Below are 56,208 nucleotides of genomic sequence, written 5' to 3' on the forward strand. Positions count from 1 at the left end.
AAGGAAACACCAGAGCGAGAGACTTCGTCGCCAGCAGCGCCGCCGCCCTCGTCAGTGATCGGGCTTATAGACCCCCCAACCCGATATAGTCAACAGGCCTATTTTGAAAAAAATCAAAAAACAAATAACTAATTGATTCTTATGTGAGTTTTGTGAAGATGCCCTGTAGTCATCGAAAATAGCCTGCAAAAACACCCACAGATATCCTGGATGAAGCGTCGGGCCGCCTGCACGATGACGGAACAAGCCGCAAAACCGCTTTTCTGCATCCCCATCTTCATCAGCGAGCCTGCCATTTTATGGGAAACAGCATATGGATCGCCGCAAAAAACGCCCGGTTGATTTGACACCCCTGTCATAAATATGCACATCTTCGCCCCCAGCCTGCGGCTCGCATGAAGGAAGCGGATCACGATCGGCATGATGACGGACAAGATGATGCTCCGATCGCTCGGCAACGAGCCGCCTATCCTGGCCGATGGCCGGCGGGCGCCGGATCGGCGCGAAGTGTCTCTCCGTTGGCTTTCCGGCACCTTTCTGACAGGCCTGACGTCGAGTATCCTGATGGGCGTGGCCTTGTTTGCCGCACTTGACGGCCGCCAGCAGCTGGCGATCCCCGCGGAAGCCTACGCGACATCGGACAATCATAATGCCACCGACGACCAGGTCACCCGCGGCGGCCGGCTGATTTCCACCGCGATCGCCTCGAAGCCGTCCGACCGCAATATTCTCGAAGTTTCGACCGTTGTGCGCGATGGCGACAAGGAGGTGGTGCGCCGCCAGCCCTTCGCCCATGTGAAGATCGCGCTCGCCACCAATCGCATCGCCAGCGAAAGCTATCCTCCCTTCGATCCGCTGGCGATCTTTTCCGCCGACGAAAACATACCGCAGCCCGCCAACAAGACCGGCGCCATCTACGGATCGGACGTCGAATCCGAAGTCAGCCTGAAGACGATTGCCTTTCCCACCAAGGATATTCCCTTCCAGCTCGCCGGCTCCATGTCACTCGATGAGGTCGAAGAAAATGTCCGTTCCAACGGTTCGGTGCTGGCGGACGGCAATACCCAGCTTTCGGCGCTCTATTATGTCGACCCGCGCCGTTTCGCCAATGACGATCCCGACGTCGATCTGACGGCGGGCCTTGCGGCCCGCATCGTTGAAGAGAACATGTCGGTCTCCGCTCCGGAAGCCGTGACCGCGCAGACGGAAGAATTTGCCGACGACATCATTCCCGTCCGCGAAAACATGTCGATTGCCGCGGCGCTGACCGGATCCGGTTATCTGAAGGCTGACGCGGACGATGTCGCAGCCAAGATCCAGCCGCTCTTCGGTTCGTCCGATGTCTCCGCCGGCGACGTGTTGCGTATCGGCATCCTTCAGAAGGGTGAGCAGGCGAAAATCATCCGCGCCAGCATCTATCGCGGCACGAAACATCTGCTCACCATCGCGCAGAACGACCGCGGCGAATTCGTCGCCGGCAGTGCACCGCCGATGCTCGATGCCATCGCCACGGCCTTCGATAACGACTTGCCAGCTGTTGCGGCCGGCCGCGACCTGCCGAGCGTCTACGACGGCATCTATCGCGCCGCCCTTTCCTACGGCATGACCAAGGAGATGGTGGCACAGATCGTCAAGCTGCTTGCGAGCAATGTCGATTTCCAGGCGCAGCTGAAACCGACGGATTCGCTGGAAGCCTTCTTCTCGGTCACCGACGACAAGGGACAGGCGACGGCCGATTCCGAACTGCTCTACGTCAACGCCAGATTCGGCGATAACGTCACCCGCTTCTATCGCTTCGAGGATCCGACCGATCATTCGATCGACTACTTCGACGAGAATGGCAAGAGCATCCGGCAGTTCCTGCTGCGCAATCCCGTTCCCACCGGCGTCTTCAAATCCGGCTTCGGCATGCGCCGCCACCCGATCCTAGGCTTTGCGCGCATGCATACCGGTGTTGACTGGTCAGCCCCGCGCGGCACGCCGATCATCGCTGCCGGCAACGGCATCGTCGAAAAAGCCGGTTGGGATTCAGGTGGTTTCGGCAATCAGACACTGATCCGCCATGCCAATGGCTACGTCTCCTCCTACAATCACCAGAGCGCGATCGCCAAAGGCGTCGTGCCGGGCGCAAAGGTGGTGCAGGGACAGGTGATCGGCTTTATCGGCTCGACGGGCCTGGCGACCGGCCCCCACCTGCACTACGAGCTGATCGTCAACGGCACGAAGGTCGATCCCTTACGCATCCGCCTTCCCGGCGGCAAATCGCTGGAAGGCGATGCGCTCGCCAAATTCCAGGAAGAGCGCAAGCGCATCGATACGCTGCTCACCGACGAGAAGACGAAGCAAATCGCCAGCAAGTAGCCTCGGCCGCTCGGCCTATTTCATGCTGAGCTATCAACACTACGCTACGGCCGATAGCAAAATGGCGGCCCGAAGACCGCCATCTGCGTTGACTCGGTCGGCCAGCTTATGCCGCTTCGTTTACCGCCTGACGCGGGCGGAACAACAGCCGGTCCGAACCACTGGTTACCTTGACGAGCGAGCCATCCGGAATCTGCCCGGACAGGATCTGTTCGGCTAGCGGATCCTGGACATATTTCTGGATCACCCGCTTCAGCGGCCGCGCACCGTAGACCGGATCGTAGCCCTTGTTGGCCAGCCAATGGCGGGCATCGTCGTCGAGTTCGAGCGTGATCTTGCGTTCCGACAACAGCTTCAGCAGACGTTCGAGCTGAATGTCCACGATCGCGCCCATCTCATCGCGCTTCAGGCGATGGAACAGGATGATCTCGTCGATACGGTTCAGGAATTCCGGCCGGAAATGCGACCGGACGACTTCCATCACCTGCTCGCGCACCAGATCGCTGTCATCGCCGTCCTTCAGCTGGGTGAGATATTCGGCACCCAGATTGGAGGTCATGATGATCATCGTATTGCGGAAATCGACCGTGCGGCCCTGTCCATCCGTCAAACGTCCGTCATCCAGAACCTGGAGCAGGATGTTGAAGACATCGGGATGCGCCTTCTCGATCTCGTCGAACAGCACGACCTGATAGGGCCGGCGGCGGACGGCTTCGGTCAATGCGCCGCCTTCCTCATAGCCGACATAGCCGGGAGGGGCACCGATCAACCGCGCCACGGAGTGCTTCTCCATGTACTCGGACATGTCGATGCGCACCATTGCCGTCTCGTCGTCGAAGAGGAAGCGGGCAAGCGCCTTGGTCAGTTCCGTCTTGCCGACACCCGTCGGACCGAGGAAGATGAAAGAGCCGATCGGCCGGTTCGGATCCTGCAGGCCGGCACGCGAGCGGCGAACGGCACGCGACACAGCCTGAACGGCGTCACCTTGGCCGACGACCCATTTTGCCAGCTCGTCTTCCATCCGCAGCAGCTTGTCGCGCTCGCCTTCCAGCATCTTGTCCACGGGAATCCCGGTCCAGCGGGAAACGACCTGGGCGATATTGTCGGCGGTAACGACCTCCTGCACCATGGAATCGCGGGCACTATCCTGCTCTTCCGCGGCGTGCAATTCCTTCTCCAGATTGGGGATGACGCCATAGGCAAGCTCGCCGGCACGCTGGAATTCACCCTTGCGTTGGGCAATGGCGAGCTCGTTGCGGGCATCGTCGAGCTGCTTCTTGAGATCGGCGGCAAGACCGAGCTTCTGCTTTTCAGCCTGCCAACGCGCGGTCAGTGCATCGGCTTCCTCTTCGAGAGAAGCAAGATCACCCTCCAGTCTTTTCAGCCGGTCGGCCGAGGACTGGTCGGTTTCCTTTTTCAGCGCCTCGCGCTCGATCTTCAGCTGGATGATGCGACGATCGAGCTCGTCGAGCTCTTCCGGCTTGGAATCCACCTGCATACGCAGACGCGCCGCTGCCTCGTCCATCAGGTCGATGGCCTTGTCCGGCAGGAAGCGATCGGTGATGTAGCGGTTCGACAGGGTTGCAGCAGCCACCAGAGCGGCATCGGCGATGCGCACCTTGTGATGCTGCTCATATTTTTCCTTCAAGCCACGCAGGATCGAGATCGTGTCTTCGACCGTCGGTTCCTCAACCATGACAGGCTGGAAGCGACGGGCAAGCGCCGGATCTTTCTCGACATGCTTGCGGTATTCATCGAGCGTGGTCGCGCCGACGCAGTGAAGTTCGCCGCGCGCAAGGGCCGGTTTCAGCAGGTTGGATGCATCCATCGCGCCATCGGCCTTGCCGGCACCGACAAGGGTGTGCATTTCATCGATGAAGAGGATGATCTCGCCATTTTCCGACTGTACTTCGTTGAGCACGGCCTTCAGCCGCTCTTCGAACTCGCCGCGGAACTTCGCACCGGCAATCAGCGCGCCCATGTCGAGCGCCATCAGCTTCTTGTCCTTCAGCGATTCCGGTACGTCGCCATTGACGATACGCAGCGCCAAGCCTTCGACGATCGCCGTCTTGCCGACGCCGGGCTCACCAATGAGCACAGGATTGTTCTTGGTCCGGCGAGACAGGACCTGGATGGTGCGACGAATTTCGTCGTCACGACCGATCACCGGGTCGAGCTTGCCTTCGCGGGCCTCGGCGGTGAGATCGCGAGCATATTTCTTCAGCGAATCGAAGCCCTGCTCCGCATTGGCGGAGTCAGCCGTGCGGCCCTTGCGGATATCATTGATGACCTGATTGAGGGCGACGGGCGTGACGCCTGCATTTTTCAGGGTTGCCGAGGTCGACGCCGTAGGCTCGATCGCCAGCGCCTGCAAAAGACGCTCGACGGTGACGAAACTATCGCCCGCCTTCTTGGCCGCATCTTCTGCAGTCGTGAAAACCTTGGCGAGCGGCTGTGAGAGATAGACCTGGCCGTCACCGCCGGAAACCTTCGGCAGCTTGGCAAGCGCGGCATCATTGGCGATACGGGCAGCCTTGGCGTCGCCGCCGGCACGTTCAATCAACGAGGCGGCCATGCCCTGGTCGTCGTCCAGAAGCACCTTGAGAACGTGCTCGGGCGTGAACTGCTGATTACCCTGTGCAAGCGCATTGGTTTGGGCGGATTGCAGAAAACCGCGTACCCGCTCGGAGTATTTTTCAATATTCATATGAGACCTCCATGAATCGCTCTGCCCGGACCCGGCACAGACCGATGATTGAGATTGAGCCCCCTCTAGAGGCGAGCCCCGCCTTACCGCCATTGAGATTTGCAGCAAGACAACTGGAGGAGATATGGGAGGCTATCTGAAGAGTTTAAAGGGTGCGAAACGCGAAAAAAGCGCGGGGTTTGGTTGGCAAATCGCGCCGACTTATTGGCCGGTTCCCTCAGCTAAACCCAGCTTCGGCGGTGATGGTAGCGAATCTTTCTCTCTCGCTACCTGATGACCATTCAGCCCTTTCCATTCGCCCATAGCAAAACGGCAACGGCAGCGCATCTCGCACTGCCGTTGCCGTTTCAATTTCTGTCGACTGCGCCCGAAAGCGTATGGGCCTTATTCCGAGGTTGCGTCCGCCAAGGCCGGAGCTTCGCCCGAAGCGGCTTCGCCCTCACCGTCGCCACCGGCAGCGCTGCGGCGCGGCTGGCGGCGCGGACGGTTACCGCCGGCACTGCGGCGGCGCGGCTGGCGCTCGGTGGCTGCCACGGCCGGAGTTTCCTCTTCGATCGCCACTTCGGCCGGAATCCCTTCGATCACCGGCTGCGGACCGGTGCCATTGATGACCTCGGGCTCGCTGGCCGGAGCGGCAGCAACCGCTGGAGCAGCCTGCTGCTGGCGACCGTGGGGCTGAGCCATCTGCGGCTGATCGTCGATCTCCTGCGCATCGATATCGTCGATATCGCGCTCGGCATTATCGCGGTCGTTGTAATTGTGATGATCGTCGCGCTGGTAGCGCTCCTGCATCTGGGCCTGGGCGCTGGCAATGATCCGATTGTAGTGCTCGGCATGCTGCAGGTAGTTTTCCGCCATGACGCGGTCGCCGGAGCTTTGAGCATCGCGGGCCAAGGCCGCGTACTTCTCGGCGATGTGCTGTGCGGTTCCGCGGATTTTCACATCGGGACCGGAGCTGTCGTAAGTCCTGGTCAGCGGGTTCGAGCCCTTGCGGTTGAAATTGTTGTTGTTATTTCCGCCGCCGCCGTTGTTGTTATTACCACGCCCCCGACCGCGCTTGTTTTGCTGTCCTGGCCTCATAGATCCTTCACCTGAATTCTCTTCGTTGGGATAAAATCATACACGGCACCTGCCGCCGCGGGTCGGATACTTCCGAACCGGGGCCTGCGTGCCGCAAGCAAACTGCGCTTTAGCGCTCGTCTGCCGCTCGACTACGTCAGATTAACTGATCACGCATTGGGTTATCTTCAACCTTTGACACTCTTATCAGAGAGCGGATCCCCGAGGCTGTCCAAGATGAGCGAATCGTCTCGTTCATTCCCAGCCGCCCAACGCGTGAGCGCAACCTATATTGCTTCCTCAGGAAATCCAAGCTTTTTCTTTGCGATAACAACGGGGTTCCACAAATCCGCTGCAAAATGTCACGTTAATGTTGAAATTCAAACACAAGAACCCGGTCGTTCTGGCCGTAGTCCCGAACCGCCTCGACAAGGGAAAATCCTGCTCCTTCAAAAACCGAAGTCACCGTTTCACGCTGATCGTAGCCGATCTCCACACCAATCATACCGTTCTGATATAGAAATCGAGCCGCATCCTTTGCGATCGCCCTGTATGCATCCAGCCCATCAAGGCCCCCATCAAGGGCCGTGGGAGGATCGAAATCCTTTACTTCTGGAGCGAGAGTGGAAATGACACTAGACGCAATATAGGGCGGATTTGAGACAATCACGTGAAAACGTTCGTGGATGGCTTCAAACCAGCTCCCTTGCACAGTTCTGAACCGCGCCGCCAGGCCATTTCGCTCCGCGTTCCCGCGAGCGGTTTCCAGCGCTTCGCTGGAAATATCGGAACCAACGCCCATTGCTTTAGGGCATTCATGAAGCAGGGCCAGGCAAATGGCCCCGGTTCCCGTTCCGATGTCCAGTATATGGATATTGCCGATCTGGGATTCAAGACGCCTGACATGTGGCAGCATCGTATCGACGAGAATTTCGGTATCGGGCCGCGGTTCGAGCGTTGCAGCCGAAAGCCGCAGCGAGAGACCATAGAATTCCCGCTCGCCGAGAATGCGATAGACCGGCTCATGATTGAGCCGACGATCGATCGCCGCTCGTATCATCACCACATCATCCTCGGATACGGGCTCGGAACCGTGCGTCACGAGGCCGGTTGTAGAAAGATGCAGAAGACCGCCGACAAGAATGCGTGCTTCCGTGGCGGGATCGTCGAGATCGGCCCCGGCAAATCGGGTGCGCGCCTCCTGCAGGAGCTCGGATGCGGTCGGCCCCTGCTCGCCACTCATGCCTGTTCGCCAAGCTGGGCGAGCTGGCTCGCCTGATAATCCGCCAGCAGCGCATCGACCACCTCGTCGATCTCGCCCACCATCATCCGGTCGAGCTTGTAGAGCGTCAGGTTGATGCGGTGATCGGTGACGCGCCCCTGCGGGAAATTATAGGTGCGGATGCGCTCGGACCGATCGCCGGAGCCGACCTGGCTCTTGCGGTCGGCGGAACGCTCGCTGTCGGCCCGCTGGCGCTCCATGTCGAACAGGCGAGACCGCAGGACCTGCATGGCTTTGGCGCGGTTCTGATGCTGCGACTTTTCCGAGCTGGTGACAACGATACCCGAGGGAAGATGGGTGATGCGCACGGCCGAGTCGGTCGTGTTGACGTGCTGACCACCGGCACCTGAAGAGCGCATGGTGTCGATGCGGATATCCTCAGGCCGGATCTCGATATCGATTTCTTCGGCTTCCGGCAGCACGGCGACGGTCGCCGCAGAAGTATGAATACGCCCGCTCGCCTCGGTTTCCGGCACACGCTGCACGCGGTGAACGCCGGATTCGAACTTCAATCGGGAAAATACGCCCTTGCCGCTGATGGTGGCGATGATTTCCTTGAAACCACCCGCTTCGCCCTCGCTCGCCGAAAGCACTTCCACCTTCCAGCCATTGCTGGCGGCAAAACGCTCATACATGCGGAATAGATCGCCAGCAAAGAGGGCCGCTTCGGAGCCGCCGGTGCCGGCGCGGATTTCCAGGATCGCGCTCTTCTCGTCGGCGGCATCCTTCGGCAGAAGCTCGATCTGGATCGCCTTTTCCAGCGTCTCGATCCGCTCCTTAACCTCGGGCAGCTCCATTTCGGCAAGATCGCGCATATCGCGATCGACTGATTTGTCGGAGAGCATGGTTTCGAGATCGGCAGCCTCGGCAAGGGCGCGCTCGTAATCGCGGATTTTGGTCACGACCGGCTGCAGCTCGGAATATTCGGAAGCAAGCTTCACATAGACATCTGCGGCCGGGCCGGCGGACATGCGCGCCTCGATCTCGCCGAAACGGCGTTCCAATTCGCGCATTTTTTCAACAGGGAGCTTCGCCACCCTCTACTCCAATTCTTCTTATTATCTCTGCTTTGATGTTGTGATGCGCATGATCCCGCCTGCAAACCGCTTCGTGCTTTTCAGGATCGCGCGCTAAAGCGGAATATTGTGGCTCTCGGCAAAGCGCACAAGGATATCCCGCATGGAACTCGTCGGCTGCTTGTCATCGAGTGCGGCTTCCATGACTTCGGACAAGGCCTTGAGGTCAAGCCCGAGCAGCATTGCCTTGACCGGCCCGATCGAGGCCGGCGACATCGAAACCGAGCGGAAACCGATGCCGAGCAGAGCCATGGCCGAAATCGTCTTGCCCGCCAGTTCGCCGCAAAGCGTCACCGGCGTCTTGTTGCGTTCGCCAGCCCGCACAATATCGCGCAGGATACGCAGAAACGGCCGCTCGAGCGGATCGAAGCGATCCGAAACGCGGGCATTGCCACGATCGACAGCCATCGAGAACTGGAACAGGTCGTTGGAGCCGACCGAGACGAAATCGACCTCCGCCATCAGCTCGTCCAGCTGCCACAGTAGCGCGGGCACTTCGAGCATTGCGCCGAACTGCAGCTTGCGCGGCAGGCCGTGCCCGAAGCGCGAGAGGTGCTGCACTTCCTTTTGCAGAAGTTCACGCACGGCTCGGATCTCGGAGACTTCCGTGACCATCGGCACCATCATCTTCAATTCGCTGTCGGCTGCCGCCCTGAGCATAGCCCTGAGCTGCGTGCGCAACAGGCCTGGACGATCGAGCGAGAGGCGGATGGCGCGCCAGCCGAGCGCGGGGTTTTCTTCCTCATGCGCCCGGAAATAGGGAACGACCTTGTCGCCGCCGATATCGAGCGTGCGGAAGGTGACGATACGACCACCCGCCTGCTTCATGACATTGCGATAGAAGGCTTCCTGTTCATCCGCCTTCGGCATGGTCGAGGCGATCATGAACTGCAGTTCGGTGCGGAACAGACCGATGCCCTCGGCTCCGGATTCCGCAAGTTGCGGCAGGTCTACCAGCAGACCGGCATTCATCAGCAGCGAAATGCGCTGTCCGTCCTTGGTGACCGGCTCGACGGAACGCAGAGCCCGGAACTGCTCCTGCCTACGGGCACGGAACCGGACCTTCTCTTCATAGGAGCGCTGATGATCAGCCATCGGCCGCAGGTGTACATGACCACCGTCGCCGTCGATGATGACCGGATCGCCGTTTTCGGCCAGCGCAACGACACCTACCGCCTGTCCGACGACCGGAATGCCCATGGCGCGTGCCACGATGACGACGTGGCTCGTGACAGCGCCCTCTTCCAGCACCAGGCCGCGAATATTGGCGCGGGGATAATCGAGCAGTTCAGCCGCGCCCATCGCACGCGCGAAAATGACCGCATCGTTCGGGAAGCCTTCGGCGCTGGTACGGCCTGAATGTCCGATGAGCTGCCGCAAAAGCCGGTTCGCCAGATCTTCGAAATCGTGCATGCGTTCGCGCAGATAGGGATCGGTCAGGCGCATCATGCGCGCCTTTGTGTCGCTCTGCACCTTTTCGACGGCGGCTTCAGCGGTCAGGCCGTTGCGGACGGCTTCCTCGAGCTTGCGCACCCAGCCCTGGTCGTGCGCGAACATGCGGTAGGTCTCAAGCACCTCGCGATGCTCGCCTTCCATGGACACGTCACGGCGCGACAGCATGTCGTCGATCGAAATGCGCAGCGAACCGAGTGCCTCGGCGAGGCGGCCGATTTCCTTGTCGGCATCCTCGTTCAAGAGATTGGTGACGACGATGCGCGGCTCGTGCAGCACGACATAGCCGAGGCCGATGCCTTCATTGTAGCTGTCGCCATCGATCGTAACGGAGCGAGTGAGATCGAGTTCCAGGCCAGGCTTGGTGATCTTCTTCAGCTCGCCGGTCGCGATCATCTCGGCCAGCACCATGGCCGTCGTTTCGAGCGCCTCCAGCTCTTCCTCGCGATAATTGCGGCTCGCCTTGTTCTGGACGACGAGAACGCCGAGCGAACGGCCGGTGCGCAGGATCGGCACGCCGAGGAAGGAGTGATAGATTTCTTCGCCGGTTTCCGGAAGGTAGCGGAAGGCCGGATGCGATTGTGCATCGGAAAGATTGAGCGGCTGGGCGGATGCGGCAATCGTGCCGACCAGGCCTTGCCCCATCTTCAATTGCGAAAGGTGGACGGCCTCTTTATTCAGACCCTCGGTGGCATAAAGCTCAAGGACACCGTCGGCGCGCAGCACATAGACCGAGCACACCTCGGCAACCATATTGCTGGCAATCTGGCGGACGATCCGGTCAAGGCGCTCCTGCGGCTCCAGCGGCTCCGCCATCAATTCGCGTAGCCGCTTGAGCAGAACGCGTGGACCGCCGGATAGGTCTCTCATTGCGCCACTAGCTCCCGAATCAAGATGTCATGCCCGTCTTGCCCACGTCAGGGCCGGCCGAAACTCGCCTCCGTCACGGTCCGTCGTCAGCAGTCGTGACTCAACTCTTATCCAGACCGTAGCAGGAATGCAAAGTCCTGACTGCGAGTTCTGCATAAGGACCGTCGATCAGGATGGAAATCTTGATTTCTGACGTCGTAATGGCCTTGATGTTGATGCCTTTTTCGGCAAGTGCCCTGAAAGCGGTCGCAGCTACGCCTGCATGCGAGCGCATGCCGATGCCGATGACCGAAACCTTGACCAGACCTGATTCGCTCTGGACGACGTCGTAGCCGATCTTTTCCTTGTTTTCGCCAAGAACGCGCAGCGCCTTCTCGACGTCGCCCGAGGGGACCGTGAAGGTCATATCGGTCTTGGAGCCGTCTTCGGAAATGTTCTGGACGATCATGTCGACATTGATGTGGTTTTCGGCCAGCGGCCCGAAGATCGCGGCGGAAACACCCGGCCGGTCGGCAAGACGACGCAGCGAGATCTGAGCCTCATCCTTGGCATAGGCAATGCCGGTGACTACTTCCTGTTCCACGATTTCTTCCTCGTCACAAATCAGCGTTCCGGGCGGGTTAAGCAGATCGCCCATGCCCGGAGCATCGGGATCCTCGAAAGAAGAGCGCACGAAAGTGCGGACCTTGAACACCATGGCGAGCTCGACCGAGCGCACCTGCAGCACCTTTGCACCGAGAGACGCCATTTCGAGCATTTCCTCGAAGGCGATCTTCTTGAGGCGGCGCGCCTTCGGCTCGATGCGCGGGTCGGTCGTGTAGACGCCATCGACATCCGTGTAGATATCGCAGCGATCGGCCTTCACGGCGGCGGCGATCGCAACGGCCGACGTGTCGGAACCGCCGCGGCCGAGCGTCGCGACGCGATTGTCGGGACCGAGACCCTGGAACCCGGCGACGACGGCGACCTGCCCTTCCTTCATGCGGCGGATCATGTCTTCGCCGTCGATGTCGAGAATGCGGGCCGCACCATGCGCATTGTCGGTGCGGATGGGAATCTGCCAACCCTGCCACGAACGGGCGTTGATGCCCATGGCCTGCAGCGCAATCGCCAGCAGGCCGGAGGTGACCTGCTCGCCCGAAGCCACGACGGCGTCATATTCGCGTGCATCGTAGATCGAGTGATTGGCGCCGGAGACTTTCGGCATGTTCTGGACCCAGCCGACCAGTTCGTTGGTCTTGCCGGACATGGCGGAAACGACGACTGCCACTTCGTGACCGGCATCGACCTCGCGTTTCACATGGCGTGCGACGTTCTTGATACGGTCCAGATCCGCGACGGAGGTCCCGCCGAATTTCATCACGATGCGTGCCATGTGCCTCTACCAGTACCCTGCGCCGGGCGGCCGAATGCGGAAAGCCCGACATGCAAAATCGCCCTTCCGGTTCGGTAGCCGGAAAAGCGTGATCTCAATGGGGCCGTCTCTTAGCGAGTTTGTCGGGCAGGCGCAATAGCATCGGACGCCAGAGGCGACAAAAAGTTTACTCTAAAAATCCACTTTTAAGGTCGACCAGAGCTTGTCGAGAATGCCCCCTTCCTTGGGGATATTTTCTTTGTTGAGGAAGGTGGCGACAAGCACGCCGCCTTCCGGCCGGCCGGTCGCGACAATCTCATATTCCATGACGTCGTCGTCCGTGGTCGTCTCGGCCTTCACGCCCTTCAGCACGGTACCGCTCGGCAATGTGCGCTGGGTCGCTCGCTTGCTGATTTTCGCGCCGCCATTGATACTCTCCTGCACCATCTGCTGGAGTACGACATCGGTATAGCTGGAAGGGTTAAGACCCTTATAGACCTGCACGATGATGCCCGTGCCGATCGGCGTCATCAGCGCATATTGCTGCACGCCGTCGCCGAGATCCGTCTTTGCAACCGTGAACTTGCCATCATGATCGAAGGAGAATTTGCCGCCGGTGAAGGTCACCGTCTCGCTGCGCTGCAGCTCCACCGGGACCTTGCGGCCATCCTTCATGGTGACTTCGAGCGTATCGCCGGGATTGATGCCGACGCTGACTCCGTCGATCGTCAGGCGAAACCCCTTGCCGTCCCCGGCGCATGCATGGCTGGCCGCAAACCAGCACATGGCGACGACCGTCGCGAGACGGAGTGGTCTCATGAGGAGCTCCTCTACAGGCCAGTCGATCGCAATCGATCCCGGTTCCGAAAGTCCATTTCACAACCCGGCGATTGATCGGCCATAAGATACCGCCATGTCAACCTCCGCACTGCAATTCGCATCGCGCAATCGAGATACCCCACAGCTGATCGAAGGCCGCAGGCCCTTGACATCGCGCATCGATCGTCCGACTTCACCCTTCAGGTAGAATTATTGCTTGCAGTCGTGCGAACCGCAGAACGACGCAAATGATGGAGTGAGCCATGAGCGAAACGGCAAAGAGCACGATCGACCAGAGTGAAGTGGACCGTTTTTCCGCCATGGCGGCTGAGTGGTGGAGCCCGACCGGCAAGTTCAAACCGCTTCACAAGTTCAATCCGGTCCGCCTGGCCTATATCCGCGACCGCGCCTGCGAGAATTTCGATCGCGATCCGAAGAGCAGCCGACCGCTTGAGGGCCTTCGCGTGCTCGACATCGGCTGTGGCGGCGGCCTGCTGTCGGAGCCGGTAGCGCGCATGGGCGCCACCGTCATCGGCGCCGATCCCTCGGAAAAGAACATCGGCATCGCCTCGACGCACGCGAAAGCCTCCGGCGTTCCCGTCGACTACCGTGCCGTCACCGCCGAGCAGCTGGCCGAAGCCGGCGAAACCTTCGATATCGTGCTGAACATGGAAGTGGTCGAGCATGTCGCCGACGTCGAATTCTTCCTGTCGACCTGCGCAAAAATGGTGCGTCCCGGCGGCTTGATGTTCGTTGCCACCATCAACCGCACCATGAAGGCGGCAGCCCTTGCCATCTTCGCCGCCGAAAATGTGCTTCGCTGGCTGCCCCGCGGTACGCACCAGTATGAAAAGCTGGTCCGCCCGGAGGAAATCGAAAAGCCGCTTGCCGCAAGCGGCCTCGATATCATTGCCCGCACAGGCGTCTTCTATTCGCCGCTGCAGGACCGCTGGAACCTCTCGAAGGATATGGACGTCAACTACATGCTTCTGGCGAAGCGAGCGAACTTGGGCTGATCGTGCATCTGCGAATCCGCCTCAGACCTTCAATGTCAGCACGTGTGCCAGCAACTCGCTCTGGCCCACGGCGTTGCGAGCAACGATCTCTTTAATGCGAAGGCGATCGATCTCCTGAGGCCGGCCAGCAGGCCCATAGGGCTGCTTGAACGAGAAGGCAGCCGGGCCGGCACCATGATCGTGCAAATGTTCCAGCCGCTCGACGCCATCCCTCCATTCCGGAATGGTCCCGTGATCCACCCACCAAAGGACAAGCGGCGGCCAGCTCTGCCTGAGGTTCCAGTGTCGCGCGCCTTTCAGGGCGTCGGCATGCACGCCGCTATAGGTGAATGCCATCAGCGATTCGATATCGGCCCAGAGCGACAGTGACGATGGCGCCGTCTGAAAGCCGCTGCCCTCGATGAAACGCGGAAAGACCTGTTGACCCCAACAGGGAACGCCCGGTTCGCCGGAATAACCGGATCGACCGATAAAGCCATCAGCCCGGGCAGCAGCCTCGAAATTCGCCGCCTCGCGCAGCCGAAATCCCTCGACCTCAGGACTCTCGTAGGCCGCGACATGCAGCCCGAAATTATACATGGCGAGATGTTTGCTGCCGGTCGCCGGCATCAGTTGATATCGTCTGGCAACACGGGAATGGCTGCGATCTCGATACCCTCCTCGACAAGGGCCTGCGCCTCATCAGGCGTCGCCTTGCCGATGATCCCACGCGCATCCGCTTCGCCGTAATGGATCTTGCGGGCCTCCTCAGGGAATTTCGCCCCGACATCCTCGGCATTGGCCTTGATGGCGTCAACGGCTTCCTTGAGCTTGGCCATCGCCTCCTTGCGGGCGGCATCCATGGCAAGCGTCTGCATCTCGTCCTTCTTGCGCGCGGTCGAAACCGAAGGCGCCATCAGCTGCTTGGAGATCGCAGCCGAATTGCAGACCGGACAAGTGAGAAAACCGCTTGCGACCTGGCGGTCGAAATCGGCACTTTCGGAAAACCAGCCCTCGAACTCATGGGCATTGTCACAGGTAAGCGAATAACGGATCAAGCAGCGACGCCTCCAGCCGCCGGCGTCGCGATCTTCTCCAGCGAAAATTCGCGCGCATTCTTCAGGTTCGGTATCTTGTCATGGGCTGATTTGACGGCAGCGATATCGATCTCGGCGATGACCACGGCCTCGCCCGTGCCACCGGCGGATGCCAGCACCTTGCCCCAGGGATCGATGATCATCGAATGGCCGAAAGTCTCACGGCCGTCCTCATGCTTGCCGGCCTGCGCGGCGGCAATGACGAACATGCCGTTTTCGATGGCGCGGGCGCGCAGCAGAATTTCCCAATGCGCTTCACCGGTCTGCTTTGTGAAGGCGGCAGGTACCGTCATCACCTCGGCGCCAGCAACGGCCTGGGCGCGGAAGAGCTGCGGAAAGCGCACATCGTAGCAGATGGAAAAGCCGAGTTCGGCGAACGGCAGCGATGCGATGCGCGCCTCCGACCCCGGCCGATAGACGGCGCTTTCGCGCCAGCTCTCGCCATTGTCAAGATCGACGTCGAACATATGGATCTTGTCGTAGCGGTTAATGAGCTTGCCGTCGGGACCGAAGAGGAAACCACGATTGGCGATCTTGCCGTCATCGAGCGCAATGGCGGTCGAACCGATATGCAGGTATATGCCGAGCTCTTCTGCCAGTCCGGACGCCGTCTTGACGATGATATCGTTCGGCTCGTCACGCAGCACAGCGCGCAGGCCCGGACGATCCTTCTGCACCGCGCCGGTCATCTCCGGCGTTTGCACATAGACAGCACCCTGCGAAGCGGCGTCGCGCACCAGGCGCGCCATATCAGCCGCGTTCTTCACCGGATCGACACCGGAACACATCTGGATGGCGGCAGCCTTGAAGCTCATCGGTTTCTCCCTCGTAAAGACAGTCAGGCAGCCAGCATCGGATCGAGCTTGCCGGCCCGGTCCAGCGCATGGATGTCGTCGCAGCCGCCGACATGCTCACCATTGATGAAGATCTGCGGGAAGGTCGCGGCGCCGTGCGACTTCGCGATCATCTCCTGCCGCAGTTCGGGCGAATAGGTGGCGTTGTGCTCGACATAATCGACGCCTTTGGATTCGAGCAGAGATTTCGCACGGGCGCAATAGCCGCAGAATTCACGCGTATAGATGACGACGGATGCCATGATCCACTCCGGAAAAGCCTATATCGATTGTCATATAAGATGGCCGACGACCCTTGCAAAGGTCAAAACCGTGACATCGGCCGCACCTGCTTTCTTCAGTGCGCGCGTGGCCGCGGCAACCGTGGCGCCCGTGGTATAGACATCATCGACCAGAACGATGCGCCGCCCGAATATATCGGCCGCCCGATGCTCGGAGACGGCGAAAGCACCGCGCACATTGTCCTGTCGCGCCTTCGCCCCGAGACCCACCTGCTGGCTCGTGCGTTTGACGCGCAGGAGCGTTGCGGCGAGCAGCGGCTTGCCTGAAAGACGGGCAATGTGGCGAGCAAGCTCGGCAGCCTGATTGTATTTGCGCGCAAACAGCCGCGCCCGGTGCAGCGGCACCGGAATGATCGCATCGCAATCCGCAATCGTGCCGTCGCTGGCACGCAGCATCCAGCCGGCCATCATCGGCGCGAGATCGGTGCGATCGCGATATTTCAGACTGAGAACGAGATCCCGGACGATGCCGTCGTGAACGGCGGCGGAGCGCAGGCGGTCGAAGACGGGCGGATCGGCAATCGCCTCTGCGCTGAGGATGCCGGCACCAAGATCATGGGAAAACGGACTGCCGAGCACCTCGCAATAGGGCCGCTCGATGAAGCGAACGCCCGACCAGCATGCCGCACAAAGACCGCGATGCGCGCCCACGGAAACGCCACAACCCGGGCAGGCCGGCGGATAGACCAGATCGGCAAGAGCCATCCAGGGTCTTTTCAGCCCGGCGCCCAGCATAGACAAGGTGATTTCGCGTCCCATCATCCCCATATGATTGACACTAGCAATTCCGGGAAAAGTGTATAGCGGTTTTCCGTCCGGAATTGCGCAAGAGAAAACGCGCGTGCCCGGCACGCGCCGCCGAATTGATGATAGTGCAGGAAACCACCATGGAAATCGTGTTCGACCAATCGCTGCTTGCAGCCCGCAAGCGCCGGGCCTTGAGACAAGGCGACCCGAAAGCGGCATTCCTGCTCGACATTGCCGCCGGCGAACTGGCGGAGCGGCTTGGCGTCACCGAACGCCATTTCGACGAAGTCGTCGAGCTGCATGGCACGACCGGCGTAGCTGCGCACCTGGCTCTGGCAACCGGCAAGATCAGCCATTTGAAAAGGATCGAAAGCGAAATGGGTTTTGCCGCTCCCGGCGAGACCCTTATCGAAGCGCCGCCGGAAGAACTGCCGCTGGAGCCGGAATCGGTCAATCTCGTGCTTTCGCCGCTTAGCCTGCATGTCACAAACGACACGCCCGGCGTCTTCATCCAGATCCGCCGCGCGCTGAAGGCGGATGGTCTTTTCCTGGCGGCGATCCCTGGCTCTGGAACCCTGCAGGAATTGCGCGACGTGCTGCTCGCGACCGAAATCGAACTGACGGGGGGTGCAAGCCCGCGCGTCATCCCCTTTGCCGATGTCCGCGATGTCGGTGGCCTCCTGCAGCGTGCCGGCTTTACCCTGCCCGTCATCGACGCCGAAACCTATACGGTGCGCTACGACAATCTCTTTGCCCTGATGCGCGATCTGCGGGCCATGGGCATGACCAATCCGCTGGTCGACCGCAGCCGCAAACCGCTGACGCGTGCCTTCTTCCTGCGTGCGGCCGAGCTTTACGCCGAACGCTATTCCGATCCGGACGGGCGGATCAGGGCGACATTCTCCATCATCTACGTCTCAGGCTGGACGCCGCACGAAAGCCAGCAGAAGCCGCTGCGGCCTGGTTCGGCCAAGGCGCGGTTGGCCGATGCGCTCAAGGTCGAGGAACACAAGCTCAAGCAATAGGCGGTCGCGTCAGTTCTGGGACGCCGCCGAATTCTGTATCGTATTGGACAGGAGGTTGAATGTGCTTGAGAGGCTGCCTCCGAAGGCGCCGACACCGCTGATGATCGCAGCCGACATCAAGGCTGCGATGAGGCCATATTCAATGACCGTGGCACCGGTCTTATCGGTGAAAATACGCCGAACGGAACGCATAAGCTCGAAGCTCCAAGCATTGGACAACTGATGAATCCGATGCTCGTCATGGCATCCGGCAGGCTATGCTCACGCGCCAGAGCGTTTGTGCTTCTTTAAGTCGCAAAAACGCTCTATCTTTTTGTTTCTACGCAATTCCGATGGGAAACCGCTACGCACTTTTCCTGGAATTGCTCTATTGGCAGCCGCTGTCGGCACCATAACCCTGGACGATACAAACCGAACCCGGCTCCTGCTGCAGAACACTACGGCGGATCGTATACCGCTTGCCGTTTTCCGTCTGCGGGATCGAACCCGTGGTAATATTGTCAATATCCGGCGCGCTTGCAAGCACGCGTGACTTGGATTTGTCTGATAGCATCGGGGTCAGAATAAGCGAAAGCGCGACCGCCGCCGTACCGAACAGCAAAGCGATATTCAACGCGCCCGTTCTGCGCGACGTGGAATAGGACTGCTCTTTTTCCTGAACAGCTTTCCAGAAATCGTCGTCCATTATGTCAAGCCTTCTCTAACGCACCCAACAACCGCTTGATTGAGAGAATTGAATGCCAGAAGGTCATAAACGATCCCTTAATATCCACATGCAAATTAATGAGACGTAAAATTCCGGGACAGTGCATGATTCGCATTATCAGGCTGATATTAAATGGCTAATTCTCGTTAACCATATTTGCGACGTATTGCCTTGACGCATTTCAAACCGTCACTGCGTGAACCTAAAAAAGATCCGCCCCACGACGGGACATCAAATTCGGTCCGGAGAGGCACGCACTGGACGAAAATTTCATCGATACATCAAATAATAGAGATTGACACTTGCGCGCCATGATATATCGCCAAGCTACATTTTGTTATCCTGGGTTGCGTGAATTTACACATGGCGGGTTTGCTCAAGGCGGTTGGCGGTTTGGTGATTGGTATTGCGATCCTGTTCGGGATTGCGACGTTGTTTAGTGGAAGTGCAGCGGGCGTAGCGGCGGGGCTGATAGGCGCCCTTTCCTACGCTTTTAACGGCGCCGTGATTTTTGCCCTTGGACTGATGCTCGAACATTTGGAGGCAATTCGCCGCGAATGTGACAGGCAATCTGACATGCTGACGGATTTGCTCCGCAAAATGCCGAAGACGGATGCGTCCCCTCGAGAGCCCGGCGTCTCCCAACTTGATCAGCTTGCAAAATCAAGTTTCAAATTCAGAGATATCTAGACACGGGGGGCGCGACACCGCCCGATACCGGCGCTGCCTCAGCCCTTGCCGTAAAAAGCTAAAGCAGATCCTGCAGGAACGGGATCAGCGGCTCATCGGCCGGCGGCATCGGATAGTCGCGCAGGGCCTGCGGTCGCACCCATTTGATCGCCTGCCCTTCCCGGCCATGCGGGATTCCTTCGTAACGCCGGCAGATATAAAGCGGCATCAGCAGATGGAAGGTTTCGTAAGTATGGCTGGCGAAGGTCAGCGGCGCGAGACAGGCGATTTTCGTCTGGATGCCAAGCTCTTCCTGAAGCTCGCGCACCAAGGTCTCCTCCGGCGTCTCGCCAGCCTCAACCTTGCCGCCGGGAAACTCCCAGAGGCCGGCGAGCGATTTTCCCTCGGGGCGCTGCGCCAGAAGGATACGGCCGTCAGCGTCGATGAGCGCGCAGGCGGCCACGAGAACGATCTTTCGGCCAGCCTCGCTCATGCTTTCTCCGGCGGTCGCCAATAGCAATAACGATAGGCTTCGCGGAAACCGAAACGAACGTAGAGCGCCAAAGCCGGAGCATTGTCGGCGCTGACCTGCAGCCAGGCGGTCTTGGCACTGCGCATCCGGGCCCAGCGAAGCGCCGAAGTCAGGATCTCGGCTCCGAGGCCCTTGCGCCGATGCTGCGGCGAGACCGCAACCGACATGACGCCGGCAAGATCGTTGTCCTGCACGCAGAGCGTTGTCGCCACCGGTCCGGCATCATCATTTTCGATGACAAAGAGGCCCGATGGCGGTTTGATGCCGCTCACCACCTCAGCCAATGCCGGCTTCAAGGCAGGGTCCGCCTCATCGACGATGAGGCTCGCATCGACAAAGCGGCCGACATCGTGGCTCGGCAGATGATCCAGCATGTCAGGCAATTCGAGATCGACGAGATTGGCGGTCATGACGATCGTCTCGTCGAAACACGTCCAGCCGCGCTCCCGTAGGAGATCGATGAGCTTCGGCGAGGCGAGCGGCGTCTCGCGCACCACCATCGGCCTGCCATAGGCTTCGAACTTGCGCTGCGCCTTTGCCAGCCGGATTTCGAGATCGCGATGATCGGAGGGATCGAGCGGCACGACAGAATTCAGCCGCTTCGACGGATGACCCGCCGTTAGCCGGATTTGCCAGCTGCCATCATATTGCACCGACGAGGCAGGCCAGGCCCGGAAGCCGACGGCTTCCAGCCTGCGCACCAGGGGCAGCTTGTTTATCGTGGACTGCGCATGCATCAGCGAGGTATCAGCTCCGGTAGTCGCCATTGATGGCAACATATTCCTTGGTGAGGTCGCAGGTCCAGACCGTTGCGCGGCCATTGCCGAGGCCAAGATCGACCTTCACGGGAATATCCTGCTGCTTCATGACATTAGAGGCGGCTTCTTCCGAATAGGAAGCGTCACGCTCACCGTTGACTGCGACGCGGACATCGCCGAACCAGATGGCAAGCTTATCGCGATCCGCCATTTCACCGGCTTTGCCGACGGCCATGACGACGCGGCCCCAATTGGCGTCTTCGCCGGCGGCGGCGGTCTTGACCAGCGGTGAATTGGCGATCGAAAGGGCGATGCGCTTGGCAGCCGCGTCGTTTTCGGCACCCGTCACCGTAATTTCGAGCATCTTGGTCGCGCCTTCGCCGTCACGAACGACCTGGAGGGCAAGATCCTTCAAGAGCTCATTAAGTGCCGCCCGGAAACCGGCAAGCTTCGGGTCGTCGGCGCGGTCGATATGCGCCTGCCCATCAGCTGCCGCAGCGCCGGTGGCAAACAGCATCAACGTGTCCGAGGTCGACGTGTCGCTGTCGACGGTCATCGAATTGAAGGTCGGCCCGACGCCTTCGGACAGCAGCGTCTGCAGAACGGTGGAGGAAATATCGGCATCGGTGACGACGAAGGAGAGCATCGTCGCCATGTCGGGTGCGATCATGCCGGCGCCCTTGGCAATACCGTTGATCGTGACCTTGACGCCGCCGATCTCGGCGGTGCGGGTCGCGACCTTCGGATAGGTATCCGTGGTCATGATCGCCTTGGCGGCCTCGAACCAGAAGTCACTTGTCGCATCCTTCGCCATCGTATCGAGCACACCGGCGAACTTGCTGGCGTCAAGCGGCTCACCGATGACACCGGTGGAGGCGAGATAAACTTCGTTTTCACCGCAACCGACGGCAGCCGCCGCGGACTTGGCGGTCAGTTCCGTCGCCTGGCGTCCCTTGAGGCCGGTGAAGGCATTGGCATTGCCGGAATTGACGACGACGGCGCGCGCGCTGCCGTGCGCCAGGTTCTTCCGGCAGAAATCGACCGGAGCCGAAGGGCACTTCGAGCGGGTGAAGACGCCCGCTACGGCGGCGGGCTTGTCGAAGACCATCAGCAGGACGTCGGTCCGGTTCTTGTACTTGATGCCGGCGGAGGCCGTGGTCATGCGCACGCCGCGAAGGGCGGGCATGGATACAAAGGTTTTGGGAGCGAGCGGAGAAACGGAACCGGACATGAGACCCACCTGGACGAGCATGATGCCGAAAAGTGTAGGCGGTTTTCGGATTACATCATGCTCTGCTTTTTAATTCTGGAGCGGATTCAGATTTTAGGTCGTATCGACCTAAAATCATCCGGCTCCAGTGAAGGGCCCGGAAAATCCGGGCCCTGATTGTTTGACTGCTGTCAATTACTGCTGCGGCTGAGCGTCGGGCGCTGCCGCACCGTCGGCAGGCGCAACTGCATCGTCGGCCGGTGCTGCATCCTGCTGCTTCTGCGCGTCGTCATAAGCCTTGCTGAGCGCCGGGTCGTTGATGACGACCTTGGTATCCTGCTTGGCCTTGTTCAGGAGTTCAAGATACTTGTCGCGCATGACGAGCTGACGAACCTGGTCCTTGACCTGGTCGAACGGCGGAGGAGGAGCATTGCGCTTGTCTTCAACCTTGATGATGTGCCAGCCGAAATCGGTCTTAACCGGGGTCTTCGTGTAAGTTCCCACCGGAAGCGCGAAAGCCGCGTCCTCGAATTCCTTGACCATGCGGCCATGGCCGAAATAGCCGAGATCGCCGCCGTCAGCCTTGTTCGGGTCGGTCGACTTTTCCTTGGCAAGTGCGGCGAAATCCTTGCCGGCATCGAGTTCCTTGATGATCGCCTTGGCTTCATCCTCGGTCTTCACAAGAATGTGGCGGGCATGAACCTCTTCCTGCTTCGGCAGGGCTGCGACTTCCTTGTCGTAACGAGCCTTGACTTCATCATCCTTGATGGCGTCGGCGACGTGAGCCTTGAAATAGGCATTGTGCAGCTCGCGGTCGCGCAGATAGGCCATGTGAGCCTGGAAGTCCGGCGTCTGATCGAGCTTCTCGGCAGCGGCCTTCTGCGACAAAAGCTTCACATCGACCGAAGCCGAGAGTGCTGCGACCTTCTTCTGGTCATCCGGAAGCTGGCCGAGCTGCGGATCGAGGTTGGCGATTGCCAGATCGAGTTCGGATTGATGGATTTCGACATCGCCGACCTTGGCGACAACGGGGTCCTTGGCATCGGCCGCGAAGACCGGAGCCTGGAAGGTAACGATTGTTGCGAAAGCAACCGCAGCAAGCTTGTTATACTTCAACATAAAATAACCCTTCGGTGATCTCGACCGGCTCGACAGATGTGAATCCGGCGTGAAAAAGCCTTCAGCAGGAGAATGTGGCCTTTCTGTATCGGCCAAATCCCGTTGACATCAATCGACCCCCCTCTTATCTGTCACGCAACCTCGCGTCCAGAACAGTTTCCGGCCGTTTTGTGCTATACTCCCGTTTTTTTCGGGAATGGATCAAGCAGGAAACGGCAGGATGAAATCTCAGAAAGGACCAGTCACATGGTCAGCCTAGGTGGAATTGCCCGCAAGTTGTTCGGCTCGTCCAACGACCGTCGGGTTAAATCGTTCCAGCCGAAAGTAGCCGCAATCAACGCGCTCGAGCCGGAGATGCGTGCGCTGTCCGATGAAGCTCTGGCCGCCAAGACGGTTGAGTTCCGCCAGCAGCTCGCGGACGGCAAGACGCTGGACGATATCCTCGTGCCGGCCTTCGCGGTCGCTCGTGAAGCGTCGCGCCGTGTTCTTGGCATGCGACCCTTTGACGTGCAGCTCATCGGCGGCATGATCCTTCATTCCAATGCCATCGCTGAGATGAAGACCGGTGAAGGTAAAACTCTGGTTGCCACCCTCCCGGTCTATCTGAACGCGCTGGCCGGCAAGGGCGTCCATGTCGTTACCGTCAACGATTACCTGGCGCAGCGCGACAGCGGCACCATGGGCCGCCTGTACAGCTTCCTCGGCCTGACGACGGGCGTCATCGTCCACGGCCTGTCGGATGAACAGCGCCATGACGCCTATGCCTGCGACATCACCTACGCCACCAACAACGAGCTCGGCTTCGACTATCTGCGCGACAATATGAAATATGAGCGCGCTCAGATGGTTCAGCGCGGCCATAGCTTCGCGATCGTCGACGAAGTGGACTCGATCCTGGTCGACGAAGCGCGCACGCCGCTGATCATCTCCGGTCCGCTCGACGACCGCTCCGATCTCTATATCACCATCGACGCCTTCATTCCCCGCCTGGCAAAGGAAGACTATGAAATCGATGAAAAGCAGCGCTCGGCCAACTTCTCCGAAGAAGGCACCGAGAAGCTGGAAAACATGCTGCGCGAAGCCGGCCTCTTGAAGGGTGAATCGCTCTACGACGTCGAGAATGTCGCGATCGTCCACCACATCAACAACGCGCTCAAGGCGCACAAGCTGTTCCAGCGCGACAAGGACTATATCGTCCGCAACGGTGAAGTCGTCATCATCGACGAATTCACCGGCCGCATGATGCCGGGCCGCCGTTATTCGGACGGCCAGCATCAGGCGCTGGAAGCCAAGGAACATGTGCAGATCCAGCCGGAAAACCAGACGCTGGCGCAGATCACCTTCCAGAACTACTTCCGCATGTACGAAAAGCTCGCCGGCATGACCGGTACGGCATCGACGGAAGCAGAGGAATTCGGCAACATTTACGGTCTCGACGTGATCGAAGTGCCGACCAATCTGCCGATCCAGCGTATCGACGAGGACGACGAGGTCTATCGCACGCACGCCGAGAAGTATAACGCCATCATCAATGAGATCCTCGACGCCCACAAACGCGGCCAGCCGGTGCTGGTCGGCACGACGTCGATTGAGAAGTCCGAACTTCTCGCCGATCTCATGCGCAAGCGCGGCTTCTCCAATTTCCAGGTTCTGAACGCGCGCTACCACGAGCAGGAAGCCTACATCGTCGCCCAGGCCGGCGTTCCGGGCGCAGTGACGATCGCCACCAACATGGCCGGCCGCGGCACCGACATCCAACTCGGCGGCAACCTCGAAATGCGGGTCGAGCGCGACCTGCACGAAATGGAACCCGGTCCGGAGCGCGACGCGGCCATTGCCCGCATTGCCGAAGAGATCAAGGAACTCAAGCAGAAATCGATCGCTGCCGGCGGCCTCTACGTCATCGCCTCCGAGCGCCATGAAAGCCGCCGTATCGACAACCAGCTGCGTGGCCGTTCCGGCCGCCAGGGCGACCCGGGCCGCTCGAAATTCTACCTGTCGCTCCAGGACGACCTGATGCGCATCTTCGGTTCCGACCGCATGGACGGCATGCTGCAGAAGCTCGGCCTCAAGGAAGGCGAAGCGATCGTCCATCCTTGGATCAACAAGGCGGTGGAACGCGCCCAGAAGAAGGTCGAGGCTCGCAACTTCGATATCCGCAAGAACGTTCTGAAGTACGACGACGTATTGAACGATCAGCGCAAGGTCATCTTCGACCAGCGTGTCGAGCTGATGGAATCCAAGGACCTCTCCGAATTCGTCGGCGACATGCGCCACGACGTCATCGAAGATCTCGTCGCCAGACATATTCCAGAGCGCGCCTATGCCGAACAGTGGGATGCCGACGGCCTGAAGACGGCTGTAGCCAACTTCTTCGATCTCGACCTGCCCATTCATGACTGGGTCAAGGAAGAAGGCATCGGCGAAGACGACATCCGTGCACGCCTGACGGAAGCGGCTGAAAAGGCTGCGGCCGAAAAGGCTGAACGCTTCGGCCCTGAGATCATGACCTATGTTGAGCGCTCCATCGTGCTGCAGACGCTGGACAATCTCTGGCGCGAGCACATCGTCAACCTCGATCATCTGCGCTCGGTCATCGGCTTCCGCGGCTACGCCCAGCGCGATCCGCTGCAGGAATACAAGGCCGAAGCTTTCGAGCTGTTCCAGGCACTGTTGAACAATCTGCGCCAGGCCGTGACCGCGCAGCTTTCGCGCGTCGAGCTGGTACAGCAGCCGGCCGAGCCGGAGACGCCGCCGATGCAGGCCCGTCATATCGACGCGACAACGGGCGAAGACGAATTCTCACCATTCACGCTTGCAAGTGAGAGCGCTGTGGCACCGGAAAATCGCGATCCGCGCAACCCGGCGACCTGGGGCCGCGTCGGCCGCAACGAGGCCTGCCCCTGCGGCTCCGGCAAGAAGTACAAGCACTGCCACGGCGCCTTCGAAAGCAGCGAAGTGGTCTGAGCCTCGCAAACCGACAGCAATGAGCAAAAATGCCGCCTTCGGGCGGCATTTTTGTTTGCAACGATCAGGGACTACAACAATTCGCCGATAGGCGCCCCCGACAACCATTTCAGCACGCCCACCGCGTTCAGACAGCGGAATGCGGATCCTCATTGTAGAGATGCACCGGGTAGCCCGGTCCAATGACGTCAAGCACCCGATCGAACCAGGCCCTAAGCGCGGGGTAGTCGGCAAGATCCAAGCCGCAATCCGCCGCCCTATGGGCATAGGCGTAAACCGCGATATCCGCGATCGAGAACTCCTTACCAACGAGGAACGGCGTGTTCTTCAACCCGCGCTCGAGCGCTGCAAGCGTACGAAGGCTGCCCGCGCGCTTGGCCTCCGCCAAAACGGCATTGAACTCGAGCCGTCCCGTGAGCGTCCAGAAGCGCAGCGTACCGATGACCGGTTCGACATGATACTGCTCGAAAAACAGCCATTGCATGACCTTGGCATGTCGATAGCGATCCGCCGGAAGAAACCGCGTGCCTTCAGCAACATAGGTGAGAATAGCGTTCGATTCCGCAATCGTTCGCCCATCCTCCAGTTCGAGAACGGGGATGCCCCCCGCCGGATTGAGATCGAAAAAGGCGTCCGTGCGCCCCTCCCCCTCGAAAATGGACACCAGGTGGGTCTGATAGGGAATATCGAGCAATCCGAACAGAACCCTGGCCTTCCACCCATTCTGCGACGGCAAATAATCGTGAAGTGTGAGCATGAAATCCTCCTCCGATAGACTCTGAATTCTACATGCCGACCAAACCTCCGCCACCCGTTTCCTGCGACGGCTCTCCGAGTGGAGCGGGCATGAACTCCTCGCAGCCAACGGTTGCTTCTGCACTCACCCGACAGACAACCGACCGCATGCATAACCCCTGACATTTAACTATCGAAAGAACCGATTCTTAACTCTCCTCTGCCAAGACTAACGCGAGTTTGGGATCATACTTAAAGTATTGCGTATCGATCATGGCGGTCTTTCAAACAGCGGAAAGAATGTTACCGTCCGCATTGCGGGCCGCGCTATCGCCGTATCTGCGCAAAGTCGCCGCTATGCTTACCAGCCGGGACGAAAAGGCAGTTTCACAGCGCATGGCGCTGATCGCCTTCACGATCCGCGTTGCAGGCGCCGCCCTCGCCTTTCTCTCGCAGATCATCCTGGCCCGCCTGATGGGGCGGTTCGAATACGGCATTTTCGTCTTCGTCTGGGTGCTGATGATCCTGTTCGGCAATCTCGCCTGCCTCGGCTTCCCGACCGCCATCATCCGCTTCCTGCCCCAATACGATGCCAACGGCAATCATGATGCCATTCGCGGCTTGAACGCCACGGCACGCCTGTTCGTGGTCGCCGTTTCCGGCAGTCTGGCACTGATCGGCGCGCTGCTGCTCTTTGCCTTCCGCGGCATGGTCGAACATTATTACGTCATGCCGGTTTTCCTCGGTCTGATTGCCGTGCCGATGATCGCGCTTGGAGACGTCCTGGACGGTACGGCCCGCGCCAAACACTGGCCGATCATGGCTCTCAGCCCGACCTTCCTCATTCGCCCGACGTTGATCTTGCTCTTCATGGTGACCGCCATCCTCGCCGGCGCGCCACGCGATGCCGTTACCGCCATGGCGGCGGCGCTTTCTGGCGCCTTCACCAGCGTCCTGCTGCAATATCTTGCGGTGACGCTCCGTCTGCGCCGCCATTATCCAAGCGGCCCGAAAACGACTGAATTCAGCGCTTGGACAGCCGTCGCCCTGCCGATTTTCCTGGTCGAAGGCGTGGGCTACCTGCTCACCAATTCGGACGTCATCGTCGTCGGCATTTTCCTCGATCCGGATGAAGTCGCCGTCTATTTCGCGGCGGCAAAAACGATGGCCCTGGTGCTCTTCGTCTCCTTCGCCGTCAGGGCAGCCATCGGGCCGCGTTTTGCCGCCATCCTGGCTGAGGGCGATCGCGGCAAGCTCGCAGCCTTCGCGACCGAAGCGACGCGCTGGTCCTTCTTTCCGGCACTTGCCCTTGGCCTCGTGGTGCTGGCTGCAGGGCAACTCCTGCTTTCACTGTTCGGCGCGGCCTTCACCGAGGGCCAGATCGTGATGGCGATCCTGCTTGCCGGCATTCTTGCAAGAGCGCTCGTCGGCCCTGCTGAAGTGCTCCTGACCATGGCGGACAAGCAGATGCTTTGCGTCTATCTCTATGCTGTGGCGCTCATTGCCAATGTCGGCCTGAACGTTGCGCTCATCCCGCATCTCGGCATCGAAGGAGCGGCGATTGCCGGAGCGGTCGCCATGGCGATCGAAGCCCTGCTCCTACACATCGCCGTGCGCCGTGCGCTCGGCATCACCCTATTCGCCCTTATCCGGCGTCCTGCAGCGCCATCGGCAACGAGGGCCCTCTGATCATGGCACGTCCACCCTATACCGAAACCATCGACAGCCAAGTGAATGCCCTGACGCATACGCTCGCAGCGCTGCATTTCGAAGCGCCGAAGGCCGAGGCTCGCGTCGAGGTCGGCCGGGCCGGCCGCGAATTCTGCCTCTATCCCGGCAAGCTCGGCTACGAGCTGCAGGATGAGCTGGACTTCCTGTCCAACCGTGCCATGGAGCCGAACGTCTTCTTCTCCGGCCGCTTCCTTGCGCCCGCCATGCCCCGCCTTGAGGATCGGCAGGTGCGGCTGGCACTGATGCGCGACAACAGCAGCACGCGCAGCCGCATCCGTCTGCTGATGCCCTTCACGGTCGACAAACCGGGCTTTGCAATAGGGCCGTCCATTATCCGGGTCTGGTCGAACTCGTTTGGCCCACTCGGCACACCCTTGCTCGACGCCGAGGATGCCGGCGAAACGCTCGACAACCTCCTCGAAGCGCTCTCCCGGCCGGAACTGCATCTGCCGAGCACGCTCGTATTGCCGGATGTTCGTCTCAACGGTCATTTCGTCCAGATGGCCAAGGTCATCGCCATCGGCCGGAACCTGCCGATCGCCGTCGCCAACCCATTCCAGCGTCCGATGCTCCAGAGCAATGACGACGCGCTTACCTATCTCAAGCGGACGATTTCCAACGCGCATTTGCGGGAAATGCGCCGGCAGTGGCGGCTGCTGGAAAGCCTGGGCGAAGTCACCTACAGCGTCGCGCGCCAGCCCCGCGATATTCATGGGCGCATGGAAGAATTCCTGGCGCTGGAAGCAAACGGCTGGAAGGGCAAGAAGCGCTCGGCGCTGGTCACCGATCGTCACCATGCCGCCTTCGCCCGCGAGGCGATTTCCAACCTCGCAGCCATCGACGCGGTGCGCATCCACACCATCGATCTCGACGGCAAGGCTATCGCCTCGATGATCGTACTCATTATGGGCGGTGAGGCCTATACCTGGAAAACTGCCTATGACGAGGCCTATGCCCGCTTTTCGCCGGGCAAGCTGCTGATGGGCGAGCTGACGGAATGGCATCTGGACGATGCCAACGTCGTCCGCTCCGATTCCTGCGCCGTGCCGGATCATCCGATCATGAGCCGCTTCTGGCACGAACGCGAGGAGATGGGCACGCTCATCATCGGCCTGACGCCGAACGGCGACCGCGACGTCCGCCAGGTGACCACGCAACTGCACATGTATCGCAGTACCCGCAACATGGCGAAGCTGCTGCGCGAAAAGATCCTGTCGCTTACGAAGCGCTGACCTCGGCGATCGCCCGCTCGCGCAGCAGGCGGCGGATCACCTTGCCCGAGGTCGTCAGCGGCAGAGCGTCGACGAATTCTATCTCGCGCGGATATTCATGCATGGAAAGCCGCGTCTTCACCCATTCTCGGATTTCGGCCGCCAGTTTGTCACTCGGCCCACGACCGGGCACGAGGACAACATAGGCCTTGACGATTTCCGTTCTGACTGCGTCCGGCTTGCCGACGGCCGCAGCAAGCTGCACAGCCGGATGGCCGCCGAGGCAATCCTCGATCTCGCTCGGCCCGATGCGATAGCCCGACGAGGTGATGACATCGTCGTCGCGGCCGACGAAGGAAATATAGCCATCTGCATCCTGCCGGCCGATATCGCCCGTCAGCAGCCAGTCATTGGCAAATTTTGCCTCCGTCGCCGCCTTGTTCTGCCAGTAGCCGAGGAACATCACCGGATCGGGCCGCCTGATCGCGATCTGCCCCGTCTCGCCCACGGGAACCTCATGGCCATCAGCATCGACGATCGCGACACGATGGCCGGGGGCAGGCTTGCCCGTCGCCCCGCCGCGGCTGACGCCGAAGGCCTCGCTGGAGGAGAGCACGAAATTGCACTCCGTCTGGCCGAAGAATTCGTTGACGCTGACACCAAGCGCGGACCGCGCCCATTCGAAGGTTTCGCGGCCGAGCGCCTCGCCTGCAGACCCTATCGTGCGCAGCTTCAGATCAAAATGCGCCCGCGGATTGTCGACGGCCTTCAGCAAACGCAGCGCCGTTGGCGGAATGAAGGCATTGCGCACCTCCATCTCAGCCATGATGCGGAAGGCCATGTGCGGATCGAATTTCTGCGCCGGAGAGGAAACGACGGGGACGCCGAGCATCAGGCTCGGCAGCAGCGCATTCAGGAGACCGCCGGCCCAGGCCCAGTCCGATGGCGTCCAGAGCCGATCGCCGGCCTTGGGAAAGCCTTCATGGGCGAACTGCATGCCCGGAATATGACCCGGCAGCACGCGATGGCCATGCAGCGCGCCCTTAGGCGGCCCGGTCGTGCCCGAGGTGAAGATCATCAATGCCGGATCATCCGGGCCGATATCGGCGACCGCAAACAAAGGCGGATGGGCGGCCACCAGATCGGCAAAGCCCGAAACGCCCTCCTCGGCGCCATCGATGCTGATCACCTGCGCCAGTTCCGGCAATCGGTCTCGGATTGGACGCAACCGCTCGAGACCGAACCGGTTGGTGACGATGGCCGATGCCCCGGCTGCCCTCAGCCGGTATTCCAGCGCCTCGGCGCCGAACAGCAAGGCCAGCGGCAATGCGATCGCGCCCATCTTGTAGATCGCCACATGCGCCACGACCGTCTCAAAACTCTGCGGCAGCAGCAGCGCCACCCGATCTCCCGCCCGCACCCCGAGCGCGACAAGCGCATTGGCGAAAGAGGCGGAGCGATCGCGCAACTCACCATAAGTCATGGAAAAGTGATTACCGTTGGGATTGAAATGCTGAAGGCAGATCCGGTCGGGCTCGCATTCGGCCCAGGCATCGCAAACAGCATGCCCCATGTTGAATTTCGCCGGAATCTCCCAACGAAAGTCGCGATAGAGGGCTTCATAAGTATCACGCGGGGGCAATTTCATGCGCAGTTCCAGAAAATGGTGCGGTGCAGCTAACACCTGTCGCCTCTGGGGTTCAAGGAAACATTTGAGATTGCCGATATCCACCCTGCCCGGTCGCCGTCATCTAGCGCACAAAGGACCATCCTTCTCCGGAGCGAAATACCAGCCAAAACTTGCCATAGATATTCGCCTCAGGCACGAAACCGATATCGAAGCGGCTATCGTTGGAGTTGTCGCGATTGTCACCCAGGACAAAATAAGAGCCTGCAGGCACTGAGTACTCGCTCGTATTGTCTCCTCGCGAGTTTGGCGATTGATCCAAAGTCCGATAGTGAACCCCATTGTCCAATACTTCGCCGAAAACGGGGAATTCGCCACGGTCCAAACTATAATTCGACACGATGGTCCCCTCGGCATCGCGCGGCACCGCCTGTCCATTGATAAAAACAATTCCGCCCTTCATCTGGACGCGGTCACCGGGCAATCCGATGATACGCTTAGCGTAGTCCACATTCGGTGTGGCCGGAGGCGCTAGGATGACGACATCCCCTCGCTGCGGCTTAGGCCCGAACAATTTCGGCGGCAGCCAATCAGGTCTAAACGGGAAGGAGTAACGACCATAGCCATAATTGAACTTCGTCACGAAAGCATAGCTGCCCGGCATAAGTGTCGGCATCATAGAACCGGACGGAATCGAAAACGGTTGGACAATGAATGTGCGAATGAAGAATGCGACGGCAATGGGCAAAAGCCAAAAAACCAGCGCTATATTGTACCAACGCGCGAACCATCGATGTTGCCAGACAGCGTCCACCCCCCGCGCCAGCCAATAGCCGTGAACACAACCGATCAAATTGAAAGGAACGGCTACCAAACCAGCAGCCGCAGCCAACGCGAGTTGAGGCATCGCAAGAATAACCATAAAGCCGACAAGATTGGTAACCAACAGATAGGCTATCGCCATCCGCCCTCGCCCAAGATAGGCCGTAACGATGGCAGGCCCCAAAAGCAGGCCGATGACAGCAGCAGCGAGTGGACGGCGGTCTCGGAAGAAGCGGAAAAAACGCATTGAAAGCCTCAAATTGATGAGGCGCCATAGTTACACAACCCATAACTGCATTTGAATTGTCAAGATATGACAATCCCCAAGCTAGGTCCGCTTCGATCCTCGGCAGCTTTCGAGCAATCTCGAATTATTGAGCTATCGGCAAAGCCCCCTGATAGTCTCCGCATGATACAATATCATTTACCTTCCAAGCGAGGCGAATGACCTTGCCACTGAGCTACCCATAACAGGACGGAGAATAGCGATGGAATACGTAAAGCTTGGCCGCACCGGCCTTGAAGTCTCACGCATCTGCCTGGGTTGCATGACTTATGGCGATCCCAACAAGGGCACGCACGCCTGGTCATTGAAAGAAGAAGACAGCCGTCCGCTGCTGCGTCAGGCGATCGAAGCCGGCATCAACTTCCTCGATACGGCCAATACCTATTCCAACGGCTCGTCGGAAGAGATCGTCGGCCGTGCCATCAAGGATTTCGCCCGCCGCGACGATATCGTGCTCGCCACCAAAGTCTTCAATCGCATGCGCCCCGGCCCGAACGGCGCCGGTCTGTCCCGCAAGGCGATCTTCGACGAGATCGACAACAGCCTTCGCCGTCTCGGCACCGACTATGTCGATCTCTACCAGATCCACCGCTGGGATTATACGACGCCGATCGAAGAAACGCTGGAAGCGCTGCATGATGTCGTCAAGGCCGGTAAGGCCCGCTATATCGGCGCGTCCTCCATGTATGCCTGGCAGTTCGCCAAGGCGATCTACACCTCGCGCCTCAACGGCTGGACGGAATTCGTCAGCATGCAGGACCACCTGAACCTGCTCTACCGCGAAGAAGAGCGCGAGATGCTGCCTTTCTGCGAAGACCAGAAGATCGCCGTCATCCCCTGGAGCCCACTTGCTCGCGGTCGCCTCACCCGCGATTGGGACGAAGCGACGGCCCGCACGGAGTCCGACGAATTCGGCAAGACGCTCTACACCCAGGCACTCGAAGCCGACCGTAAGATCGTCGATGCCGTCGGCGCGGTCGCCAAGGCACGCGGCATCCCGCGCGCGCAGGTCGCAACCGCCTGGATCCTGCAGAAGAGCGCCGTCACCGCCCCGATCATCGGCGCCTCCAAGCCCGGCCACATCACCGATGCCGTCGCCTCCCTGGAGGTCAAATTGACGCCAGAGGAAATCGAAGCACTGGAATCACCCTATGTCCCGCATGGGGTTGCTGGGTTCAAGTGAACCGGGATTTTGGAGCTGCCCAGGTTGGGCTGGTGATATTGCGGCTGGCTGCCTGGCCCCTCACCCCAGCCCTCTCCCCGCGCGCGCAGGGGTATCGCATATGGTGCGGATGAGCATCCTAAGCTCCTTCTCCCCTTGGGGAGAAGGTGGCCCGAAGGGTCGGATGAGGGGGCTGTCGATTTGAATTCATGGATTTTCGTGCGTTTGGCAGGCACCCCCTCATCCGCCTGACGGCACCTTCTCCCAAAGGGGAGAAGGGGACGCGGCAACAACTTCGAGTCATATGCGATTGCCCTCCTCGCGCGTGGGGAGAGGGTTAGGTGACGGGCATTCACATCTTCTGAAGCCGATTGGCCACGCAACAAATCGCGCAAAAGTGACTTCACGAACAGGTCATAGTTGGGGCTTAACAGATCGAGGTTCCTTCCCCCAGAGGATAATATCCAATGATCACAGTTCCCTTCGAAGCGCGGCGATTTCAATCGACCGCGGCCTATTACCTGCGCTATCGCATCCCCTATCCGGACAGGCTGATCGAGCGCGTCGCCGAGCGCAGCGGCCTCAAGCCCGGCGATCATGTGCTCGATCTCGGCTGCGGCCCCGGCCAGCTCGGCATCGCCTTCGCGCGGCTGCAGGGTACCGCCGTCACCGCCATGGATCCGGAACCGGAAATGCTCGCCGAAGCCGCGCTGGGTGCGAAGACAGCCGGCGTCGACATCAACATCCGGCAAGGCTCCTCCTACGATCTCGGCCCCGATATCGGCAGGCTGCACCTCTGCGTCATGGGTCGCTCCTTCCACTGGATGGACAGGCCGGCAACGCTTGAGGCGCTCGATAAGCTGATCGAGCCCGGCGGCGCCGTCGTCCTCTTCCACGATAAAGGCATTCTGGCGGAGCCGAACTGGCGCGGCATTCTCGAGCCGCTGATGGAAACCTATTCGCCCGAGCGCAGCGCGGAGCGGCAGATGCGCCGGAGCAAGGAATGGGCGCCGCATGAAGCCATGCTGCTTGCCTCACCCTTCCGCAATCTGGAACGGATCGGCATCGTCTCGGAATATACCAGGGATATCGAAGAGATCGTCGGCCGCATCTTCTCGATGTCGTCGACCTCGCCGCAGGCGCTGGGCGACAAGGCGGCCGATTTCGAAGCCGCACTTCGCGCGGAACTGCTGGCGGCCGCACCCGATGGCAAATTCAGGGAGGTCGTCGAGGCGAACGGGCTGCTCGCCTTCCGCGACTAGGCAAGCTCAGCCGTTGCTTTCACCCGGCGGCGGCGACAGCTCCTGCCGGGTCGCCGACAGGAATTCCTGCGACAATTCGGGATTGTCCATGGCGCGGGCCAGGATGACGGCGCCGACCATGGCCGAAAGGCTGGCAAAGGCCTTGCGCCGGCGCTCCTCCGGCGTTTCGCCGGGAACGATCTCTTCCAGCACCTCGACCAGCCCCATCAGCCCGCCGGTGAAGGTGGACTGCATCTCGGGGCCATGGCGGCTGACCTCCTGCGTCAGGGCCGCAAAGACGCAGCCTGTCGCGTGCTCGACGACATTGCGATGTGAGAGATAATGGGCAAGCAGCGCTTCCAGCGGCCGGTCGGGTGAGCTTGCCGCTACCTGCTTCCAGCGCTCCAGCGAGCGGGCCACCAGCGCCTTGCTCGCCTCGCAGGCAAGCTCGTCCTTCGAATCGAAATGGCCATAGAAGCCGCCATGCGTCAGCCCCGCCGCCTTCATGATCTCAGCGACGCCGATGCCGTCGAAACCCTTTTCGCGAAAGAGCTCACCCGCCACGGCAAGGATCTTCTCGCGATTCTCGGCGAATTTCTCCCGGCTCACTCTCATCAAAAAACTCCATCAGAGCATCAAGAAAACTGTATTGACAATTTATATGATGGCCATCATCAATACGCAACAAATATGATAACAATCATGTAAATGCCTTTGCACAAACGTTCAAGCCGGGAGAACGGCGGAGCGCTAGACGTGGTACGGTACCCCCAACTGTCCGCGATCCGGCGTTTTCGCAGGTCCGGCCCGACGGCACGATACACAATCTAATTGGAACGCAGCTCATGGTTTCCACTGCCCTTGCCTCGACGCTCGCCCGGCGCAACATCCATTACGGATGGGTCGTCGTCGCCGCCACCTTTCTCACCATGCTGGTCACGGCCGGCGCCATGGGCGCGCCCGGCGTGCTCATCAAGCCGCTGGAGGACGAATTCGGCTGGAGCACCTCCTCCATCTCGTCCGCGCTTGCCGTCCGCCTCGTGCTGTTCGGCCTCATGGGGCCTTTCGCCGCCGCCTTCATGAACCATTTCGGCGTTCGCAAGGTCATCGTCTTCGCGCTGGGCACGATCGGCGTCGGCTTCATCGGCTCGCTCTATATGACGCAGGTCTGGCAGCTGCTTTTGTGCTGGGGCATCATCATCGGCTTCGGCACCGGCCTCACCGCCATGGTGCTCGCCGCGACCGTCTCGACCCGCTGGTTCACCAAGCATCGCGGTCTCGTCATCGGCATGCTCTCGGCAAGCTCTGCCACCGGCCAGCTGGTCTTCCTGCCGCTGATGGCGGAGCTGACGACGCGCTATGGCTGGCGCGCGACGGTGATCTTCGTCTGCGGCATGATCGTCGTTGCCGCCCTCGTCGTGCTGCTCCTGATGCGCGACCGCCCCTCGGACGTCAACCTGCCGCTGGTCGGCGAGATCCACATCACCCCGCCGCCGGCCGCCACCAAGGACCTGAAGGCAGCCCTCGCCTCGCCGATCGCCATTCTGCGGGAGGTTTCCACGACCTCGACCTTCTGGATCCTCTTTGCCACCTTCTTCATCTGCGGCCTGTCGACCAACGGGCTGATCCAGACGCATTTCGTCACCCTCTGCGGCGATTTCGGCATTGTGCCTGTCGCCGCCGCCAGCGTGCTTGCCGTCATGGGCATCTTCGATTTCTTCGGCACGATCGGCTCCGGCTGGCTCTCCGACCGTTTCGACAATCGCTGGCTGCTCTTCTGGTATTACGGCCTGCGCGGCCTGTCGCTGGTCTACCTGCCCTTTAGCGATTTTACCTTCTACGGCCTGTCGATCTTCGCCGTCTTCTACGGCCTCGACTGGATCGCCACCGTGCCGCCGACCGTCAAGATCGCCGCCGACCGCTTCGGCCGCGAAAAAGCCGGCCTCGTCTTCGGCTGGGTCTTCGCCGGCCACCAGCTGGGTGCAGCCACCGCCGCCTATGGCGCCGGCCTCACCCGCACGGAGCTCAACACCTACCTGCCTGCCTTCTTCGTCGCCGGCGCCTTCTGCCTGCTCGCCGCCATCCTGGCGATCACGCTGCAAAAGTCCGGCTCCACCGCCAAGAGCCCGGCCATGGCTCACTGAGCCCCAAGCAACGAAAAGCCCATGGCGTCCACCAACGCCATGGGCCAAACCGCAACCCTACGGAAACACTTGCAATATCTGCCGACCCGGCTTGCGCGCCCCGCCGATCACATGCTAGACAGCCGCCTCGTCATGATCCGTTGCCCCATTGGCGGAATTGGTAGACGCGCTCGACTCAAAATCGAGTTTCGAAAGAAGTGCTGGTTCGACTCCGGCATGGGGCACCATCAAAATCTATGACAATTGTTTTTCATACATTAATCAATGTTTTCTCTTGATTGCTACTTTTGCGCGATCATTAATAATGATACATCCTATTCGAATTGTTCTTTGAGCAAAAATGAAACCTCAGCGGCAGCAACGTCCTGTGCTGCTGACTTTCCAAAGTATTTGTCATCGTAAAATTTAAAGGCGAAAAATTGTCCGAGATTTCTACCACTTCCACCCGTATCGGCCGACTCAAATGCTCATTCAGCATCGTCGAATCAATCGGCAGCGTCGTTCTCTGGATCATATTGACGATCGTCACGCTCGGCCTCGCGCTGATCGTCTTTCCCTATTACCTCAACCGAGCCGTGTTGAACAAAACCGAGCTGCTGGATGGCTCCGGTCGCCCCATCGGCCGACTTAACTGCACTTTCAATGTCGGTCACTCGATAGGACATGTGATTCTCTGGGTCCTTCTGATTATCGTGACCCTTGGCCTTGCCAGCTTTCTCTATGCCTATCGTGTGCTCCGCGTCGTCCTAAACGAAACGCGAGTTGAATATTACTGAGAAGGTCTGGTGACGGCTTCGACGTCGCCGCCTTAGCCCCCCACCATCACGAAAAATTTTGCCTTTCCGCCACTTCCGTCAGTCACTGACCATTTACAGCCATAATCCTGCCCCCTAAAGGTTTGCAACGCAGCAAAAAGGGGGCCTTATGCTTCGTAGACTGTACGACTGGACCATGTCGCTCGCCGGCCGCAAATCGGCGGAAATCTGGTTGGCCGTTATTGCCTTCGTCGAGAGCTCCATCTTTCTCGTGCCGGCGGACGTGCTTTTCCTGCCGATGTCGCTGGCGAAGCCCGAGCGCGCCTGGCGTTATGCGCTGACGGCGACGGTTGCCTCCGTGCTTGGCGGCATTGCCGGCTGGGCGCTCGGCTATTATGCCTTCGAGACCATCGCCAAGCCGATCCTCGAATTCTACGGCAAGCTCGACGCCTTCAACCAGATGAGCGCCGGCATCACCTATGAATGGGTGCTCCTGCTGCTGGTCACATCGGGCCTGGCGCATCTGCCGCCGATCAAGGTGGTGACTATCCTCTCCGGCGTCGCCCATATCAATCTCGGCCTGTTCATCATCTCCGCCATCGTCGCGCGCGGTGGGCGCTTCTTCCTCCTGGCCTTCCTGCTTCGCCGCTATGGTGAATCCATCCGCCACTTCATCGAAAAGCGCCTGGGCCAGATCACCATGGCCGTCGCCGCCGCTCTCATCGCCCTCTATGCCGTCTTCCATTTTGCCCTGGCGAGCTGACCAAGGAGCCCTCAACTGATGTCCATGACTTCGCCTTCCCCCCGCGCCGGCCTCGGCTATGGCCTATTGCTGACGATCGGCATGATCGTCGTCATCGGCTCGGCGCTCGGCTTCCAGTACATTGGCGGCTATATCCCCTGTGCGCTCTGCCTCGATCAGCGCCAGCCCTATTATTACGGCATCCCCGTCGCCATCATCGCCGTGCTGACGGCGGTTGCCGGTCTGCCCTCCTGGATCACCCGCGGGCTGCTGATCATCGCCGGCCTGATGATGGTTGTCGGCGGCGGCATCGGCGTCTATCACGCCGGCGTCGAATGGCACTTCTGGGAAGGCCCGACCACCTGCTCGACTACAGCAAGCAGTGTCACGCAGAATGCCGGCGACCTGCTCGGCCAGCTGAATACCATCAAGGGGCCGTCCTGCACGGAAGCAGCCCTTCGTGTCGCCGGCCTTTCGATGGCCGGCTGGAATGTGATCGCCAGCGTGATCCTGGCTGCGATTGCTTTTGTGGGTGCGAAGAAGGCTGCGTGAATCATTGGGCGAGTAGCCGTGATCTCTCGCATGTCGCGGCTCTGATACCCCCCACTGTCACTTCGTGACATCTCCCCCACAAGGGGGGAGATTGGTGGGAGTGTGTCGCACCTGCAAAGCAAAGTAAGCTCAACGACAGCAGATACGATGTCGATTTAGGTCGGGAAGGTACCGCAAATTACCGATCTCCCCCCTTGTGGGGGAGATGTCCCGAAAGGGACAGAGGGGGGTGCCGCACTCACCTCAAACTCGGACCTAAAGAAGCACGTCCTTACGGCTGCAGTTCCGAATCCCAGTAGAGATAGTCGAGCCAGCTGTCGTGCAGATAGTTCGGCGGGAAGAGGCGGCCGTTATTGTGCAGGTCCTGCACGGTCGGCTGGTATGGCTTCTGCGCCGGGAACATGCCGGCCTGCTTCGGCAGCTTGCTGCCCTTGCGCAGGTTGCACGGCGAACAGGCGGCCACGACGTTCTCCCAGGTCGTCTCGCCGCCGTGGGCGCGCGGGATGACGTGGTCGAAGGTCAGGTCGTCATGGGAGCCGCAATACTGGCATTCGAACTTGTCGCGCAGGAAGACGTTGAAGCGGGTGAAGGCGGGATTGCGGGACGGCTGCACATATGTCTTCAGGCATACGACGCTCGGCAGCCGCATCGAGAAACTCGGTGAGGACACGCACTGATCGTATTCTGCGATGATGTTCACACGGTCAAGGAAAACCGCCTTGATCGCGTCCTGCCAGGACCAGAGCGACAAGGGATAGTAACTCAGCGGTCTGTAGTCAGCGTTCAGCACGAGCGCCGGCAAGGACTGCGGGGAGACTGCAATCGTCAAGGAACCCTCCTGATCGATTCGGCATCTGCACCTGTATATTAGGCCGGTTGTTACAGGATTGTGAAGTCCAATAAATTCAGTGCATAAAGGCGATTTCGGGACATAGCCGATTAAACGATCGGCAGCGCATCCCGGCGCGTTTTCACGGCATAATAAGCCCAGAAAAGCCGGGCCGCGACCGAGCGCCAGGGCGCCCAAACCGCGGCTTCCCGGGTGATTTCCTTGGCCAAGGGCCTGACTTCATGGCCGAAAGCCATGCCGACGGCCGCCTGAAGCGCGACATCGCCGGCCGGAAACACATCTGCGTGACCGCCGCAGAACATCAGGTAGACCTCGGCCGTCCAGGGCCCGATTCCCTTGATGGAGGTCAGCTCGGCGAGCGCCTTGTCAGGTGATTCGGCACTGAGCGCATGGAGATCGAGGCTGCCACCGGCAACGGCTTCGGCCACGCGCGCCAATGTCTCGTGCTTGATTCGCGACAGGCCGAAGGTCCGCCAAGCCTCCGGCGCCAGTGCTACATAGCCTTCAGCAGTCACCTGCCCCATGCCGGCGATCATTTTCCCCCAGATCGCGTCGGCACTGGCGCGGGAAACGACCTGCGACACGATGATATGGGCAAGCCCTTCGAAGCCCGGTTCGCGCAGCCGCAGCGGCAGCGCGCCGGCCTCTGCGGCAACGGGCCGCAGGCGCGGATCGATCTCCAGCAGCGCGGCCAGTCCCTGTTCGATATCGCGCTCGTTGCGAATGATCTGCATGACGCCTCGTGGTCCCCGGTTCAAATTCGTGGCAGAAGAAAGCATGATCGAGATTCCCCGTCAAAAGCCGAAGTTCCGTTTTGCCCCGAGCCCGAACGGCCCGCTGCATCTTGGCCATGCGCTGTCGGCGATCCTCAATCACGACATGGCGGCAAAGGCAGGCGGCGATTTCCTGCTGCGCATCGAAGACATAGATCAGGCGCGCTGCACACCCGATTTCGAAAAAGGCATCTATACCGATCTCTCCTGGCTCGGCCTCAGCTGGCAGCAGCCGGTGCGCCGGCAGTCCGAGCATTTTCCGGCCTATCAGACAGCGTTGCAGACGCTTGTCGAGCGCGGCCTCGTCTATCCCGCATTCCTGACGCGCGGCGAGGTCAAATCGCGCGTCGCCGCTTTCGAGGGGAGTGGCAAATCCTGGCCACGCGACCCTGACGGCACGCCGCTCTATCCGCCCGATGACCGCGAGCGCAGCGATGCCGAGCGGCGGCGCCTGCTTGCTTCGGGCATGAAACACGCCTGGCGTCTCGATATGAAAAGGGCGCTGGCGGCAGCCGACGAACCATTGTACTGGCGGGAAAGCGGCGATGGCGAGACGGGCACTATTCCGGCCGATCCCGCCGCCTGGGGCGATGTCGTGCTGTCGCGTTCCGATGCGCCCTCGAGCTATCATCTTTCTGTTGTCGTCGACGACGCCGTGCAGGGCATCACCCATGTCGTGCGCGGTCTCGATCTCTTCCACGCCACCTCGATCCATCGCCTGCTGCAGACGCTGCTCGGTCTGCCGGAGCCGCTCTATCACCACCACCGCCTCGTCCTCGGAGAGGATGGAAAAAAGCTCTCCAAGAGCATGAGCGATACCGGCATTGCCGAGTGGCGCCGGCGGGGCCTTTCACCGGCGGAGCTTCGCCGCCGCATCGGCCTCTGATGCGTCCCTTGGCTCCGTCGATGCCTTTTCCGTCGGCACCTCAGCCGGGCGGCTTGCCGCCTTGCCGAACAGCAGGCGGCGCACGCGGAATTTCATCAGCGCCGCATTGATCTCCGCCCCCATGATGAAGATCACGGCCAGCATATAGAGGAAGATCAGCACGATCATCACCGATGCCAGGCCGGCATAGGTGGCGGTGTAATTGGCGAAGGTGGAGAGATAATAGGCGAAGAGCACCGCGCCGATCGACCAGAAGACCAGCGTCAGTATCACGCCGGGAATGACGTCGAACAACCGCCTGCGTCCGGCGGCCAGCCAAAGATGCAGTATCAGCAGGCCGGCCAGGAGCAGAAAAATCGTGCCGTAGATCCGCCAGCTGAAGACGATGTCGAGGATATCGGCAAGCTTCGGCAGCCATTGCCTGGTGTAATTGAGGGCGAGCGGCACCGCGACAAGCAGAATGCTGAGGATGGCAAAGATCAGCACGGCAATGAGCACGTAACCGAGGCTGGCGAGGCGATTGAAATACCACGGCCGGGTTTCGGGCACGCGATAGGCGCGGTTCAGCGATATGCGCAGCGCCTCGACGCCGTTCGAGGCGAAATAGGCGGCCGCAAGCACAGAGATCGTCAAAAGGCCGCCGCGCGGAATGGTCAGCACCTGCACCACCTGATCTGCAAGCGGCTTGGCGATCGCCTCCGGCCAGGTGTCGAAGATCAGATGTACCGCCGTCGACGAGAACTGGCTGGCGCCGAGAAAGCTTGCGAGCGCCGTGCCGAAGATCAGGAAAGGGAAAACCGCGAGCAGCGTCGACAGCGCCACATGACTGGCCATGGCGAACCCGTCATCCTCGACGAAATGGAACACTGCGTCGTATATCACCTTGTAAGTCGTCCGCAGGGCTGTCGGCATCCCATCTCCGCTTGACGTCGGCGCTCACCTGCCGGTTGTCGATTGTATCGGGTTCCTGAATATGGGAAACGAGTCCCGGTTTGTACAGGAATCATCTTCCATGACGGAACAACGCACGATCCTCGTCACTGGTTGCTCCTCCGGCATCGGCGCTTATTGCGCGCGAGCGTTGCGCGGCGATGGATGGCGCGTCTTTGCAACCGTGCGCAAGGAAGACGATCTCGCCTCGCTCGAAGCCGACGGCATCGAAGCGCTGCTCCTCGACTACACAAAGCCCGAGACCATTTCCGCCACCGTAGCGACAGTGCGCGAGCGCGCGGGCGACCGCATCGACGCCCTCTTCAACAATGGCGCCTACGGGCAGCCGGGCGCCGTGGAGGATCTGACGACCGATGTGCTGCGCGAACAGTTCGAAACCAATTTCTTCGGCTGGCACGAGCTGACGCGCCAGATCCTGCCGGTGATGCGAAAGCAGGGGCATGGCCGCATCGTCAACTGCTCCTCCATTCTCGGACTGGTTCCCTACCGTTTCCGCGGCGCCTACACGGCCTCGAAATTTGCACTCGAAGGGCTGACGATGACGCTCAGAATGGAGCTGCAGAATAGCGGCATCCATGTGAGCCTCATCGAGCCCGGCCCGATCGCGACGCGTTTTACGGCCAATGCGCTCGCCAAGATCAACGAGCATATCGACCTCGAAGGCTCGCCCCATGCGGTGGAATATCGCAGGCAGCTGAAACGGCTTGATGGATCAGGTTCGATCAATAAACATAAATTGGGTCCGGAAGCAGTCTATGATGTGCTAAAATCGGCTTTGAACGTGAGAAACCCGCGCCCGCATTATCTGGTAACGACACCCGCCAAGCAGGGCGCCTTCTTGAAAAGGCTATTGCCGGCTAACCTTTTCTATCGTCTGATGCGCCGGCTGGACTAGAGCAATCCCACGAAAGGCGCGAAGCGTGTTTTCCGCTTGGGATTGCTTGAAATGATGACCTTGAGTGACTTGAAGCTTCAACGGAGCGCTGAGCCACTCTGAAGACAAGGGTGGAGGAGCCATGTCTACCGTTACCTATGTTGCCGCCATCATTGTCATGGGACTTGTCGCGATCGTTCTCATTCGCGGCCTGCTGAACATGATGAAAGGTGACAACCCGAACCTTTCGAACCGGCTGATGCAGCTGCGCGTGCTGCTGCAGGCAGTCGCAGTGATCCTGATCATGCTGACGCTCTGGCTGACGGGCGGCGGCCGCCCGGCCTAAAGCAATTCCAGGAAAAGTGCGAAGCGGTTTTCCGACCGGAATTGCTTAAAATAAAGGGTTAGGGCATTTCGCGATTCAAAAAAGGCGAAAGGCTCTAACCACAGGAACCCGATGGTCAAGCTCAACAAGATCTACACGAAGACCGGCGACGACGGCACGACAGGCCTTGCCGCCGGCCCGAGGCGGCTGAAGCACGACCTGCGCGTCGAAAGCTACGGCACGGTCGACGAGACCAATTCCGCAATCGGCGTCGCCCGGCTGCACACGTCGGACATGCCAGAGATCGACGCGATGCTGATGCGCATCCAGAACGATCTGTTCGATCTCGGCGCCGATCTTTCGACCCCCGAAACAGACGAGCCGCCCGCCTATGAACCCTTGCGCATCATCGATCACCAGGTCGAGCGCCTCGAGCAGGATATCGACCGGCTGAACACCGATCTCGAGCCGTTGCGATCCTTCGTCCTGCCCGCCGGCAGCCCCGCTTCCGCCCATCTTCACCTTGCCCGCACGATAGCGCGTCGCGCCGAGCGCCTCATGGTGGCGCTGTCGCGGGAGCGAGGCGAACGGGTGAGCCCGGCGGCGCTGAAATATATCAACCGCCTTTCCGATTTTCTCTTCGTCGCGGCACGGCACGCCAATGATCGCGGCCAGGCCGATGTTCTCTGGGTTCCCGGCAAGAATCGATAGCGGCGCGAATTCGATCACCGAAGGCAGATGTATTGACGTTGACGTAAACGTTATTTATGCCTTTCAAGCAATTCGTCTCTCGGCGGCCTGGAAGCGTTGTAATTGGGAAAAAAACGCGTATCCATGTCGCCATTCGACAAATGGAATGGCGCTAAACAGCGCATGTTCTCGGGCGGTCATGTTGAAGGAAGGATTCCATGAAGATTCTCGTCCCCGTTAAGCGGGTTGTTGACTACAACGTCAAGATTCGCGTGAAGCCGGATGGTTCTGGCGTTGAGCTTTCGAACGTGAAGATGTCGATGAACCCGTTCGACGAGATTTCAGTCGAAGAGGCGCTGCGTCTGAAGGAGGCCGGCAAGGCCGAGGAAGTGGTGGTCGTTTCGATCGGACCTGCAAAGGCTGAGGAAACTCTGAGAACGGCGCTTGCCATGGGTGCGGATCGTGCCATCCTCGTCGAGACCGACGATGCCGTCGAGCCGCTCGCCGTAGCCAAGATCCTGAAGGGCGTCGCTGAAGCCGAACAGCCGGGCCTCATCATCGTCGGCAAGCAGGCGATCGATGACGACTCCAACCAGACCGGCCAGATGCTGGCGGCGCTCCTCGGCACGGCGCAGGCAACCTTCGCCTCGAAGATCGAGATCGGGGATGGCAAGGCTCAGGTGACGCGCGAAGTCGATGGCGGCCTGCAGACCATCGAGGTCAAGCTACCGGCCGTCGTCACGACCGACCTGCGCCTGAACGAGCCGCGCTACGCCTCGCTGCCGAACATCATGAAGGCCAAGAAGAAGCCGCTCGACAAGAAGAGCCCGGCCGATTTCGGCGTCTCGACCGAGCCGCGCCTGAAGGTGCTGAAGACCGAAGAGCCGTCGGGCCGCAAGGCGGGCGTCAAGGTTGGCTCGGTTGCCGAGCTGGTCGAAAAGCTCAAGACCGAAGCCGGCGTGCTTTAACCCAGTCCGAACGAGGAGTTAGACATATGGCCATTCTTCTTCTGGCTGATCACGACAATGCCCACCTCTCCGACCAGACCGCCAAGGCGCTGACGGCTGCCACAAAGATCGGCGGCGACATTCATGTGCTGGTCGCCGGCGCAGGCGCCAAGGCTGCAGCGGAACAGGCGGCAAAGCTTGCCGGTGTCTCGAAGGTGCTGGTTGCCGAAGATGCAAGCCTTGCCAACAATCTGGCGGAACCGCTGGCGGCCCTGATCGTATCGCTTTCCGGCTCCTATGACGTGATCATCGGCGCGGCCACTTCGGTCGGCAAGAACGTGCTGCCGCGCGTTGCCGCCCTGCTCGATGTCGCCCAGGTCTCGGAAATCATCGAAGTGGTTTCGGCTGACACCTTCAAGCGGCCGATCTATGCCGGCAATGCCATCCAGACGGTGCAGTCGACCGACGCCAAGAAGGTCATCACCGTGCGCACAGCTTCGTTCGCCTCCGCCTCTGAAGGCGGCTCGGCCGCGATCGAGACGGTGTCCGCGGCTGCTGATCCCGGCCTTTCCACCTTCGTCGGCGATGCCTTGTCGACGTCTGATCGTCCGGAACTGACCTCCGCCAAGATCATCATCTCGGGTGGCCGTGCACTCGGCTCGGCAGAGAAGTTCAGGGAAGTCATCCTGCCGGTTGCCGACAAGCTCGGTGCCGCCGTCGGCGCCTCTCGCGCGGCCGTCGATGCCGGCTATGCGCCGAACGACTGGCAGGTCGGCCAGACGGGCAAGGTGGTCGCACCCCAGCTCTACATCGCCTGCGGCATTTCCGGCGCCATCCAGCATCTGGCCGGCATGAAGGATTCGAAGGTCATCGTCGCCATCAACAAGGACGAGGAAGCCCCGATCTTCCAGATCGCCGACTACGGCCTCGTCGCTGACCTCTTCGAAGCGTTGCCGGAATTGCAAAAGGCGCTCTGATCGCGCCGATAGAGTTTCTCGCAGTTGCGAGAGACTGGAAAATCGTCTCTTATAGGTCTATCAATCTTTGCCGGGCTAGAAATGGCCCGGCAAATTTGAATTAAAAGCATAGCGCATCGCCAGGAGCGCGCCGGGGAGTTGGCAATGAGTTCGCTGAAGACGATCGGTATTATCGGCGCGGGCCAGATGGGCTGCGGCATTGCCCATGTGTCCGCCATGGCCGGCTACAAGGTCCATATCTACGATCTCTCGCAGGATCGCATCGAAAGCGGCCTTGCCACCATCAACGGCAATCTCGCCCGCCAGGTCGCATCCGGCAAGACAACCGACGAAGAGCGCAAGGCAGCGCTCTCCCGCATCACCGGCTCGGCCGATCTCAACGATCTCGCCCAGGTCGATCTCGCCATCGAGGCGGCGACGGAAGACGAAAGCGTCAAGCGCAAGATCTATGCGCAGGTATGTCCGGTGCTGAAACCCGAAGCGCTGCTCGCAACGAACACCTCATCGCTCTCCATCACCCGCCTTGCCTCCGCAACCGACCGTCCCGAACGCTTCATGGGCATCCACTTCATGAACCCGGTTCCGGTCATGAAGCTCGTGGAGCTGGTACGCGGCATCGCGACCGAAGAATCGACTTTCTCCGCTGCCAAGGACTACGTCTCCTCGCTGGAAAAGACGATCACCGTCGCCGAAGACTTCCCCGCCTTCATCGTCAACCGCATCCTGCTGCCGATGATCAACGAGGCGATCTACACGCTCTATGAAGGTGTGGGCACCGTCGATGCCATCGACACCGCCATGCGGCTCGGTGCGAACCACCCGATGGGGCCTCTGCAGCTTGCCGATTTCATCGGCCTCGACACCTGCCTCTCGATCATGCAGGTGCTGCATGACGGGCTCGCCGATTCCAAGTATCGTCCCTGCCCCCTGCTGGTAAAATATGTCGAAGCCGGCTGGCTCGGCCGCAAATCGGGCCGCGGCTTCTACGACTATCGCGGGGAAACGCCGGTTCCGACGCGGTAAGATACCCTCGCCCCATTGGGGAGAGGGTCGCGCGACAGCGCGTGGTGAGGGGGCGTTACCGGCAAACGGTACTGTTTACCCAGCAACGCGCTTGCTATGACACACCCCCTCATCCGCCCTGCCGGGCACCTTCTCCCCCAGGGGAGAAGGAGAAAATCAAATACCCGCCGCAGCCTTCACCAGGTTCTTGGCATCCTCGCTGTCCCAGGCAGCGGGTCCGTTCATGGCCGACAGCAGGCAGCCCTTGTCGTCGATGAGAAGCGTCACCGGCAGCCCAAAAGCGAGGCCCTGTTTCTTCAATACGTTGAACACGCCCATCGTATTGTCGCGATAGTAGCCGAGCTTGTCGATCGCATATTCGGCACGAAAGGCCTTGGTCTTTTCGTCGTCGCCCGTATCGATATTGACGGCAACCACTTCGAACTTGTCGCTGCCGGCGCTCTTTTCGAGCGCGTTCAGGGCCGGCATTTCCTCGCGGCACGGCACGCACCAGGTCGCCCAGACATTGAGCAGCACAGTCTTGCCGGCGAAACTGCTGATCGACAGCAGCTGGCCGTCAGCCCCCTTGAAAGAAACACCCTGAAGCGAGATCGGCGCCGGCGGCACGCTCATGGCGGCGACCTGGCCCTTGGTAAAGGGCGTCAGGGCAGCGGCGCGATCCCTGGCGGTCCCGCATTGATCGGCCGAAGCCGTTTCACCAATGCCATTGCCATACCCCGCCTCCTTCACGTATACCGCTGCCGCACCGGCAATAACCCCGGCGACGGCAGCAAGCATAACGAGTTTCATGGACGGCAGACCGAACGGCTTCTTTGCTGTCATTTCATTCTCCAGGTGGGCATCTCATGACTGACGGCACGGACACCAAATCCTCCAACCAGATGTGGGGCGGGCGTTTCGCTTCCGGCCCCGCGGCAATCATGGAGGAGATAAATGCCTCGATCGATTTCGACAAGAAGCTGTTTGCCCAGGATATCCGCGGCTCAATCGCGCATGCGAGCATGCTCGCCAATCAAGGCATCATTTCAACCGAGGATAAAGACAAGATCGTTCACGGGTTGAACACGATCCTGTCAGAGATTGAAAGCGGCAATTTCGAGTTTTCGCGCCGCCTCGAAGACATCCATATGAACGTCGAGGCGCGGCTTGCGGCCTTGATCGGCCCGGCCGCCGGCCGCCTGCACACCGCCCGCTCGCGCAACGACCAGGTGGCGCTTGATTTCCGTCTGTGGGTGAAGGAAGAGCTGCAGAAGTGCGAACAGGCGCTGACCGATCTGATCGCCGCCTTCCTCGATCGCGCCGAGGAACATGCCGAAACCGTCATGCCTGGTTTCACCCATCTGCAGACGGCCCAGCCCGTCACCTTCGGTCATCACTGCATGGCCTATGTCGAAATGTTCGGCCGCGACCGCTCGCGCGTGCGCCATGCCATCGAGCATATGGACGAATCGCCGATCGGCGCCGCTGCCCTTGCCGGCACCGGCTTCCCGATCGACCGCCACATGACGGCCAAGGCGCTCGGCTTCCGCGAGCCGACCCGCAACTCGATCGATACGGTCTCCGACCGCGATTTCGCCCTGGAATTCCTGTCGATCGCGGCCATCGCCGGCATGCATCTCTCGCGCCTTGCGGAAGAGATCGTCATCTGGTCGACGCCGCAATTCGGTTTCGTGCGCCTCTCCGATGCCTTCTCCACCGGCTCCTCCATCATGCCACAGAAGAAGAACCCGGATGCCGCCGAACTCGTGCGTGCCAAGACCGGCCGCATCAACGGTTCGCTGGTGGCGCTGCTGACGATCATGAAGGGCCTGCCGCTCGCCTATTCCAAGGACATGCAGGAAGACAAGGAACAGGTCTTCGACGCGGCCGAAAGCCTGGAACTGGCCATTGCCGCCATGACCGGCATGGTGCGCGACATGACGATCAACACCGCCCGCATGAAAGCCGCCGCTGGCTCCGGCTATTCCACCGCCACCGATCTCGCCGATTGGCTGGTGCGCGAAGCAGGCCTGCCCTTCCGCGATGCCCACCACGTGACGGGCCGCGCCGTGGCGCTTGCCGAAAGCAAATCCTGCGAGCTGGCGGAGCTCTCCCTTGCGGACCTGCAAGCGATCCATCCGGATATCACCGACAAGATCTTCGATGTCCTGACGGTCGAAGCCTCCGTTGCCAGCCGCAAGAGTTTTGGCGGCACGGCGCCCTCGGAAGTGCGTAAACAGATCGCCTTCTGGCGCGCTCGCAACTGAGAAAATCGCCGAAAGTCACAACCAACAATCAGGGTGCACAAGGCCTGGAAACTTCGCTAAGAAGAGTGACTTCCGCGTTTGCCGCCCAAGAGGATTTCGATGCAGATCAACATGCCGCACATCATCCGCCTGACCGTCGTGCTTTCGGTCGTCGGCCTTGCCGTTGTCGGATGCGGCCGCAAAGGCCCTCTCGATCCGCCGAGTGCTCATGCGACCAAAGGCGGCGACGTCTCCAAGCCGACGAAGGAGCCGGGTACGGAGGACAAGAAGTTCTTCCTCGATCCGCTTCTCTGATTGGGCAACGACCGTGAATCATTTTGAGTATCGCGACGGCATCCTCCACGCCGAGGATGTACCGGTTCCGGAGATCGCCAAGGCGGTCGGCACACCCTTCTACGTCTATTCGACGGCAACGCTGGAGCGCCACTATCGCGTCTTCGCGGCAGCCTTCGGCGATGTCGATGCCATGGTCTGCTACGCCATGAAGGCCAATTCCAACCAGGCGGTGCTGAAGACGCTCGGCCGCCTGGGCGCTGGCGTCGATGTCGTCTCCGTCGGTGAGCTGCGCCGCGCACTGGCTGCAGGCATTCCGGCAAACCGCATCATGTTCTCCGGCGTCGGCAAGACCGCGCAGGAAATGGATGTGGCGCTGGAAGCCGGCATCTACTGCTTCAATGTCGAATCCGAGCCGGAACTGGAAGTGCTGAACCAGCGCGCCGTCCGCGCCGGTAAGGTGGCCCCTGTCTCCTTCCGCATCAACCCGGACGTTGACGCCCGCACCCATGCGAAGATCTCGACGGGCAAGAAGGAAAACAAGTTCGGCATTTCCTGGCAACGCGCCCGCGCCGTCTATGACCGTGCCGCCAGCCTGCCCGGGATCAAGGTTACCGGCATCGACATGCATATCGGCAGCCAGATTACCGAGCTGCAGCCGTTCGACGACGCCTTCAAGCTGCTGCGTGATCTCGTGGAGACCCTGCGCGGCGACGGGCACGACATCCATCACGTCGACATCGGCGGCGGTCTCGGCATCCCCTATCGCGACGACAACAATCCGCCGCCTTTGCCGGATGCCTATGCTGAAATCGTCAAGAACCAGCTGCGTGGCCTCAACTGCCGGATCGTCACCGAGCCCGGTCGCCTGATCGTCGGCAATGCCGGCATTCTCGTGACCGAAGTCATCTATGTGAAGGATGGCGGCGACAAGAGTTTCGTCATCGTCGATGGCGCCATGAACGACCTCATCCGTCCAACGCTCTATGAGGCCTATCACGAGATCCGCCCGGTTGTGACGAGTGCTGCCGATATCAAGCGCATCAAGGCCGATGTCGTCGGCCCGGTCTGCGAGACGGGCGACTATCTGGCACTCGACCGCGAGATGGCGCTGCCGAAGCCCGGTGATCTGCTGGCCGTCGGCTCAGCCGGTGCCTATGGCGCCGTGCAGGCCGGCACCTACAACAGCCGGCTTCTGGTTCCCGAAGTGCTGGTCAAGGGCAATGAATTCCACGTCATCCGCCCACGCGCGAGTTATGAAGACTTGATCGGCCTGGATTCCGTCCCCGCCTGGCTCGAAGGTTAATCGGCTTCATTGGCAATTTCGGGCAGGACCGCAAAAGCTGCTTTGCCCGATCACGTTTCGGCGAAGTCCGGTGAAAAAACAGCCTTTTGCGCCCGTTGCCCTCGTCTTCGCCACAAAGAATGTTATCTTTGATTGAATGGCGTCTCGCCGGGCGCCGAGTGCGCGAGCGTGTGGGACGCCGCGCCATCCCCAACGGGCCACTAGAGCGGATGATTTTGGATCGAATCGATCGAAACTCTGAATTCGCTCTAGAATCAGGGAAGTAGAGCATGACGCCGTCCGAAAACCGCTTACACTTTTCGGCATCATGCTCTGGCCATCAACGTCAGATCGGGAGAAGACCGGACCGATGACCAGCCCCAGCAACCCTAAGAAGGGCGCTTTCGCCACCCGTCCGGCGCTGGCGCGCATGGTTGCGGTCAAGCGTCTCTTTGCGCAGCTGGTGCTCGTCAGCGAGCAGCTTCTGCCACGGCTGCTGTTGCCGGCATCCATTCTGGCTCTTTTCCTGTCCGTCGCCTGGTTCGGCATTTTCCGCATTGCGCCGGATGTCCTGCGCTTTCTGCTGCTTGCCGTTTTCGCGGTCGGCTTCGCCATCTCCCTCTATCCGCTGCGCCGCCTGCGCTGGCCCAACACCGTCGAGGCGGACCGGCTGCTGGAGGAGCGCAACGGTCTCGCCCACCAGCCTGTCACGGTGCAGGAAGAAGAGCCGGCGCTCGACACCCCCTTTGCCCGCGCGCTCTGGCGCGAGCACCAGACGCGTATGGCTGAGCGCATCGCCGCCTTGGATGCCGGCCTGCCACGGCCGGATATCACCCGCTACGACCGCTTCGCATTGCGCGCAGTCCCGGCTTTGCTGCTGGTAACAGCCTTCAGCTTTTCCATGTCCAATAGCGGCGGCTCGCTCGGTGATGCCTTCACGGCATCGAGCTCGACATCGAGCAACCCGGATGTCCGCGTCGATGCCTGGGTTACCCCGCCCTATTACACCGGCGAAGCGCCCGTCTATCTGACGGGCAATGTCGACAATGCCGGCAATAGCCTGAACGTGCCGCAATTCTCCGAACTCACTGTGCGTGTTTCGGGTGCTGCGACGGATGAGAAAGTGCTGTTTCAGACGACTGGCGCCGAAAAGGGCGTCGAAATCCCCGAGCAAGCCGCTGACGCTGACAAGCAAGGCCCCGCTGGCGCAAAGCCTGCAACGCCTCCTGCCGTACCACCGGCAGCGAACGGCACCGGCAATATTCCGGCCGCGGACGGAATGGTTGCCCGCACCCATGTTCTCAAGCTTGAAAGGGGCGGCGAGCTGACCGTCAACGGCAAGTCCTGGTCCTTCAATGTGGTCGTCGACAAGCCGCCGGAGATCACCTTCGACGGCATTCCGCACGCGACGGCGAGCGGCGCATTGGAACTCGGCTTCAAGGTCAAGGATGACTACGGCGTCGAGGAAGCCCATGCCGAGATCGTGCCGGTGGAATCCGATCCGGCTGCCAAACCCCTATACGGCTTGCCCGAATACAAGCTGGAACTTCCGCGTCGCGACCGCCGCAATGGCAAGGGTCTGGCGAGCCACGATCTGACGCAGGATCCGCTTGCCGGCAAGCGCGTCCGCATCACCCTCGTCGCCAAGGACGGTGCCGGCCAGACCGGCCGCAGCTCACCCTACGAGATGGTATTGCCGTCACGCAATTTCAGCCAGCCGCTTGCCGCAGCCGTTGCGGAAGAACGCCAGGTGTTTGCGCTTGACACGCGGAAGATGCCGGAGGCGATTGAGCTCAACAAATCGCTGACCATACGGCCCGAAGAGACAATCCCCGATCTCGGCAATTATCTCGCCATCAGGTCCGCGCTTACGCGCATGAAGCTCGCGAGCAATGAGGCCTCGCTGAAGGATACCGCCGATTATCTCTGGCAGATCGCGCTCGGCATGGAGGACGCGCAGCTGACCGATGCGGAAAAGGCCTTGCGCGACGCCCAGCAGAAGCTTTCCGACGCCCTGCAGCGCAACGCCCCCGACGCCGAGATCAAGAAGCTGACCGACGAGCTGCGCAAGGCGATGGACGCCTACATGAAGGAGCTGGCCGAGCGCATGCGCAACATGCCGGCCCAGCCGAACCAGCGCTCCGCCAATATCCTGCGCCAGCAGGACCTGCAGCGCATGATGGATCAGATCGAGAATCTCGCCCGCTCCGGCAATCGCCAGGCCGCACAGCAGATGCTTTCCGAACTGCAGCAGCTGATGAACAGCCTGCAGGCCGGCAAGCCGCAGCCGGGGCAGCAGCAGAACCAGGCCAACGACAAGATGCGCGAGCAGATGGACAAGCTCGGCCGCATCATGCGCGACCAGCAAAAGCTGATGGATCAGACCTTCAAGCTCGATCAGGCCATGCGCGACCGCATGCAGCGCGGCGATTCCAACGAGGACGGCGACGGCTTGATGGATCAGCCCATGCCCGGCCTCAACGACCCGATGCGTCCGGATATGGGCCAGCGCAATCAGGGCCAGCAGGATCAGCAGCAAGGCCAGAACCAACAAGGCCAGAACCAGCAGGGTCAGAAAGGCAAGGACCCCACTGATGGCATGACGGCCGATCAGCTGCGCGACGCGCTGAAGCAGCTGCGGCAGCAGCAGGAGGATCTCGGCAAGCAGCTCGGCGAACTGCAGAAAGACCTTGGCTCGCTCGGCATGAAGCCGAACCAGAATTACGGCAAGGCGCAGCAGGAAATGAAGGGCGCGTCCGGTCAGCTTGCCGAGGGCAATGGCGAAGGCGCCGTGCAGGGTCAGGGGCGCGCGCTGGATGCCCTGCGCAAGGGGACGCGCGAAATGATGAACCAGCTCATGGCCCAGATGCAGCAGGGTCAAGGTCAGGGGCAAGGTCAAGGCCAGATGCCGGGGCAGATGGGCCAAGGCGGTCAAAACGGCCGCGACCCGCTCGGCCGGTCACGCAACGACGGTGGTTTCTCTGACAACCCCAACGACAACATGGTGCCAGACATCATCAACGCAGAGCGCGCCCGCCAAATTCTCGACGCCATTCGCGAGCGGCTGAGCAACAATCCATCGCTCAGCGAAGAACGGCGCTATCTGGAACGTTTGCTGAATCTGGGTCAGTAAGGCAGCCCGCCATCAAAGAAGTTGCCTGTCTTCATGCTTCGCAAAGGGGGATGATATGGAGACCAAGCTTGCCCATATTTCGGATCTGCCTGTCGCGACAGGTCTGCCCGGCGTTGCCGACGCGGATGCGAGGCTGAGCGGCAAGCACGAGATTCGGCTGGCCAAAGCTGTGGGCATCACGCAATTTGGCGTGAACCTCGTCACCCTCGATCCCGGAGGAATGTCGTCATCGCGCCATTGGCATATGGCGGAGGACGAGTTTCTCTATATTCTGACGGGCACCCCGACGCTGGTCGACGAAAACGGTCACCATATTCTCGGGCCTGGCGATGTCGTGGGGTTCCCGGCGGGGCAACCGAATGCGCATCATCTGCTCAACCATTCCGCCGCCGCGGTGACGATGATCGTTGTCGGCTCAAGAAAGCCGGGAGAAGAAACTATCTACTATCCGGATGACGATTTCGGCCCTATCCGCAAATGATGATGACGTCGGCACAGGAAACGACTGCGCCGATAGTCGAGAGCTTCAGGCAGCCAAGGCCCGGGCAACAGCCTTGCGGATGTCTGGCAGCGCGAAGGGCTTGGCAACGACGTCGACGATCTTTTCCATGAGGTCGTCGGCGCGCTCGCGCTGCTCGGCATAGCCGGTCATCAGCAGGATCTTCATGCCTGGGCAGGTCGAATGGGCCTGATGGGCAAGCTCGATGCCGTCCATCACGGGCATGCGGATATCCGACAGCAGGAGATCGTAGCCGCCCTGCTTCAGTTTCTCCAAACCTTCCGCGCCGTCGGCCGCCTCTTCGGTCTCGTGACCGTCCAAGCGCAGCGCGCGGGCGACGAAGGTGCGAAGTGAATCTTCGTCTTCCGTGATCAGAATTTTTGCCATGGTCCGTGCTCCTGGTCCGTCATGTTCCGCGACCGAAATCACCAGAATTCCGTTTGCGATAGGTAAACGGCGGACAGGCGATCAAGCTCCGTGGTTAACGGATCGTCATCGCCGGAGCAGAATGGGACAGGCGTTCAGGCCGCCTGCATTAACTTAAGATCAGGCCTCGGCGTCGCCCGTGACGACACCGACGAAGGGCAGTTCGCGGAAGGCGTAGGCGACATCCATGCCGTAGCCGACAACGAAATAATCGGGGCATTCGAAGCCGACATAATCGGCCTCCAGCTCTTCCTGGCGCTTGACGCTCTTATCGAGCAGGACGGCCAGCGTGACATTGCGGGCGCCACGCTCGTAGAGCAGCTCCTTGGCGAAACGCAGCGTGCGGCCCGATTCCAGAATGTCGTCGATCAGCAGCACGTCGCGATCCCGAACGTCGCTGTCGATGTCCTTGACGATGCGCACGCCCTGCGATGTCGTGCCGGCGCCATAGCTCGAAAGCGTGATGAACTCGACCTCCGGGGCAAGCCCGGTCTCATGCAGCGCCCGCAGCAAATCGGCTGCGAAGATGAACGAACCTTTGAGAATGGCGATGACAAGGAGGTCCTTTGTCGGCCCACTGGCGATTTCCTTGGCCAGGGCATGATTGCGCTCGGCGATCTGCTCGGCAGTGAAAAGCGGCTCGATATTCTTCCCGCGTACGACAGGCATTGATTGGCATGCTCCATGGCTGCGCGGCCCCTGGCCGCCGATCAAGCTCTACAGCGCCACACGTCGTATACGACGCGCCAAGGCCGCTGTAGCACTCTAAAGCAGTAGCCCGTAGCACACTCAGCGGCTTGGACACACCCCCTATGGCATGAACGAAAGCCGGACATCCGGCGTTTTTCCACCAGGATGCTGCAATCTTGTAGAGAATCCGCGGCTTTCATGCGGTCCGAGACGATCAACCGGCGTGTCAACAACGATGCTTCTGACCAGCTGATCGCCGGCAAAGAGATCGGCACGCACCTGCGGGACCGAAAGCGTGGCACCGCTGACATTCTCGATGATGCCGTTCAATCTCAGGACCGGTAGCCCGTTCTCATCCCTCGGCGTCAGTGTCACATGCGAGAACTGCAGCGGATCGGATGTCGCCTCGGCA

At 60.5% G+C, this 56,208-nt stretch carries 55 protein-coding genes and 1 tRNA gene (1 of these 56 only partly in view); 26 read left to right on the forward strand and 30 right to left on the reverse strand.

Annotated features, from left to right (window positions below):
• Nucleotides 1–128 precede the first annotated feature (128 nt).
• Nucleotides 129–434 (reverse strand): hypothetical protein, encoded by a 306-nt coding sequence (locus tag AC13RC_RS23655; protein ID WP_269244463.1) that lies wholly within the window; start codon nt 432–434, stop codon nt 129–131.
• Here AC13RC_RS23655 and AC13RC_RS23660 point away from each other — a divergent pair.
• The gene (locus tag AC13RC_RS23660; RefSeq protein WP_145636231.1) at nt 421–2,361 is read left to right on the forward strand and encodes a M23 family metallopeptidase; all 1,941 of its coding nucleotides are present in this window, start codon (nt 421–423) and stop codon (nt 2,359–2,361) included. The two genes, AC13RC_RS23655 and AC13RC_RS23660, sit on opposite strands and share 14 nt — an antisense overlap.
• 106 nt (nt 2,362–2,467) lie before the next feature.
• On the opposite strand, the gene clpB is transcribed toward AC13RC_RS23660, so the two are convergent.
• From clpB to AC13RC_RS23695, 7 genes are all read right to left on the reverse strand, one after another.
• The gene (gene clpB, locus AC13RC_RS23665; protein WP_112723644.1) at nt 2,468–5,068 is read right to left on the reverse strand and encodes an ATP-dependent chaperone ClpB; all 2,601 of its coding nucleotides are present in this window, start codon (nt 5,066–5,068) and stop codon (nt 2,468–2,470) included.
• 384 nt (nt 5,069–5,452) lie between these two features.
• Nucleotides 5,453–6,148 (reverse strand): DUF4167 domain-containing protein, encoded by a 696-nt coding sequence (locus AC13RC_RS23670; RefSeq protein WP_095435959.1) that lies wholly within the window; start codon nt 6,146–6,148, stop codon nt 5,453–5,455.
• Between the two features lie 346 nt (nt 6,149–6,494).
• Nucleotides 6,495–7,370 carry a peptide chain release factor N(5)-glutamine methyltransferase gene (gene prmC / locus AC13RC_RS23675; RefSeq protein ID WP_488558605.1) on the reverse strand — a complete coding sequence of 292 codons (876 nt, stop codon included), beginning with the start codon at nt 7,368–7,370 and terminating at the stop codon, nt 6,495–6,497.
• Nucleotides 7,367–8,446 (reverse strand): peptide chain release factor 1, encoded by a 1,080-nt coding sequence (gene prfA / locus AC13RC_RS23680; RefSeq protein WP_069612964.1) that lies wholly within the window; start codon nt 8,444–8,446, stop codon nt 7,367–7,369. The genes prmC and prfA overlap by 4 nt, the downstream gene beginning before the upstream one ends.
• 93 nt (nt 8,447–8,539) lie before the next feature.
• Nucleotides 8,540–10,807 (reverse strand): phosphoenolpyruvate--protein phosphotransferase, encoded by a 2,268-nt coding sequence (ptsP, locus tag AC13RC_RS23685; RefSeq protein WP_488558606.1) that lies wholly within the window; start codon nt 10,805–10,807, stop codon nt 8,540–8,542.
• Between the two features lie 100 nt (nt 10,808–10,907).
• Nucleotides 10,908–12,182 (reverse strand): aspartate kinase, encoded by a 1,275-nt coding sequence (locus AC13RC_RS23690; protein WP_069612962.1) that lies wholly within the window; start codon nt 12,180–12,182, stop codon nt 10,908–10,910.
• 171 nt (nt 12,183–12,353) lie between these two features.
• Entirely contained in the window at nt 12,354–12,980 is a 627-nt protein-coding gene (locus AC13RC_RS23695) for a hypothetical protein (protein WP_113332336.1), read from the reverse strand.
• A gap of 263 nt (nt 12,981–13,243) precedes the next feature.
• On the opposite strand from AC13RC_RS23695, the gene ubiG reads away from it, so the two are divergent.
• Nucleotides 13,244–13,996: a bifunctional 2-polyprenyl-6-hydroxyphenol methylase/3-demethylubiquinol 3-O-methyltransferase UbiG gene (ubiG, locus tag AC13RC_RS23700; RefSeq protein WP_145636243.1), complete on the forward strand. Its 753-nt coding sequence runs from the start codon at nt 13,244–13,246 to the stop codon at nt 13,994–13,996.
• A 21-nt stretch (nt 13,997–14,017) separates the two neighbouring features.
• On the opposite strand, the gene AC13RC_RS23705 is transcribed toward ubiG, so the two are convergent.
• The 5 genes from AC13RC_RS23705 to AC13RC_RS23725 are packed head-to-tail and all read right to left on the reverse strand — an operon-like array spanning nt 14,018 to nt 16,975.
• Complete coding sequence (locus AC13RC_RS23705; protein ID WP_113332338.1) at nt 14,018–14,605, reverse strand: DUF3291 domain-containing protein; 588 nt, start codon at nt 14,603–14,605, stop codon at nt 14,018–14,020.
• Nucleotides 14,605–15,033 (reverse strand): DUF1178 family protein, encoded by a 429-nt coding sequence (locus AC13RC_RS23710; protein ID WP_113332339.1) that lies wholly within the window; start codon nt 15,031–15,033, stop codon nt 14,605–14,607. The genes AC13RC_RS23705 and AC13RC_RS23710 overlap by 1 nt, the downstream gene beginning before the upstream one ends.
• A complete protein-coding gene (locus AC13RC_RS23715) occupies nt 15,030–15,887 on the reverse strand; it encodes a carbon-nitrogen hydrolase family protein (protein ID WP_113354195.1) in 858 nt (285 codons plus the stop codon). The genes AC13RC_RS23710 and AC13RC_RS23715 overlap by 4 nt, the downstream gene beginning before the upstream one ends.
• Before the next feature lie 23 nt (nt 15,888–15,910).
• Nucleotides 15,911–16,168: a glutaredoxin 3 gene (gene grxC / locus AC13RC_RS23720; protein WP_488558607.1), complete on the reverse strand. Its 258-nt coding sequence runs from the start codon at nt 16,166–16,168 to the stop codon at nt 15,911–15,913.
• A 30-nt stretch (nt 16,169–16,198) separates the two neighbouring features.
• The gene (locus AC13RC_RS23725; protein ID WP_488558608.1) at nt 16,199–16,975 is read right to left on the reverse strand and encodes a ComF family protein; all 777 of its coding nucleotides are present in this window, start codon (nt 16,973–16,975) and stop codon (nt 16,199–16,201) included.
• 119 nt (nt 16,976–17,094) lie between these two features.
• Here AC13RC_RS23725 and AC13RC_RS23730 point away from each other — a divergent pair, with 119 nt between their 5' ends.
• Nucleotides 17,095–17,979 (forward strand): methyltransferase domain-containing protein, encoded by an 885-nt coding sequence (locus tag AC13RC_RS23730; RefSeq protein WP_488558609.1) that lies wholly within the window; start codon nt 17,095–17,097, stop codon nt 17,977–17,979.
• 9 nt (nt 17,980–17,988) lie between these two features.
• On the opposite strand, the gene AC13RC_RS23735 is transcribed toward AC13RC_RS23730, so the two are convergent.
• Both AC13RC_RS23735 and AC13RC_RS23740 read right to left on the reverse strand, forming a co-directional pair.
• Nucleotides 17,989–18,171: a Flp family type IVb pilin gene (locus tag AC13RC_RS23735; RefSeq protein WP_069612954.1), complete on the reverse strand. Its 183-nt coding sequence runs from the start codon at nt 18,169–18,171 to the stop codon at nt 17,989–17,991.
• Nucleotides 18,172–18,346: 175 nt separating this feature from the next.
• Nucleotides 18,347–18,664, reverse strand: coding sequence for a hypothetical protein (locus AC13RC_RS23740; RefSeq protein WP_069612953.1), 318 nt, complete (start codon nt 18,662–18,664; stop codon nt 18,347–18,349).
• Between the two features lie 384 nt (nt 18,665–19,048).
• On the opposite strand from AC13RC_RS23740, the gene AC13RC_RS23745 reads away from it, so the two are divergent.
• Complete coding sequence (locus AC13RC_RS23745) at nt 19,049–19,375, forward strand: hypothetical protein (protein WP_069612952.1); 327 nt, start codon at nt 19,049–19,051, stop codon at nt 19,373–19,375.
• Between the two features lie 58 nt (nt 19,376–19,433).
• Here AC13RC_RS23745 and mutT read toward each other — a convergent pair whose 3' ends face one another.
• From mutT to AC13RC_RS23765, 4 genes are all read right to left on the reverse strand, one after another.
• Nucleotides 19,434–19,847, reverse strand: coding sequence for an 8-oxo-dGTP diphosphatase MutT (mutT, locus tag AC13RC_RS23750; protein ID WP_015341287.1), 414 nt, complete (start codon nt 19,845–19,847; stop codon nt 19,434–19,436).
• Nucleotides 19,844–20,653, reverse strand: a complete 810-nt coding sequence (locus tag AC13RC_RS23755) for a GNAT family N-acetyltransferase (protein WP_113332344.1) — start codon at nt 20,651–20,653, stop codon at nt 19,844–19,846. Before AC13RC_RS23755 ends, mutT begins: the two co-directional genes overlap by 4 nt.
• Entirely contained in the window at nt 20,634–21,875 is a 1,242-nt protein-coding gene (gene argJ / locus AC13RC_RS23760; protein ID WP_488558610.1) for a bifunctional glutamate N-acetyltransferase/amino-acid acetyltransferase ArgJ, read from the reverse strand. The genes AC13RC_RS23755 and argJ overlap by 20 nt, the downstream gene beginning before the upstream one ends.
• A 174-nt stretch (nt 21,876–22,049) precedes the next feature.
• Nucleotides 22,050–22,973, reverse strand: coding sequence for a peptidylprolyl isomerase (locus tag AC13RC_RS23765; RefSeq protein ID WP_069612949.1), 924 nt, complete (start codon nt 22,971–22,973; stop codon nt 22,050–22,052).
• Nucleotides 22,974–23,219: 246 nt separating this feature from the next.
• On the opposite strand from AC13RC_RS23765, the gene secA reads away from it, so the two are divergent.
• Nucleotides 23,220–25,940 (forward strand): preprotein translocase subunit SecA, encoded by a 2,721-nt coding sequence (gene secA / locus AC13RC_RS23770; protein WP_113332346.1) that lies wholly within the window; start codon nt 23,220–23,222, stop codon nt 25,938–25,940.
• A gap of 127 nt (nt 25,941–26,067) precedes the next feature.
• Here the strand turns inward: secA and AC13RC_RS23775 are convergent, their stop codons facing one another.
• Nucleotides 26,068–26,697, reverse strand: coding sequence for a glutathione S-transferase family protein (locus AC13RC_RS23775; RefSeq protein WP_488558611.1), 630 nt, complete (start codon nt 26,695–26,697; stop codon nt 26,068–26,070).
• Between the two features lie 251 nt (nt 26,698–26,948).
• Here AC13RC_RS23775 and AC13RC_RS23780 point away from each other — a divergent pair, with 251 nt between their 5' ends.
• Together AC13RC_RS23780 and AC13RC_RS23785 are read left to right on the forward strand one after the other, a co-directional pair.
• Nucleotides 26,949–28,364, forward strand: a complete 1,416-nt coding sequence (locus AC13RC_RS23780; protein WP_488558612.1) for an oligosaccharide flippase family protein — start codon at nt 26,949–26,951, stop codon at nt 28,362–28,364.
• Nucleotides 28,365–28,366: 2 nt separating this feature from the next.
• The gene (locus AC13RC_RS23785) at nt 28,367–29,638 is read left to right on the forward strand and encodes a GNAT family N-acetyltransferase (protein ID WP_488558613.1); all 1,272 of its coding nucleotides are present in this window, start codon (nt 28,367–28,369) and stop codon (nt 29,636–29,638) included.
• Here the strand turns inward: AC13RC_RS23785 and AC13RC_RS23790 are convergent.
• The gene (locus AC13RC_RS23790; RefSeq protein WP_488558614.1) at nt 29,625–31,265 is read right to left on the reverse strand and encodes an AMP-binding protein; all 1,641 of its coding nucleotides are present in this window, start codon (nt 31,263–31,265) and stop codon (nt 29,625–29,627) included. The genes AC13RC_RS23785 and AC13RC_RS23790 overlap by 14 nt on opposite strands.
• Before the next feature lie 103 nt (nt 31,266–31,368).
• Entirely contained in the window at nt 31,369–32,313 is a 945-nt protein-coding gene (gene lepB, locus AC13RC_RS23795) for a signal peptidase I (RefSeq protein ID WP_488558615.1), read from the reverse strand.
• 241 nt (nt 32,314–32,554) lie between these two features.
• Here lepB and AC13RC_RS23800 point away from each other — a divergent pair, with 241 nt between their 5' ends.
• Both AC13RC_RS23800 and AC13RC_RS23805 read left to right on the forward strand, forming a co-directional pair.
• The gene (locus AC13RC_RS23800; protein ID WP_488558616.1) at nt 32,555–33,535 is read left to right on the forward strand and encodes an aldo/keto reductase; all 981 of its coding nucleotides are present in this window, start codon (nt 32,555–32,557) and stop codon (nt 33,533–33,535) included.
• Nucleotides 33,536–33,981: 446 nt separating this feature from the next.
• Nucleotides 33,982–34,776, forward strand: coding sequence for a class I SAM-dependent methyltransferase (locus AC13RC_RS23805; RefSeq protein WP_488558617.1), 795 nt, complete (start codon nt 33,982–33,984; stop codon nt 34,774–34,776).
• A 6-nt stretch (nt 34,777–34,782) separates the two neighbouring features.
• Here the strand turns inward: AC13RC_RS23805 and AC13RC_RS23810 are convergent, their stop codons facing one another.
• Entirely contained in the window at nt 34,783–35,370 is a 588-nt protein-coding gene (locus AC13RC_RS23810) for a TetR/AcrR family transcriptional regulator (protein ID WP_488558618.1), read from the reverse strand.
• A gap of 230 nt (nt 35,371–35,600) precedes the next feature.
• Between AC13RC_RS23810 and AC13RC_RS23815 the strand changes: the two genes are divergently transcribed.
• The 5 genes from AC13RC_RS23815 (at nt 35,601) to AC13RC_RS23835 (ending at nt 38,948) form a co-directional block, all read left to right on the forward strand.
• Nucleotides 35,601–36,899, forward strand: coding sequence for an MFS transporter (locus AC13RC_RS23815; protein WP_488558619.1), 1,299 nt, complete (start codon nt 35,601–35,603; stop codon nt 36,897–36,899).
• Nucleotides 36,900–37,041: 142 nt separating this feature from the next.
• Nucleotides 37,042–37,126: transfer RNA gene (locus AC13RC_RS23820), tRNA-Leu, on the forward strand.
• Nucleotides 37,127–37,318: 192 nt separating this feature from the next.
• Nucleotides 37,319–37,675, forward strand: coding sequence for a DUF6693 family protein (locus AC13RC_RS23825; protein ID WP_197044217.1), 357 nt, complete (start codon nt 37,319–37,321; stop codon nt 37,673–37,675).
• A 148-nt stretch (nt 37,676–37,823) separates the two neighbouring features.
• Entirely contained in the window at nt 37,824–38,417 is a 594-nt protein-coding gene (locus AC13RC_RS23830; protein WP_488558620.1) for a YqaA family protein, read from the forward strand.
• Between the two features lie 18 nt (nt 38,418–38,435).
• Nucleotides 38,436–38,948, forward strand: coding sequence for a disulfide bond formation protein B (locus AC13RC_RS23835; protein ID WP_488558621.1), 513 nt, complete (start codon nt 38,436–38,438; stop codon nt 38,946–38,948).
• A gap of 271 nt (nt 38,949–39,219) precedes the next feature.
• Here AC13RC_RS23835 and AC13RC_RS23840 read toward each other — a convergent pair whose 3' ends face one another.
• Nucleotides 39,220–39,777 (reverse strand): HNH endonuclease, encoded by a 558-nt coding sequence (locus AC13RC_RS23840; protein WP_015341304.1) that lies wholly within the window; start codon nt 39,775–39,777, stop codon nt 39,220–39,222.
• 110 nt (nt 39,778–39,887) lie between these two features.
• Nucleotides 39,888–40,577, reverse strand: coding sequence for a DNA-3-methyladenine glycosylase family protein (locus tag AC13RC_RS23845; protein ID WP_183809840.1), 690 nt, complete (start codon nt 40,575–40,577; stop codon nt 39,888–39,890).
• On the opposite strand from AC13RC_RS23845, the gene gluQRS reads away from it, so the two are divergent.
• Nucleotides 40,576–41,457 (forward strand): tRNA glutamyl-Q(34) synthetase GluQRS, encoded by an 882-nt coding sequence (gluQRS, locus tag AC13RC_RS23850; protein ID WP_488558622.1) that lies wholly within the window; start codon nt 40,576–40,578, stop codon nt 41,455–41,457. The genes AC13RC_RS23845 and gluQRS overlap by 2 nt on opposite strands.
• Here gluQRS and AC13RC_RS23855 read toward each other — a convergent pair.
• A complete protein-coding gene (locus AC13RC_RS23855; protein WP_113332358.1) occupies nt 41,422–42,369 on the reverse strand; it encodes a YihY/virulence factor BrkB family protein in 948 nt (315 codons plus the stop codon). The two genes, gluQRS and AC13RC_RS23855, sit on opposite strands and share 36 nt — an antisense overlap.
• A 100-nt stretch (nt 42,370–42,469) precedes the next feature.
• On the opposite strand from AC13RC_RS23855, the gene AC13RC_RS23860 reads away from it, so the two are divergent.
• The 6 genes from AC13RC_RS23860 (at nt 42,470) to AC13RC_RS23885 (ending at nt 47,244) form a co-directional block, all read left to right on the forward strand.
• A complete protein-coding gene (locus AC13RC_RS23860) occupies nt 42,470–43,303 on the forward strand; it encodes an SDR family oxidoreductase (RefSeq protein WP_488558623.1) in 834 nt (277 codons plus the stop codon).
• Between the two features lie 121 nt (nt 43,304–43,424).
• Entirely contained in the window at nt 43,425–43,628 is a 204-nt protein-coding gene (locus AC13RC_RS23865; RefSeq protein ID WP_015341309.1) for a twin transmembrane helix small protein, read from the forward strand.
• 111 nt (nt 43,629–43,739) lie between these two features.
• Nucleotides 43,740–44,318, forward strand: a complete 579-nt coding sequence (locus AC13RC_RS23870) for a cob(I)yrinic acid a,c-diamide adenosyltransferase (RefSeq protein WP_113354211.1) — start codon at nt 43,740–43,742, stop codon at nt 44,316–44,318.
• A gap of 197 nt (nt 44,319–44,515) precedes the next feature.
• A complete protein-coding gene (locus AC13RC_RS23875) occupies nt 44,516–45,265 on the forward strand; it encodes an electron transfer flavoprotein subunit beta/FixA family protein (RefSeq protein WP_113332362.1) in 750 nt (249 codons plus the stop codon).
• 26 nt (nt 45,266–45,291) lie between these two features.
• A complete protein-coding gene (locus AC13RC_RS23880; RefSeq protein ID WP_183809834.1) occupies nt 45,292–46,221 on the forward strand; it encodes an electron transfer flavoprotein subunit alpha/FixB family protein in 930 nt (309 codons plus the stop codon).
• Between the two features lie 144 nt (nt 46,222–46,365).
• Nucleotides 46,366–47,244, forward strand: coding sequence for a 3-hydroxybutyryl-CoA dehydrogenase (locus AC13RC_RS23885; protein WP_113231607.1), 879 nt, complete (start codon nt 46,366–46,368; stop codon nt 47,242–47,244).
• A 156-nt stretch (nt 47,245–47,400) separates the two neighbouring features.
• On the opposite strand, the gene tlpA is transcribed toward AC13RC_RS23885, so the two are convergent.
• Nucleotides 47,401–48,066, reverse strand: coding sequence for a thiol:disulfide interchange protein TlpA (gene tlpA, locus AC13RC_RS23890; protein WP_113354214.1), 666 nt, complete (start codon nt 48,064–48,066; stop codon nt 47,401–47,403).
• A 23-nt stretch (nt 48,067–48,089) separates the two neighbouring features.
• On the opposite strand from tlpA, the gene argH reads away from it, so the two are divergent.
• The 5 genes from argH (at nt 48,090) to AC13RC_RS23915 (ending at nt 54,662) form a co-directional block, all read left to right on the forward strand.
• Complete coding sequence (gene argH, locus AC13RC_RS23895; protein ID WP_069612929.1) at nt 48,090–49,490, forward strand: argininosuccinate lyase; 1,401 nt, start codon at nt 48,090–48,092, stop codon at nt 49,488–49,490.
• A gap of 99 nt (nt 49,491–49,589) precedes the next feature.
• Nucleotides 49,590–49,784, forward strand: a complete 195-nt coding sequence (gene lptM, locus AC13RC_RS23900) for an LPS translocon maturation chaperone LptM (protein WP_015341316.1) — start codon at nt 49,590–49,592, stop codon at nt 49,782–49,784.
• A 13-nt stretch (nt 49,785–49,797) separates the two neighbouring features.
• Nucleotides 49,798–51,069 carry a diaminopimelate decarboxylase gene (gene lysA, locus AC13RC_RS23905; protein WP_488558624.1) on the forward strand — a complete coding sequence of 424 codons (1,272 nt, stop codon included), beginning with the start codon at nt 49,798–49,800 and terminating at the stop codon, nt 51,067–51,069.
• A 349-nt stretch (nt 51,070–51,418) separates the two neighbouring features.
• A complete protein-coding gene (locus AC13RC_RS23910; protein WP_488558625.1) occupies nt 51,419–54,181 on the forward strand; it encodes a TIGR02302 family protein in 2,763 nt (920 codons plus the stop codon).
• A 55-nt stretch (nt 54,182–54,236) separates the two neighbouring features.
• Nucleotides 54,237–54,662 (forward strand): cupin domain-containing protein, encoded by a 426-nt coding sequence (locus AC13RC_RS23915; RefSeq protein ID WP_269244489.1) that lies wholly within the window; start codon nt 54,237–54,239, stop codon nt 54,660–54,662.
• Between the two features lie 45 nt (nt 54,663–54,707).
• Here the strand turns inward: AC13RC_RS23915 and AC13RC_RS23920 are convergent, their stop codons facing one another.
• The 3 genes from AC13RC_RS23920 to AC13RC_RS23930 form a co-directional block, all read right to left on the reverse strand.
• On the reverse strand, nt 54,708–55,067 hold the full coding sequence (locus AC13RC_RS23920) for a response regulator (protein ID WP_069612925.1): 360 nt from the start codon (nt 55,065–55,067) through the stop codon (nt 54,708–54,710).
• Between the two features lie 159 nt (nt 55,068–55,226).
• The gene (gene hpt, locus AC13RC_RS23925; RefSeq protein WP_095435999.1) at nt 55,227–55,775 is read right to left on the reverse strand and encodes a hypoxanthine phosphoribosyltransferase; all 549 of its coding nucleotides are present in this window, start codon (nt 55,773–55,775) and stop codon (nt 55,227–55,229) included.
• A 141-nt stretch (nt 55,776–55,916) separates the two neighbouring features.
• Nucleotides 55,917–56,208, reverse strand: partial view of a hypothetical protein gene (locus tag AC13RC_RS23930; RefSeq protein WP_488558626.1) — the final stretch only. It continues 374 nt past the right edge of the window; the window shows 292 of its 666 coding nt (coding positions 375–666); its start codon lies off the right edge, out of view; it ends in the stop codon at nt 55,917–55,919.

The organism is Martinezella sp. CNPSo 3890 (assembly GCF_057784455.1).

Bases quoted from the DNA above. Each gene is read 5' to 3' on its own strand.
- AC13RC_RS23660 (WP_145636231.1), top strand. From the start codon at position 421: ATGATGACGGACAAGATGATGCTCCGATCGCTCGGCAACGAGCCGCCT.
- clpB (WP_112723644.1), bottom strand. From the start codon at position 5,068: ATGAATATTGAAAAATACTCCGAGCGGGTACGCGGTTTTCTGCAATCC.
- AC13RC_RS23670 (WP_095435959.1), bottom strand. From the start codon at position 6,148: ATGAGGCCAGGACAGCAAAACAAGCGCGGTCGGGGGCGTGGTAATAAC.
- prmC (WP_488558605.1), bottom strand. From the start codon at position 7,370: ATGAGTGGCGAGCAGGGGCCGACCGCATCCGAGCTCCTGCAGGAGGCG.
- ptsP (WP_488558606.1), bottom strand. From the start codon at position 10,807: ATGAGAGACCTATCCGGCGGTCCACGCGTTCTGCTCAAGCGGCTACGC.
- AC13RC_RS23690 (WP_069612962.1), bottom strand. From the start codon at position 12,182: ATGGCACGCATCGTGATGAAATTCGGCGGGACCTCCGTCGCGGATCTG.
- AC13RC_RS23695 (WP_113332336.1), bottom strand. From the start codon at position 12,980: ATGAGACCACTCCGTCTCGCGACGGTCGTCGCCATGTGCTGGTTTGCG.
- ubiG (WP_145636243.1), top strand. From the start codon at position 13,244: ATGAGCGAAACGGCAAAGAGCACGATCGACCAGAGTGAAGTGGACCGT.
- AC13RC_RS23705 (WP_113332338.1), bottom strand. From the start codon at position 14,605: ATGCCGGCGACCGGCAGCAAACATCTCGCCATGTATAATTTCGGGCTG.
- AC13RC_RS23715 (WP_113354195.1), bottom strand. From the start codon at position 15,887: ATGAGCTTCAAGGCTGCCGCCATCCAGATGTGTTCCGGTGTCGATCCG.
- grxC (WP_488558607.1), bottom strand. From the start codon at position 16,168: ATGGCATCCGTCGTCATCTATACGCGTGAATTCTGCGGCTATTGCGCC.
- AC13RC_RS23725 (WP_488558608.1), bottom strand. From the start codon at position 16,975: ATGGGGATGATGGGACGCGAAATCACCTTGTCTATGCTGGGCGCCGGG.
- AC13RC_RS23730 (WP_488558609.1), top strand. From the start codon at position 17,095: ATGGAAATCGTGTTCGACCAATCGCTGCTTGCAGCCCGCAAGCGCCGG.
- AC13RC_RS23735 (WP_069612954.1), bottom strand. From the start codon at position 18,171: ATGCGTTCCGTTCGGCGTATTTTCACCGATAAGACCGGTGCCACGGTC.
- AC13RC_RS23740 (WP_069612953.1), bottom strand. From the start codon at position 18,664: ATGGACGACGATTTCTGGAAAGCTGTTCAGGAAAAAGAGCAGTCCTAT.
- AC13RC_RS23745 (WP_069612952.1), top strand. From the start codon at position 19,049: ATGGCGGGTTTGCTCAAGGCGGTTGGCGGTTTGGTGATTGGTATTGCG.
- mutT (WP_015341287.1), bottom strand. From the start codon at position 19,847: ATGAGCGAGGCTGGCCGAAAGATCGTTCTCGTGGCCGCCTGCGCGCTC.
- AC13RC_RS23755 (WP_113332344.1), bottom strand. From the start codon at position 20,653: ATGGCGACTACCGGAGCTGATACCTCGCTGATGCATGCGCAGTCCACG.
- argJ (WP_488558610.1), bottom strand. From the start codon at position 21,875: ATGTCCGGTTCCGTTTCTCCGCTCGCTCCCAAAACCTTTGTATCCATG.
- AC13RC_RS23765 (WP_069612949.1), bottom strand. From the start codon at position 22,973: ATGTTGAAGTATAACAAGCTTGCTGCGGTTGCTTTCGCAACAATCGTT.
- secA (WP_113332346.1), top strand. From the start codon at position 23,220: ATGGTCAGCCTAGGTGGAATTGCCCGCAAGTTGTTCGGCTCGTCCAAC.
- AC13RC_RS23775 (WP_488558611.1), bottom strand. From the start codon at position 26,697: ATGCTCACACTTCACGATTATTTGCCGTCGCAGAATGGGTGGAAGGCC.
- AC13RC_RS23780 (WP_488558612.1), top strand. From the start codon at position 26,949: ATGGCGGTCTTTCAAACAGCGGAAAGAATGTTACCGTCCGCATTGCGG.
- AC13RC_RS23785 (WP_488558613.1), top strand. From the start codon at position 28,367: ATGGCACGTCCACCCTATACCGAAACCATCGACAGCCAAGTGAATGCC.
- AC13RC_RS23790 (WP_488558614.1), bottom strand. From the start codon at position 31,265: ATGAAATTGCCCCCGCGTGATACTTATGAAGCCCTCTATCGCGACTTT.
- lepB (WP_488558615.1), bottom strand. From the start codon at position 32,313: ATGCGTTTTTTCCGCTTCTTCCGAGACCGCCGTCCACTCGCTGCTGCT.
- AC13RC_RS23800 (WP_488558616.1), top strand. From the start codon at position 32,555: ATGGAATACGTAAAGCTTGGCCGCACCGGCCTTGAAGTCTCACGCATC.
- AC13RC_RS23805 (WP_488558617.1), top strand. From the start codon at position 33,982: ATGATCACAGTTCCCTTCGAAGCGCGGCGATTTCAATCGACCGCGGCC.
- AC13RC_RS23810 (WP_488558618.1), bottom strand. From the start codon at position 35,370: ATGAGAGTGAGCCGGGAGAAATTCGCCGAGAATCGCGAGAAGATCCTT.
- AC13RC_RS23815 (WP_488558619.1), top strand. From the start codon at position 35,601: ATGGTTTCCACTGCCCTTGCCTCGACGCTCGCCCGGCGCAACATCCAT.
- AC13RC_RS23830 (WP_488558620.1), top strand. From the start codon at position 37,824: ATGCTTCGTAGACTGTACGACTGGACCATGTCGCTCGCCGGCCGCAAA.
- AC13RC_RS23835 (WP_488558621.1), top strand. From the start codon at position 38,436: ATGTCCATGACTTCGCCTTCCCCCCGCGCCGGCCTCGGCTATGGCCTA.
- gluQRS (WP_488558622.1), top strand. From the start codon at position 40,576: ATGATCGAGATTCCCCGTCAAAAGCCGAAGTTCCGTTTTGCCCCGAGC.
- AC13RC_RS23845 (WP_183809840.1), bottom strand. From the start codon at position 40,577: ATGCTTTCTTCTGCCACGAATTTGAACCGGGGACCACGAGGCGTCATG.
- AC13RC_RS23855 (WP_113332358.1), bottom strand. From the start codon at position 42,369: ATGCCGACAGCCCTGCGGACGACTTACAAGGTGATATACGACGCAGTG.
- AC13RC_RS23860 (WP_488558623.1), top strand. From the start codon at position 42,470: ATGACGGAACAACGCACGATCCTCGTCACTGGTTGCTCCTCCGGCATC.
- AC13RC_RS23865 (WP_015341309.1), top strand. From the start codon at position 43,425: ATGTCTACCGTTACCTATGTTGCCGCCATCATTGTCATGGGACTTGTC.
- AC13RC_RS23870 (WP_113354211.1), top strand. From the start codon at position 43,740: ATGGTCAAGCTCAACAAGATCTACACGAAGACCGGCGACGACGGCACG.
- AC13RC_RS23875 (WP_113332362.1), top strand. From the start codon at position 44,516: ATGAAGATTCTCGTCCCCGTTAAGCGGGTTGTTGACTACAACGTCAAG.
- AC13RC_RS23880 (WP_183809834.1), top strand. From the start codon at position 45,292: ATGGCCATTCTTCTTCTGGCTGATCACGACAATGCCCACCTCTCCGAC.
- AC13RC_RS23885 (WP_113231607.1), top strand. From the start codon at position 46,366: ATGAGTTCGCTGAAGACGATCGGTATTATCGGCGCGGGCCAGATGGGC.
- tlpA (WP_113354214.1), bottom strand. From the start codon at position 48,066: ATGACAGCAAAGAAGCCGTTCGGTCTGCCGTCCATGAAACTCGTTATG.
- argH (WP_069612929.1), top strand. From the start codon at position 48,090: ATGACTGACGGCACGGACACCAAATCCTCCAACCAGATGTGGGGCGGG.
- lptM (WP_015341316.1), top strand. From the start codon at position 49,590: ATGCAGATCAACATGCCGCACATCATCCGCCTGACCGTCGTGCTTTCG.
- AC13RC_RS23910 (WP_488558625.1), top strand. From the start codon at position 51,419: ATGACCAGCCCCAGCAACCCTAAGAAGGGCGCTTTCGCCACCCGTCCG.
- AC13RC_RS23915 (WP_269244489.1), top strand. From the start codon at position 54,237: ATGGAGACCAAGCTTGCCCATATTTCGGATCTGCCTGTCGCGACAGGT.
- AC13RC_RS23920 (WP_069612925.1), bottom strand. From the start codon at position 55,067: ATGGCAAAAATTCTGATCACGGAAGACGAAGATTCACTTCGCACCTTC.
- hpt (WP_095435999.1), bottom strand. From the start codon at position 55,775: ATGCCTGTCGTACGCGGGAAGAATATCGAGCCGCTTTTCACTGCCGAG.